Origin of the sequence: Aeromonas tecta, from assembly GCF_000820185.1 — a bacterium.
Lineage (GTDB): Bacteria > Pseudomonadota > Gammaproteobacteria > Enterobacterales > Aeromonadaceae > Aeromonas > Aeromonas tecta.
The window spans coordinates 228429-286099 of sequence record NZ_CDCA01000022.1 but is presented as its reverse complement, the minus strand read 5'-3'; the positions used below and the strand labels follow the sequence as shown (position 1 = coordinate 286099).

Sequence of the window (57671 nt, the reverse complement as noted above, 5' to 3'; positions counted from 1 at the left end):
GTCAAGCTGGCCGACAGCGCCTGCTCACCATCGCGCAAGGTGGTATCAAAAATGATGACCCGATCTGACATGTGACTTCCCTCTTCCTAAGTTCGGTACGTGCATCCTGCATGGCATAAAAAAACCCGTGCGGGGTGCACGGGTTTTTGTAAATTCCGGCTATGCCTTAGCCCGGCTACAAGGATCCCGCGCGACGAGTCGCGATTAGGGAAAGCAGTAGTAGCGGAGCGGCAATATGCATGATGACTCAATCCTTCCAGTCGATAACGCTTCTACCAATATCGAGATTCTTATGCTGTGTCAACCCGAACGGGCAGGTTCATTGCACTGTTTTATTTAATCGGATTGTAAAGGAATGCAAATTTCCTTGTCCCATATTCGGTTCATGCCTGATTATCCGGTCATTCCTGCTGTACTCGATCATCCGCACAATCAGATCGACTTATCAGCTCTTGCTGAATTATCTGAGGTATCCCATGGAAAAACGCAGACCTGGTCGTCCGGTTGGGCGCTCCGACATTCGTGACAAGCTGCTTGCCGCCGCGCGCGAGCGTTTTCTCAATACACCCTACAGCAAGGTGACGACCCGTGAGATCGCCGAGCTGGCTGGCTCCAATCTGGCGATGATCCACTACTACTTCGGCAGTAAAGAGGGCCTCTACAAGGCCGTGCTTGGCGATGTGGCCGAGCCGCTGGATCAGGCCTGGCATGATGAGAGCAGCAACCGCAGCCTTAACGATCTGCTCAATACCTACTATCAGGTGATGGCACCGAACAGCGAGTTGACCTCCGCCATCTCCAGTGCGTTATCGACTGAAAAAAGCCCGGGGCGGGATTTTGTGCTGAACCGTCTGCTGGAGCGCCAACTGCCCCAGTTCGATGCCCTGCTGGAATCTATGCGCACCAACGGTGAGCTGGGTGACAACCTGGATCCCGAGATGCTGAAAATTTCCTTCCTCAGCATGATGTGGCAGCCTTTCGTGATGAAGGATCTCTATGAGCAGGTGTTTGGCCTGACCGTGGACGAAAACTTCATGAGCCGCCTGGCGGCCCACAACTGCCGACTGATGGAGAGCGGGCTGCGCGCCTCTCTGAACTGATCGCCGGTAATTCACATTTGTAAAAAAGGGCCGCTCGGCCCTTTTTTCATCGCGCTGTTCACAAATCTGTTATCTCCCCTTCAACGAACTGTCACTCCGCCGTCCTAGTCTGCACAGAGATCTCAGGGAAGGAGAGGTTATGAACAAGATCCAGCAATGGGACCTGCAGGTCTGTCGCCTCTGCCTGCTCCATCCCTACAACCGCTCGCAGGCCAGGATCAGCAGGGCCATCTCTCACACCGGCGATGGCCCGCTCTACGTCGTACTGGCCGCCCTGCTTTGGTGGCAGGGGGAGGCGCAGCGAGAGCCGGTACTGACTGCGCTGTTGGCGTTTACCCTCGAATTGCCGCTCTATCTGCTGCTCAAGAATGCCCTGAGACGTCAACGTCCGGTGGGGCTGCCGGTCTTCATCACGCCCTCCGATCGCTACAGTCTGCCCTCCGGCCATACCGCGGCCGCTTTCCTGATGGCGACCGTGCTGGCCGCGAGCTTTCCACTATGGGCCCCCCTGCTGTTCACCTGGGCCATCCTGGTCGGGGCGTCACGCCTGTTGCTCGGGGTGCACTATCTGAGCGATCTGGTGGCCGGCGCCTTGCTCGGTGGTGGTTGCGCCCTCTGGGCATTGAGCTGGAGTCATGGATGAAGATACTGTTCGGAGTACAGGGCACAGGTAATGGTCACATCAGCCGCAGTCGCACCCTGGCTCGCGCGCTCAAGGCCAGGGGCGTCGAGGTGGACTATCTGTTCAGCGGTCGCCCGGCTGACAGTTACTTCGAGATGAGCGAGTTTGGCAACTATCGCACCTTTCCCGGTATCAGTTTCGTCAGCCACGAGGGTCGCATCTCGGGCTGGCGTACCCTCAAGGGACTCTCTCCCTTGCGCTTCTGGCAGGATATGCGAGCGCTCGATTGCCGCGATTACGATCTGGTGATCAGTGATTTCGAGCCACTCAGCGCCCATGCTGCCCGTCGCTGGCAGAAGCCGAGCCTGACCATCAGCCATCAGGCCAGTTTCGATTGGTCCATTCCGCGTTGGGGGGAGAGCGGCTTCAGTCGCCAGTTGATGCACCATTTCGCCCCGGTCCGGCAATCCTTGGGGCTGCACTGGTTTCACTTTGGCCAGCCGTTGCTGCCCCCCATCATCGATCCCATCGCACTGGCCCCGGACAATCAGCAGATGCTGGTCTATCTGCCGTTTGAGCAGCCCGAGCAGATAGCGGCTCTGTTATCGCGCTTCACCCAGCAGCAGTTCGCCTGCTTTCACCCTGCCATCCGCACGCCCAGCCAGTGGCACAACATCCACTTCGAGCCGCTGGCACGGGAAGGCTTCAAGCAGATATTGGCCGGCTGCCGGGGGGTCATCACCAATGCGGGTTTCGAGCTGGCCTCGGAGGCGCTTTCCCTGGGCAAGAAGTTGCTGGTCAAACCGCTGGGAGGGCAGTTCGAGCAGCTGACCAATGGCAAGACCCTGGAGCTGATGGGGCTGGCCCAGCTGATGGAGACGCTGGACGCCAACGGGGTCAGGCGCTGGCTGGAGGCGCCGGCGCCGGGGGCCATTCGCTATCCGGATGTGGCGACTGAGCTGGCTGCGTGGCTGGTCGCCGGCGCAGAGGAGGGGGTGGATCAGCTGTCTCGCCGGCTGTGGGCCAAGACGCTCTTTCCGGAGGAGGTGTGCGATCGGCTCAGCGAGCTGGAGGGGAGCCTGGCATTGACGCGTCCCTGGTTATCGCAACTCAGCGCCTTTGACTAAACTGAAACGATCCCATCAAGGAGAGGACGGACAGCATGCGCTTTACCAATGAGAACGGCGACACCATGACCCTGGCGGACAATCTGACACTCCATGAATTACTGGATATGGGGGTCAGCATCTCGGTCTGCGAAGAGACGGATCCGGATCAGCAGATCTGGCTGGTGGAGCCGGAACAGGACCACTGAGTGCGGTGAATTTGACCGTTGATGAGGGCCCACCCCTTGCGGGTGGGCCATTTATTTCCACCTAGGCAGCATGATCCACTGCTTTCTCTCCCATCCTCCCCGCTTTCTTTCCGGCCCGATGACCAAGTCACTGAATGTTAATAGCTGTTTGAAATTTATGACTGTTGTGGCCAGACAAAGCCGTGGACAAGCGTTCACAAGCGGGTTAAGTTGGTTTTTCACCCGATTTTCGGGTGAATGATGGAAAAAATCACTTTTTCTACTATCGACGGTGTCGAACTCGCCTGATCTGTATTCAGACAACAACAAGACACGGACTGGCGCTGCCGGGAAGCAGCGGACTGTCGATAGTTTTGCTTAACGGAGCAAAGCCTGGAGGGCTTTATCATGGAGATGTTATCAGGCGCCCAGATGGTGGTTAGAGCGCTGGAAGATCAGGGAGTTGAACACGTATTCGGCTACCCTGGCGGCTCAGTGCTCGACATCTATGACGCTCTCTTCGAAAACGGCAAGATGGAACATGTACTGGTGCGCCACGAGCAGGCCGCGGTACACATGGCAGACGGCTACGCCCGCTCTACCGGCAAGGTGGGCACTGTGCTGGTGACCTCGGGTCCCGGCGCCACCAACTGCATCACCGGTATCGCCACCGCCTACATGGACTCGATCCCTCTGGTGATCCTGTCTGGCCAGGTGCCGACCAGCATGATCGGGGAGGATGCGTTCCAGGAGACCGACATGATCGGTATCTCCCGTCCGGTGGTGAAGCACAGCTTCCTGTGCAAGAAGGCCAGCGAGATCCCCGATGCCATCAAGAAGGCCTACTACATTGCTGCCAGTGGCCGCCCGGGGCCGGTGGTGGTGGACTTGCCCAAGGATGTGCAGAACCCGAAAGAGAAGTTCCCCTATCAGTATCCCGAGTCCGTTTCACTGCGTTCCTACAATCCGACCAAAGCCGGACACAAGGGCCAGATCAAGCGGGCCGCCAAGCTGCTGACCGAGGCCCAGCGCCCGGTCATGTACGTGGGCGGCGGTGCCATCAATGCCAATGCGGATCATCTGGTGACCAAGTTGGCCGAGCTGCTGAATCTGCCGGTGACCACGACGCTCATGGGGCTCGGGGCCTTCTCCGGTACCCATCCGCAGTTTGTCGGCATGCTTGGCATGCACGGTACCTTCGAAGCAAACAAGACCATGCACAACGCGGATCTGATCTTCGCCGTGGGTGCCCGCTTCGATGACCGCGTCACCAACAACGTGGCCAAGTTCTGCCCCAATGCGACTATCGTCCATATCGATATCGATCCCACCTCCATCTCCAAGACGGTGCAGGCCCACGTGCCCATCGTCGGCTCGGTGGAAACCGTGCTGGAGCAGATGCTGGAGGTGATCCGCGAGTGTGGCTTTGACAACGACAAGCAGGCGCTGGCGGAGTGGTGGGAGCAGATCGCCCAGTGGCGTTCGCGCAACTGCCTGGCCTACGAGACCTCACCCACCCTGATCAAGCCGCAGCAGGTGATCGAGGCGCTGTACAAGGTGACCAAGGGGGAGGCCTTCGTCGCCTCGGACGTGGGTCAGCATCAGATGTTTGCCGCGCTCTACTATCCGTTTGCCAAGCCGCGCCAGTGGATCAACTCAGGCGGCCTCGGCACCATGGGCTTTGGTATTCCGGCCGCCATGGGCGCCCAGTTTGCCAACCCGGATGCGGTGGTGTGCTGCGTGACCGGTGACGGCTCGGTGCAGATGAACATCCAGGAGCTCTCCACCTGCCTGCAATATGGCGTGCCCATCAAGATCATTTCCATCAACAACCGCGCCCTCGGCATGGTCAAGCAGTGGCAGAAGATGTTCTACGGCGGCCGTCACAGCCACTCCTACATGGAATCCTTGCCTGACTTCGTCAAGCTGGCGGAAGCCTACGGCCACGTCGGCATCGCGGTGAGCGATCCGGCCGAGCTCGAAAGCGCCATGGAGAAGGCCTTCGCCATGAAGGATCGACTGGTGTTCATGGACATCTCGGTCGACCCCGATGAGCACGTCTATCCGATGCAGATCAAGTTTGGTGCCATGGATGAGATGTGGCTGAGCAAGACGGAGAGAACCTGATGAGACATATTATTTCCGTTCTGTTGGAAAACGAATCCGGCGCCCTGAGCCGTGTGGTGGGCCTTTTCTCCCAGCGCGGCTACAACATCGAGACATTGACGGTGGCACCCACCGAGGATCCGACTCTGTCGCGCATGACCATAGTCACCATGGGTGACGAGCGGGTGCTGGAGCAGATCCAGAAGCAATTGCACAAGCTGGTGGACGTGCTCAAGGTGTGTGACTTGAGTGAGGGTGAACACATCGAGCGGGAGATAGCCCTGGTCAAGGCCCGCGCCGCCGGTGGTGCTCGCGATGAGTTGAAACGACTGGCGGACATCTTCCGTGGTCAGATCGTCGACGTGACCCCGGAGCAGTACACGGTGCAGCTGGTGGGCACCAGCGAGAAGCTGGACGCCTTCATCAAGACGGCGGCCCAGACCAACGAGATCATCGAGGTGGTGCGTTCCGGTGTCTGTGGCATCTCCCGCGCTGACAAGGCACTGCGTCCCTGATCCATATTGCCCCGGTCAATCGATTATCCATAAAGGGCTCTTCGGAGCCCTTTTGTGATTTTGCCGGGTGGTGCGCCTCAAGTTGTCTGCGGGATCTCCCGCGCCGACAAGGCCCTGCGTCCCTGATTATCAAGGGGGAGCCTGATCGGTTACCCAAAGGGGCTCTTCGGAGCCCCTTTGTCATGGCTGCAGGGCCGAAAGGGGCAGGGCGAGTCTGTCATTTTCTTTCAAATGATCGGTAAACTATCCACAAAAGCTGTGGAAAAGTCTGTAGATTAGCGGTGTGCTCGGCGTTAGTTAGCTGATCTTAAAGGGATATTTAGATCTGATCCGAACTGGATCGCAAGTGTGCAATCGGTGGCGGCAGATGTGAGTGTTTGCTTATTCGGCAGGCCTTGCGGGGGCTGGTGTAGCGGCTCTGAATGAGGATCCAGAACGGATCCGGATTTGATCTCAGGGATCAACATTTGCCATCCATCATAAAAAAACCCGCCGGTAGGCGGGTTTTTTAACAGTGTCGGCATAGCGCGAGCTTATGCTTCGGCAGCCTCGGCCTGGGCGGCCTGGATACCGGTCAGGGCGATGGTGTAGACGATGTCGTCCACCAGGGCGCCACGAGACAGGTCGTTGACCGGCTTGCGCATGCCTTGCAGCATAGGGCCGATGGAGACCAGCTCGGCGGAGCGCTGTACCGCCTTGTAGGTGGTGTTGCCGGTGTTCAGGTCCGGGAACACGAACACGGTGGCTTTACCTGCAACCGGTGAGTTCGGTGCCTTGGACTTGGCCACGTTCTCCATGATGGCCGCATCGTACTGCAGCGGGCCATCGATGATGAGGTCGGGACGCTTGGCCTTGGCCAACTGGGTCGCTTCGCGCACCTTCTCTACGTCCGCGCCGGCGCCAGAGGTACCGGTGGAGTAGGAGATCATGGCGACGCGCGGCTCGATGCCGAAGGCGGCAGCGGAGTCGGCGGACTGGATGGCGATCTCGGCCAGCTGTTCGGCGCTCGGATCCGGGTTGATGGCGCAGTCACCGTACACCAGCACTTGATCAGGCAGCAGCATGAAGAAGATGGAGGAGATGAGCGACGAACCCGGCGCAGTCTTGATGATCTGCATCGGCGGACGAATGGTGTTGGCGGTGGTGTGCACGGCGCCGGAAACCAGACCGTCTACTTCACCACGTTCCAGCATCATGGTGCCCAGCACCACGTTGTCTTCCAGCTGCTCGCGAGCGACCACTTCGGTCATGCCCTTGTTCTTGCGCAGCTCGACCAGACGCGGCACATAGCGCTCGCGCACTTCCAGCGGATCGATGATCTCGACGCGATCGGTCAGTTCCACACCCTGTTGCTGTGCGACACGACGGATCTCTTCCGGGTTGCCCAGCAGCACCGGACGGGCGATGCCACGTTCGGCACAGATGGCGGCGGCCTTGATGGTACGCGGCTCTTCACCTTCCGGCAGCACGACGCGCTTGTTGGCCTGACGGGCCAGCTCGGTCAGCTGATAACGGAAGGCCGGCGGGCTCAGGCGACGAGAGCGGGTAGATTTGGCAGAGAGGGACTCTATCCAGTGCTTGTCGATGTGGCCAGCCACATAGTCCTGCACCAGTTCGATCCGCTCGCGGTCATCTTCCGGGATGTCGACGTTGAAGTTCTGCAGGCTGACGGCGGTCTGCCAGGTGTTGGTGCCGGTGATCATGATCGGCAAGCCGGTGGCCATGGCCTGTTGGCACAGGGCGATGACTTGCGGCTCCGGATGATAGTTGCCGGTCAGCAGCAGGGCACCCAACTTGACGCCATTCATGGCGGACAGGCAGGCGGAGACGATGACGTCGGAACGATCGCCGGAGGTCACCAGCAGGCTACCCGGACGGAAGTGCTCGATCATGTTGTGGATGGAGCGGGCACAGAAGGTCACGGTCTGCAGGCGACGGCTATCGAGCTCACCCTTGTGCAGGATTTTGGCAGCCAGATGCTTGGCGAGATCCTTGGCACGGGGGGCGATCAGCTGGGTATTCCAGGGGATGCAGCCCAGGATGCGCAGCGGGCTCTTGCCGAACACCTGCAGCACTTCCAGGTTATGAGCGGTGTCGGAGGTGTGGTGATGAGCCTCGAACATCTCGGTCAGATCAGGGCGGGTCACGCCATGCTCGTCAACCGGTGCGCCGACCTTGTTGATCACGCAACCGACGATACGCGGGTTGTTAACGCCACCGAAGTTGGAGCAGGCCAGCTCGATGCGCTCTTTGAGCTTCTGGCTGGAGTCGTTGCCCGGATGGGTCACGAACACCATGTCGGCGTCCAGCGCCTTGGCGACGTCGTAGTTCAGCTTGTTGGCAAACGGCTGCTTGTCAGTCGGTACCAGACCCTCGATCACCACCACTTCGGCGCCGCTGCTCTTCACGTGCTCTTCGAAGCGCGCGACGATCTCTTCCAGCAGGATATCGGTGTTGCTGGAGGTGATCATGTTCTCGGCGTAGGAGAGGGCGAACGGCTCGGGCGGGTTGATGTTGGCGGCGGCGCGGATCACGGCGGTGGAGCGCTCGGCACCGGTTTCACCCGGACGCGGCTGGGCGACGGGTTTGAAGAAGCTGACATTGACACCGTGACGTTCCATGGCGCGAACGACGCCAAGGCTCACGGAAGTTACGCCGACACCAGTGCCGACCGGGATGAGCATAATAGTGCGTGCCACTTATTACCCCTTGTTCATTTTTTGGGATCAGGAAAAGGCCGCCCTGGGGCGGCCTTGCTCTACAGCTAAATTATGCGCCAACCAGTTCCAGCGCGTCGTGGGCGATGACCCATTCTTCGTTGGTCGGGATAACCAGGGCTTTGGTGGAACCAGCCTTGGTGATCTCGCCACCCTTGCCGAAGCGTGCCTTCAGGTTCGCGTCGTGGTCGACGTCAAAGCCCAGCAGGCCCAGCTTGTTCAGGGTGATTTCACGGATCGGGGCGGAGTTCTCGCCGATGCCGCCGGTGAAGACCACGGCATCCAGACGACCGTCCATGGCGGCGGCGTAAGCGCCGATGTACTTGGCCAGACGGTAGCAGTACACGTCCATGGCGCGCTTGGCTTCTTCCTTGCTGTCGTAGTTGTCTTCAACGAAACGGCAGTCAGAAGTGACTTCGGTCAGACCCAGCAGGCCGGACTCTTTGGTCAGCATGGTGTTGATGTCAGCCACGCTCATGCCCAGCTTGTCGTGCAGGAAGAAGATGATGGCCGGGTCCAGATCACCGGAACGGGTACCCATCACCAGGCCTTCCAGCGGGGTCAGACCCATGGAGGTGTCGACGGACTGACCATTCTTGATGGCGCAGACGGAGCCGCCGTTGCCCAGGTGGCAGTTGATGATGTTCAGCTCGGACACCGGCTTGTTCAGCTGCTTGGCGGCTTCCAGGCTGATGTAGTAGTGGCTGGTGCCGTGGGCGCCGTAGCGACGGATGCCGTTCTCTTTGTAGAGTTTGTACGGCAGGGCGTACAGGAAGGCTTCTTCCGGCATGGTCTGGTGGAAGGCGGTGTCGAACACGGCAACGTTCTTCTCGGCCAGCTCTGGGAACACCTTCAGCGCGGCACGGATACCGATCAGGTGAGCCGGGTTGTGCAGCGGCGCGTAAGGAATGGCGGCTTCGATACCGGCGATCACGTCTTTGCAGATCCGCACGGAGGAGGTGAACTGCTCACCGCCGTGTACCACGCGGTGGCCGATGGCGATCAGGTTCTTGGACAGCTCGGGGTTGAGCGGCAGGATCTTGTGGACGATGAAGTCCAGCGCTTCCTGGTGAGCGGCACCGGCACCCAGATCGGCGCTGCCTTTCTCACCATTGAGCTTCCACTTGATGCGGGCGTCGTCGAGGCCAAAGCACTCGGCCAGGCCGGACAGCAGATCATCACCGGTGGTTGCGTCAATGACAGCAAACTTCAGGGACGAGCTGCCACAGTTAAGAACAAGAACCAGCTTACTCATGAATAAATCCTATCGCAGATTGGGTTGGGTTGGAGGATGTGCCGGACGCGGTGCGCCCAGAAACTTTCAACTTATCCTTATGAGGGTTGGCAATCTGTTGCTTGCCCCTTGTATAGTGATACAAGACCCGAAATCCAGACGTCCCTGACAGACCAACGGCGGGCCGTTGGCGTAAAAATTAGGCGCTCAAAGGATAACCTGATTGTTGAAAAATAACAAAGTCATCCTCAACCTTTGTTATTGAACCTCAAATATTGTCGAGGTTTTGCCGTTAATGCGTTCAAAAAGAGCTCGGAGGTAGCATGAGCATGAACATTTTTGGAACTAAATTACAGCAAGGCCGTCATTATATGACTCTTTGGCCACGCCGTCCCGAGCTTAATTCCCTGTTCCCCGAAAATCGGGTGATCAAGGCCACCGAGTTTGCCCTCAAGATCATCCCGGCCCTCGCCGTGCTCAGCGTCATGTTGCAGTTCCAGTTTGGCGAGCTGCATTACTGGCCGTCCGTGATGGCCTCGGTGCTGTTTCTGCTCAGCCTGCCGCTGCAGGGTTACTACTGGCTTGGCCAGCGTGCCGATACCCGGCTGCCTCCCTCCCTGGCCACTTGGTATCGGGAGATCAATGGCAAGATGAACGAGCAGGGCGGCCATCGACAGCTGGTGGCGCGGCCCCGTTATGAGGAGCTGGCCGATACCCTCAATGCCGCCTTCAAGCAGTTGGACAAATCCTTCCTCTACGAATAAGGCGAAGTAACCGTCGACAAATGGACAACTCCTTCCTCGACCAATGAGGCGAAGTAATCCAGCCGAATGGACAACTCTTGTCTCTACAAATACAGCTTCATCACTGCGAAAAGTACAGCTTCATCACTGCGAAAAGGCGCCCAAGGGCGCCTTTGTCATGTCTGGCCTCAGGCCGCCAGTACCTTGCTGATCTCCTGGATGGAGAGCTTGTACTGACGGGGGCACTGGCGCCAGGCCGCCAGCATGCGCTGGTATTTGTCACGCATGGCGATGTCGCTGGAGAGCTCGTCGCAGGGGCAGGGCAGCTCGGGGAAGCGCTTATCCACTTCCAGCAGGAAGCAGACATAGTCCGCCAGTTCCCGCTCCTGGCTGCGGCTGTAACCGTTAAAGTTCAGCCGGCTGGCGTTCACCTCGGCTTGCGCTGTGGCGTCGAGATTGCCCCAGGAGATGGCCAGTGCATGGTGCAGCTCCAGGGTGTCCAGCACCTCCTGGCAGGTGGCGAGATCCAGATGGCCGAAACTCTTCTCCAGCTCGAGGATCTGCAGGCAGTAGCCGCGCTCGACTATGGTGCTGGCCCGCTGGTAGAAGGGGGCCTTTTCCGGATTGAGTTTGGCCAGGATCTCGTACTGATTGCTCAGGATCAGGCGTTCGGTGTGGCTCATGTTCATGGGCTGTCTCACTGGAAAATGAATCTGGAGCCACGTTAACCCATATTCAGGATGAATTTTTTGATCTGGCAGGGGAGGTTGGCGAGAAAAGCGGGACCGGAGCCGGCCCTGATGTGCGCCATGGCGCCTGATGAGACGCGCCAACGCAGAGGGCCTGCAATGCAGGCCCTCTTTTGATAGCTAGATGAGTGATATCCAGACGAGCGCTTATTGGCCCTTGATCAGATCAAGCACCACCTGATGGTGATCACTGGTCTTGAACTTGTCGAAGCGATGGCTAACTTTGCCCTCTTCATCGATGAGGAAGCTCAGCCGATGAATACCATCATACTCCTTGCCCATGAACTTCTTCGGGCCCCAGACGCCGAACGCATCGGCGACCGCGTGGTCTTCATCGGCCAGCAGCCGGAAGTTCAGGTTGTCACGTTCCTCAAACTTCTTCAGGCGTTTGGCCGGATCCGGGCTGATGCCGAGCACCACCACGTTGAGAGCTGCCAGCTCGCTATTGACGTCACGCAGGCCGCAAGCCTGGGTGGTGCAACCCGGGGTCATCGCCTTGGGGTAGAAGTAGATGAGTACCTTCTTGCCGCGCAGGGAGGAGAGACTGACCTGATTGCCATCCTGATCGGAGAGGGAAAAGTCGGGGGCCTGGGTGCCCGCTTGTAGTGGTTGCATGGGGTCTCCGAACGCCGTCAGGCGTACTTGTGATTGACGAGAAACTCGAACGATTCAGCGCCCAGCTCACGACAGAACTCGGCGAAGGCCGCCTTGGAACCGCTCGCCTCGCCCTGCTTGGCAAGGTTCAGCTGAAAGCTGGCCTTGAGCAGGTTGAAGGGTTGCTGTTCAAGGGTCACAGTCTGCATGGCCTGGATGTCCCAGCCGTGGTCGCTGAAGAATTGGGTGCACTGGCTGACGATGCCGGGTTGATCCCGGATCAGCACATCGGCGCTGGCGCTGACGTCATATTGCAGGGAGTGGTGGCGCTCGGTGCGCTTCATCATGGTGATGAGATCCCACTCCTGGCTGCGCAGGGGCAGACTTATCTCGAGTTGCATCAGGCTGTTCCAGTCACCGGACAACAGCATGATGAAGGTGAATTCGTTACCAAAAATACCAAGACGGCTGTCGACAATGTTGCAACCGCAGCCACTGACGTGACGGGTAACTTCATTGACGATGCCAGGCCTATCCGTGCCGATGGCCGTTACGACCAGGTAGTGAGTCATAAATCGTCTCTCGTCCATTATTGCAAATGCGGTTGTCGCCAGCCCTGTGAATGGGCATGACGACCCAGCATGGGGCCATGCCCTGCTCGCGAACATGATTTTTTAGGGCGGATGGTATCACGGCTTGTCCCTCGCCTCCCTTGTTTTTCAAAGGGGGCAGCTTTACCATAACGCCCCTGAAAATCGGGAGAAAAATCCATGTTACGCGGTAGTATTGTTGCGCTCGTCACCCCTATGTTGGCCTCGGGTGAGGTCGATTGGGCCAGTCTGGCCGCTCTGGTCGATTACCATGTTACCGCTGGCACCAGTGCCATCGTTGCGGTGGGGACCACCGGGGAGTCGGTCACCCTGAGCGAGCAGGAACACATCAGCGTTGTGGAAAAAACCGTGGAATTTGCCGCCGGCCGCATCCCGGTCATTGCCGGTTGCGGTTCCAACAGCACCGCCCACGCCATTGCTCTCTCCCTGCGCTTCGCCGAAACTGGCGTGGTGGCGGGCCTCTCGGTTACCCCCTATTACAACAAACCCACCCAGGAAGGCCTCTATCGTCACTATTGTGCGATCGCCGAGGCTAGTGGTCTGCCTCAAATTCTCTATAATGTGCCCGGTCGCACCTGCTGCGATCTGAAACCGGAGACGGTGGCCAGGCTGGCCAAGGTGCCCGGGATCATCGGCCTGAAAGAGGCCACCGGCGATCTCAGCCGGACGCCGCTGCTGCGGGAGCTGTGCGGAGCGGATTTTGCGCTTTATAGTGGCGATGATGCCAGTGGATGTGATTTTATGCTGCAAGGGGGCGACGGAGTCATCTCAGTCACTACCAATATTGCGGCGGCCCAGATGGCCGACATGTGTCGTGCTGCGCTGACCGGCGATGCCGGGCGGGCTCATGACATCAACAATCGATTGATGCCGTTGCATCAGACTCTGTTCTGCGAACCGAGTCCCATCCCGGTGAAGTGGGCCTGTGCCCGGCTGGGATTGATGGCGACGGCGACCTTGCGTCTGCCGCTCACCGACCTCACCCCCGAGGGCGAACTGGCGATGACGCGAGCACTGACGACTGCGGAGTTGATGGCGAGTGTTTAAAGCAAATGGAAAGGGAAATACAGTGCGCCTGGTGCTGAGTGTAGCGACCGTTGCCGTGTTGGCAGCCTGTAGTTCACCCCAGGATCGCAAGATGGCCAACCGTGGTTTCGAGTACGAAGAGAACCGCCTCGAGGGCCGTGCCTTCGTCGTACCCGCCGGGTTGAGTACCCCCGCCTTTAACAGCAGTTTTGATATTCCGGCCCTGCCCGAGAGCAGTCGCGAGGGGGCCATCGGCGCCAAGGTTGACGTGCGTCCGCCCGCCCAGTTGCTGACCGTGGTGCCAGGCAGTCAGGTGGTGGCGAAAGCCAGCGAGCCGACTCTGGCCTTCTATGCCCTCAGCACCAGCCAGAGCGTGGAACGCGATACCTGGGCCTTCCTGATGAACTTCCTGGCACAGCATAAAGTGACCACAGAGAAGCTGGATCAGCAGAGTGGTGTGCTGCAAACAGGCTGGTTTGACAACACAAGTGCGCTGGATGGTTGGGCTGAAGAAGACGATGATTTCAAAATTCGTCAGCGCTACCAGTTCACTCTGCGCAACGACACTCAGCGCCACGCCGTCAACATGTCGGTACGGGTGCTGGATCACGAAGAGACCATCGACGGCGAGACCAGCACTGTGCTGACCCCGGCCGATGCCCAGCGTTACGCGACTCGCGCCCTGAACCAGTTCTCCCTCTATTACGACAAGCAGCTCAAGGCCCGCGAACAGCACAAGACCAACGATGGCATGGGTATGGAGCTGGGTCTGGACAACAACGATCTGAGTGCCTGGATCGTGGACGCCTCCTTCGAACAGGTATGGCGCCGCCTGAACCAGGTGCTGCCGGGCTACGGCTTCACCATCAAGGACACCCAGCAGTCTCTTGGCTGGATCGACGTCGAGTATGACGATCCGGGCAGCGAGTTCTGGAAGGCCAAGGGGGCCGAGCCGTTCAAGCTGGAGGAAGACAAGTATCGCTTCCAGCTCGGCGAGATGGCCGGAGGCAAGACCTCCATCACCCTGTTCGACAAGGACAAGAAGCCGGTCGCTTCCGGGGTCATCTCCCAGATGTACATCAGCCTGTCCGAGGCGTTTGCCAAAGGCTTGGCCGATCAGGCAGCAGCAAAAGCAGAATAGAAAACAGGGGCCTAGTGCCCCTGTTTTGTTTTATGAATTCCCATACAAACAGGGAGCCTAGCGCGCTTTTTTGTTAGATGAATTCCCCTCCCAAAGAGGGGCTGAGTGTTCTCGTTTCGTGATGTAAACCCCACCAGCAGGGGCTGAAGCCCCTGTGTTATTAGTCCCACAACAGGAAGTGTTATTAACCATGAGTCTTGCAGATCAAGTATTGGCGGTGAATGACGATTTACCGATCCGTACCGATAAACCTGTCCATTCCGGCAAAGTGCGCAGCGTCTACTGGTTGACCCCGGCTGACAGTGCCCGGCTCATAAGAGAGAAAGGCTATGATGTGCCGGCCGATGCGCCGCTCGCCATCATGGTGATCAGCGACCGTATCTCGGCTTTTGACTGCATCTGGCAGGGCGTGGACGGACTGAACGGCGTACCGGGCAAGGGCGCGGCGCTCAACGCCATCTCCAGCCACTGGTTCAAGCTGTTCAAGGAGAAGGGACTGGCGGACAGCCACATCCTGGACATCCCGCACCCCTTCGTCTGGATAGTGCAAAAAGCCCGCCCTGTGATGATCGAAGCCATCGCCCGCCAGTACATCACCGGCTCCATGTGGCGTGCTTACAAGGACGGTGAGCGCGATTTCTGCGGTATCCGCCTGCCGGAAGGGCTGAAGAAAGATCAGAAGCTGCCGGAGATCCTCATCACCCCGTCCACCAAGGGTGTGCTCAAGGGATTGGATGGCGTGCCGGAAGCCGATGACGTCAACGTCTCCCGCGCCGACATCGAACGCCACTGCCAGGGTTTCAACTTCAGCAAACCGGCCGACATCGACCGCTACGAAGTGTTGCTCAAGGAAGGTTTCAACGTGATCAGCGATGCGCTGACCGCGCTCGATCAGATCTTCGTCGATACCAAGTTCGAGTTTGGCTACGTCCATGATGCCGAAGGCCGTGAGAAGCTCATCTATATGGATGAAGTGGGCACCCCCGACAGCTCCCGTATCTGGGACGGCGCCGCACTGCGCGAGGGTCAGATCGTCGAGAAATCGAAAGAGGGCTTCCGTCAGTGGCTGCTCAATCATTTCCCTGATCCAGACATTCTGCTCAACAAGCACCGCATGCCGGAACGCTTCGCCCTGGCCCGTGACAACAAGCTGCCGACCGAAGTGATGATGGATATCTCCAACACCTACGTGGGGATCGCCGAGAAGATCATCGGCCAGCCGCTGGTGCGCTCCGCCAATCCGAAACAGGAGATCATCGAGGTGCTGCGCACTCAATACGGCCTTGTCGACTGAGGCTTGCCCTCTTTTTTTGTCGCCGGAAAACAAACGTTTGCTGGTGGCAAGAAGGGATAGCCGGGCACAGGCCCGGCTCGACAAACGGGCCCCATCATGGGGCCCATTTTTATTGGTGCGGGTTGAAGGGGTCTTAACCGTTGACCCTGAATACCTGACCGCTCTGTACCCCCAGCACTGACTTCTTGTAGGCCTGGGCCACCCGGGCGGCGGGCACCGGCACGAAGCCCGGGAAGAAATCGGCATACTTGTCCATGGATTCGACCAGCACGGTCGGACTCACCACGTTGATGCGCAAGCCTCGTGGCAGCTCGCAGGCGGCGGCCCGCACGAAGTGTTCGATGGCACCGTTGATGGTGCTGGCGCTGACGCCCCAGTTGATGGGCTCCTCGCTCAGAATGCCGCTGATCAGGGTGATGGAGCCCTTGTCATTGAGATGGGGGAGGGCGGCGCGGGTCAGTCTGATCTGACCCATCAGCTTGCTCTCGAGCCCCACTTGCCACTGCTCGTCCGTCATCTCGGGGAAGGGGGTGAAGGCGACGTTGCCACTGGCCACCACCAGGGCATCGAAGCGGCCTATTCCCTCACACAGGGCGGTGATGGAGGCGCTGTCCGTCATGTCTACCTGGGCATCTCCCTGGCTGTGGCCGACCCGGATCACCTGATGATCCTTGGCGAGCAGTTCACTGACGGCGGATCCGACGGTGCCGGAGGCACCCACAATTACAATTTTCATCTTGGTCACTCCTGTTTGGGATATTCAGGATTCTAGTCGACCTAAAAAGAAGAAAAAGCGCTTAACATAAACGCATTGTTTCCATATTGGAGTTAATCAATGGACGTTGCCCACTTGGCCAGCTTCTATGAAGTGGTAAAACGAGGCAGTTTCTCCGCCGCGGCTGACTCGCTGGAGGTCAGCAAGGGGATGCTGAGCCGTCACGTCAGCGCGCTGGAGGCCTCGCTCAATGCTCAGTTGTTGCAGCGCACCACCCGTCGTCTGAGCCTGACGGAGGCGGGCAAGACGCTCTACCTGCAGGCCGGACAGATCTTTGCGCTGGCCCAGCAGGCGGAGCAGGATATCCAGGCCCTGACCGAGGAGGACAGCGGCCGCTTGCGCTTCACCTGTCCGGTCAGCACCGGTGATCGCATGGTGAGCGAGTTGCTGGCCCGCTTCGCCGAGCTCTGCCCCGGGGTGCGGGTCGAACTCAATTTCACCAACGCCATGATTGACATGAGCGAGGGGGAGCACGACATCGCCCTGCGGGCCATGAGCCATGTGCCGGACAATCTGGTGGCCCTGCCGCTCGGCCGGTTGCGAGACGTGGTGGTGGCCAGTCCCGCCTTGCTCGTGCGGGAAGGGATCCCGGCCACACCTTATGAGCTCAGTGGCCGCACCTGCCTGCTGCAGGAGCACAATCCCGCCTGGGAGCAGTGGCATTTTCGCAAAGGGCTGGAAGAGGCCCTGATCCCGGTGCAGGGGCGGGTGCGGGCCAATCACTACAGCACCCTGCTGCAACTGGCTCGCGCAGGCATGGGCTATGCCAAGTGCCCGCTGATGCTGGTGGAAGCCAGCCTGGCCAAGGGGGAGCTGGTGGCACTGCTCGGGGAGTGGCAGACCAGTCTGCATCCGCTGAATGTACTGCACGCCCAGCAGCGGCGGGTGCCGCGCAAGATCCGGCTGTTCAAACAGGTGCTGGCCGAGTGGTTTGCCGAGCGGCCGCACTATTTGATCTGAATGGCTCAGCCCTCGGCCCCGTTATTTTTCTGTCATATCCGGCTGCTACCCTGCGCCCATCATCGCCATCAAGAGAGACAGGGAATGAAGCGTCAGCAGGGTTGGATTGGAGTCATGTTGTTGTGCAGCGGGGCGGTGCAGGCCGAGGTCGAGGTCACTGTGCCCAAGGATTTCCAGATCCTGGCGGTGAGCGCCGGCAAGGTGCAGGACGAGCAACATGCCGTGCTGGCAGATGGGCAGCAGCAGCTGCTGGTGCGCTATGAAGGGGTGATCCCGAGTCGCAACAGCAGCGACAACGACAGGGAGATCCGCTCCGAGCCCCAGGTGATCCGCTACGACGCCAGTCGCCAGTCGGTGCGCCTGCAGGCAACGGTCCCTCAAGATGAGAGCGGGATGGAACGCTACGCCAAGGCGCCGATGGTGACTCTGCAGGTGGCGGGCCAGCCGTTGGCCTTGCAACAAGACGAGCTGGTGGTCAACGGCATGCAGATTGGGATGGACTGGCATGCCCGGTTGGCGGAGTACAACCGTGGCACAGGCAGGGCAGTGCTGACGAAAAGCAGCGTGGCAACGGCGGTCGCGGTGGAGGCTGCGGCGCCGGTCGCCGCCAGCGAGCTGGAAGCTCAGTTGCAGCGGCTCTTCTTGCAGGCCGATCCGGCGCTTCGTAAGCGCTTCATCGGCTGGGCCGTGCCCCAGCTTTAAGTTTGGCGCCCGTTGCAGTAACGTGGGCACAGTCGTCAAACGACTTGCCCATCTTAGCCAACGAGGTGTTCATGTTTGAATTGCATCCCCGCCTGCAGGCGGATACCCAGTCCCTCGGGGATCTGCCGCTGTGCCGCGTGCTGCTTGCCAAAGACAGTCAATATCCCTGGCTCATCCTGGTGCCCCGCGCCCCCGGGCTGCGGGAGATCCACCATCTGGCTCCCGCGCAGCAGCAACAGCTGATGCAGGAGTCCTGCGCCGTCGCCAGCCTGATGGAGCAGGCGCTGAGCCCGGACAAGATCAACGTGGCGGCCCTTGGCAATATGGTGCCCCAGCTGCACCTTCATCATGTGGCTCGCTTCACCGCGGATCGCGCCTGGCCGGGTCCCATCTGGGGGGCTCATCCTGCCGTGACCTATGAGGTGCAAGATTTACGGATTGCGGCCGATAACTGGCGAGCCCGCTTGGCCACGCTGAGTGGATTCAGCCCGCTTCTTGACTGACAAGCTCGTCAAGTGAGAGGCGGCTCGCGGTTTTAGCGCCAGGATCACGCTATCTGTTAGCGTGACAACAAAGACAAGCCCATTTTCGATCCGCAGGAAGGTTCCATGATAGTAACAAGATCCGATGATGATGCCGTATTGACCACAGAGGATGTGCTGCTGAGCCTGTGCAATTCGGTCACGGGGGTATTGAGCGCGGCGAGTCAGAGCCAGGTGCGCTTCTCTGGCATGGTGCAGCGGATTAGCAAGACCTGCCTCAAGCCGGATATCGGCTGTTTCGTGCTGTTTGATGGCGGCTTTTCCGGCCTGGTGGTGATCAACTTCTCCGCCGCCGCGGCCATGGAGCTCTATCAGAGTTATATGCTGAGTATGGGGCTTTCAAAGGAAGATCTCGCTATCTCCCACACCTCGGACGAGGTGAGTAACGTCATGGGCGAGCTGATGAACCAGATTGTCGGTAGCTTCGTTGGCAAGGTGGGGCGCGAGTTGCAGACTCATATCACCCAGAACCAGCCCAAGATGCTGGCCCTGAACAAGCAGGTGATGTTGAGCGTGGATACCAACCTCGACAACCCCGAGACTCGCAGGGTCACCTTCTTCACCGCCAGCAACAACATCTTCTACCTGGAGCTGGCGATGGACAGGACAGAGTTCATCCGTCTGCACAACGAGGGGAGAGATCAGGAGGAGCTGGATCCCGATGCCCTGATCGCGCAGACCAAGCTGGCGGCGGCCAAGCCGGCTGCGGCAGCGGCGCCCGTTGCCAACGATCACGACGACTTGCTCAGCTCGCTCGGTCTCTGACGACGAGGCGCAAACAACAAGGCCACCCTGGGGTGGCCTTGTTGTTATTGAGCCCGGCAGAGTTAGAAGTTGTAGAGCAGGCCGGTGCTGAAGACGCTGGTCTGGGTATCGTAGAAGGCGATGTCGGAGTTGGCCTGGCTATAGGCCACAGTGGCGGTGGCGGAGAGAGCGCTGACCCCCAGCAGGTTGTGCCAGAAGAAGGTGCCGGTGAGGGCAAATTCGTCTGCGTCTGCGCGTTGGCCGAAGAGGGGATTCGCCTCGTCATACTCGCGCTTGCCGACATAGGCGTTACTGACGATGGACCACTGGGGGCCGCGCTTGGCATAGGTCAGCTGCATGCCCAGGTTGGTGAAGCTCTCGGCGCTGCCATCGAGCTTGGCCTGCTTGTAGAGGATGGCAGGCTCCAGTACCTGGCCATCGCTGAAGTGCCACTGGTAGGAGAGCTCCATGTCATGGACCTTGCCGTTGCGATCCAGCATGGGAGCGTATTGGGTGCCGTTGCGCTGATCGTACTGCTGACCACTGCGCTCCTCATCCAGCTCCACCTCCCGGCTGGTGAGGCTGCCGTTGAAGTTGCTGCCCCAGATCTTGTCCCAGGCGAAACGCACCCCCTTCGACTTGGCATCGGTAGAACTGCGATCCACCCCGGTGGCGAAGGGATCGCTCCACAGCTCGACCGGCATGGCGTTGAACACCACAGAACCCGCCACTATGCCCTTGTCGCCCATCTCCTGGCGGATCCCAAGCTGCTGGGTAAAGTCGAAGCGCAGCGCATCCTGAATGAGGTTGCCCAAAAATACCTGGGTGCGGGTATCGGCGAAGGTGTAGCGGATGTCGGCGTTGATGAGCGGCGCGAGCTCGTTCTCACGGCTGGGAGAGCCCAGGTTGTCGATGCGATTGTTGCTATCCCCGCCGGCATAGAAATTGGATTCATGGCTGACTGCGGTGGCGCCCCCCAGCAAGAAACCGGACCAGCCAGATTGCTTGGGAATGGCACCGAGATCGGCGTGGGCGGCAGTGGCGACCAGCAGGCCGAGGCCCAGCAGGATGGGATTTCGCATCGGTAAGACTCCTCACATAACGGGTAATGGCGGCGGCCACTCAGTTCGGATGAATAAGCTGAACTGGAGCTGACTGGCTCGTGGCGGGCATGCTACCCCAGCAGGAGTGTGACGTTAATCAATAATTTAAGATCTAACGGGCAAGTGTTCGGTGCGCCGTGCTGGTATTCTGTTTGCGCAATAGCGGGAGAAAATAACGAGATGAAGCAAATCAAATCCTGGGCGCAATACTATGTCGATCTGATGACCAAGCTCGGGCTGGTCCGTTTCAGCATGTTGCTGGCGGCGGGCATCATAGTGCTGGCGGTCTCCATCCAGATGGGGGTCACCCTGTTTTTGCGTGGCACCGTGGACATCGTCGACCTGGTGCGTTCGGTCTTCTTTGGCCTGCTGGTGACGCCCTGGGCCGTCTATTTCCTCTCCATCGTGGTGGATCAGCTGGAAGACTCCCGCCAGCGGCTGACTCGCATGGTGCGCAAGTTGCAGGACATGCGCGAGCGCGATCTTGAACTCAACAGCCAGTTGCAGGAGAACATCAGTCGCCTCAATGCCCAGATAGCCGAGACCAACCGCGCCGAGACGCTGCGCCAACAGGCGATCGAGGATCTCGAGAACGAGGTGTTCCAGCGCGAGAAGGCCCAGTTGCACCTGGGCGAGCGCACAGCCCTGCTGCGCTCCTTCATCGACTGCTCCCCTGATCTGGTCTACTACCGCAACGAGGAGGAGCAGTTCTCCGGTTGCAATCGCGCCATGGAAGAGCTGACCGGCCGGGTCGAGGCGGATCTTATCGGTCTGACCCCGTTCGATGTCTACAAGCAGGATATCGCCAGCAAGGTGGTGGAGACCGACAAGCAGGTCTTCGCCCAAAACGAGCCGCTCACCTATGAGCAGTGGCTGGAGTACCCCGATGGCCGCAAGGCCTACTTCGAGTTGCGCAAGGTGCCCTTCTTCGACCGCTTCGGCAAGCGGCTCGGTCTGCTCGGCTTTGGCCGCGACATCACCGAGCGCAAGCAGTACCAGGACAAGCTGGAGAAGGCGAGCCGGGACAAGACTACCTTCATCTCCACCATCAGCCACGAGTTGCGCACCCCGCTCAACGGCATCGTCGGCTTGAGCCGCATGCTGATGGACACGCCGCTGGACGCGAAACAGCATCAGCAGCTCAAGACTATTCACCTGAGCGCCGTGACGCTCGGCAACATCTTCAACGACATCATCGATCTGGACAAACTCGACCGCCGCCGGCTGGAAATCGCGCCGACCCGCATCGACTTGCCCGCCTTCCTCGATGAGCTGGAGACCCTGTCCCGCATCCAGGCGGAGCAGAAGGGGCTCTACCTGCATTTCGACAGGGATGGCGACATGCCGCAGTTCGTGATGGCCGACGGCACCCGCTTGCGCCAGGTGCTGTGGAACCTGGTGGGCAATGCGGTCAAGTTCACCGACGAGGGCGGGGTGACGGTACGCTGCCTCTCCCATGCGTCGGACGTACCGGGCAAGCTGGCGCTGCATTTCGAGGTGGAAGACACCGGGGTCGGCATTCCCCGCGCCCAGCAGGAGAAGATCTTCGCCATGTACTACCAGGTGCAGGGCAAGAAGCACGCCACCGGCACCGGCATCGGCCTCGCGGTCTCCCGCCAGCTGGTACAGGCCATGGGCGGCCAGCTCTATGTGGACAGCGATCCCGGCGAGGGTTCCTGCTTCACCGCCGAACTGGAGGTGGACTGCGTCGAATCTGTGGTTGCCGAGCCCGAGCAGGAGCTGCCGGCGCTCGACATCCTGCTGGTGGAGGACGTGGAGCTGAACGTCACCGTGGCCTGCGCCCTGCTCAACAAGCTCGGCCACCAGGTCAAGGTGGCACGGGATGGCACCCAGGCGCTGGCCATGGCCAACCCGGATGATTTTGATCTGATCCTGCTCGACATCCAGTTGCCGGACATGACCGGTTTCGATGTGGCGGCCCAGCTGCTTGAGCGTTATGGCGACAGCCTGCCGCCCATGGTGGCGCTCACCGCCAATACCACCGGCGATCGCCAGTACTACCGGGATCGTGGCCTGCAGGATGTGATCAACAAGCCGCTCGGCTCCAAGGCGGTACGAGAGGTGATTGGTCACTTGTTTGCAGACTTGGCCGATGATGAAGCCGATGAGCAGGCGGACGAGGGCAACCAGGATGAACTGCTGGACTTGCCCTTCCTCACCGATTACGCCAGCACGGTGGGTAAGCCGATACTGCTCTCCAGCGTCGATCTGTTCGAGAAGATGATGCCCGACTACATGGCGGTGCTCGATTCGAACATGATTGCCAGGGATCAGGCCGGGGTGGTGGAGGAGGCGCACAAGATCAAGGGGGCGGCCGGCTCCATCGGCCTGCGCCGTCTGCAGCAGACGGCCCAGCTCATCCAGAGCCCGGAGCATCCCGCCTGGTGGGAGAACGTGGAAGACTGGATTGAGACGCTGCGGCGGGAATACCCAGGCGACATCGCTCGCCTGCGTCGCTGGCTGCTCTCTTGAGCAGGCTCATCATCATCGCCAAGGAGATCTCATGTATCAGCGCCTGATCCCGTCCCTGCGAGTGCATTTCTGGGGGGAAGAGAGCCTGCTGGAGGCGACCGAGCAGGATCGTGCCCGCATCGTGCAAGCCGCGCCGGTGCGTCGCCTGCAGCAGAAGACCCAGGTCTTCCCGCTGGACGTGAAGGCCTCGGTGCGCAGCCGCCTCACCCATTCGCTGGAGGTACAGGAGACCGGCCGCCAGATCAGCCGCCGGATCCTGGCCCTGTTGCCCGCGGGCAGTGTCAATGAGGGGGCTTTTATCAATCTGGTGGAGATGTCCTGCCTGTTGCACGACGTCGGTAACCCGCCATTCGGTCACTTCGGCGAGCAGGTGATGAGCCAGTGGCTGGCGCAGGCGCTGGATGAGCTCTTTGCCAGCGCTCATGATCAGCTACCGAGCCCACAATGGGCCGAACTGCGCCAGGATCTGCTGGTGTTCGATGGCAATGCCCAGAGCCTACGACTGGTGCATAGCCTGCACGAGTTGAACCTGACCCTGGGGCAACTGGCCGCCCTGTGCAAATACCCGCAGCAGCCGACACCGGGTCAGCACTTTGGCCAACACCACGGCTGGGCCAGCAAGCGTGGCATCTTCTTTAGCGAGCAACCGCTCTATCAGTCCCTGAGCCTGAATCTGGGATTGGCGCCGGGCTGTCGCCATCCGCTGGTCTATATCATGGAGGCGGCGGATGACATCTCTTATTGCATCGCCGATCTCGAGGATGCGGTGGACAGGCGCATTCTCACCCTGAGCGAGCTGCAGCAGGCGCTGAAAAGTGCTGATGAGGGCGAGTACATGGCCGAGCTGCTGGCGCAGGCCACGGCTTCGGGTCGGGGTTTCTTCCCTCATTTTCGCCAGCATCTGACCCAGGACTTGATCGCACTGGCAGCCGCGACCTATGTGGGTGAACATGCTGCCATCCTGAGCGGCGCCTATCCTCAGGCACTCTTGCACGGCCAGGCACCGGCGGCGCGGGTACTCGATGTGCTCAAGCAGGTGGCCCGCGAGCAGGTATTCATGCGCTCCGAAGTGGAGGCGCTGGAGCTGGAAGGCTATGCCGCCCTGCGCGGCGTGCTCTCGACTTACGCCTGTCTGCTGGCGCTGCCGGTCTCCCAGTTCGAGCGGCTGCTGGCCGGCAAAGGTGGCAGCGAGCTGTTCTTCGCCCGCCGGCTGTTCCACCGGCTGTCGGCCCGCCATATCAAGGCGTACCGGCTGGCGGTGGCCACCGCAGATCCCCGTTTTGAGTCGAGCATGGAACAGGAGTGGTACTACCGGGTACGTTTGCTGCTCGACTACGTCAGCGGCATGACGGATACCTATGCACTGGAGGAGTTCCGGCTGCTGTCCGGGATCTGATCGGCCTCATCAGGCATCCCACCCATATGGGTGGGATGGATATTGCACAACATCTGGTGTTTTTCTAGACTGTGGCAACTTGTTCAACTTTCACTCGGTAAGGAGACGTATATGCAACATTCAATGCTCAACGTTGCGTTCGACCGCTGCATCGGCAGCGCGAAAACTCGTGCTCTTTATTTACCGCGTGGAGGGAACAGGTAACACCTGCCTTTTCATCACCCGCGGTTGTCCCGCAGGGTGATGTCCTCTCTCCGGGAGAACCGTATGTTCAACTGGAGAATATTATGTCTATCGAACTCGTCTTGCTGCGCACCGTCGAATCCATTGTTCAGAAACGGATCACCCGACTGGAGCGTCGCGTCAGCTATCTGCATCTCTCCCCTGCCATGTTGAAAGACATCGGTCTGGAAGGACAGAATGTGCAGATTTCCCATGTCCGTGAGCGGGAATATCAAACCGGCTTCCGGCTTGGGAATCGAATAACCTGATGACAGGGAGCTTGCTCCCCTGATGAGAACAAATGGCAGGCTTAGGCCTGCCATTTGTGTTTCTAAATGTCATCAAAATGATTTTTTAGTCGCACATTTAGCCAAAAACTCTATGATCACCCCCGGTCTGTACAGGAGTTATCCATGTTGTCTCGTTGCTTTCGCGTCATTCTGCTGTACTGGCTGGCTAGCTGTAGCCTAGTGGCGGCTGCCGACACTGTCCTGAGTCATGACCAGTTGGCACGGACGAAGCAGGAGTGGCTCGAGTCGCACAGCGAGCTGGTGGTGGGCATGCCTGCCGTTGATTGGCCACCCTATGTCTATACCAATGGTCGGGGTGGGTTCAGCGGGCCGCTGGATGATTTTGCCGAGCTGGTGGCGGGTCAGTTGGGGCTGACCCTGAGATACAAGAGTTATCCCGATTACGCCAAGGCGCAGCAAGCTTTGCTCAACGGCGAGGCCGATCTGCTGTTCGGCGTATCCCCGGAGCAGGCCCGGCAACCGCAGACGCTGCGGGCCCTGGACATCATGGGGGTGCCACGGGGGATCTTGCTGGCGCGTTCGCAACAGAACGTCTCTCTGGACGTGGCCAAGACCTGGCGCTGGGTGTGCATTCGAGGTTTCGGTGCCTGCGATGAGCTGATGCGGCTTGGGGTGAAACAGCGCAGCGAGGCCGACAGTGTCGATGAGGCTGCCTTCATGGTGAAGCGGGGGTTGGTGGATGCCTATCTGGCGGATCTGCCGACCCTGATCCGTCTGCAACACCTGCGCCAGCATGCTCAATTACAGGTCATCACCCCCTCCTGGGTGGTGGGTACCCAGCTGACCATGGTGACGACGGCCAACAACATGAGTTTGCAGGCACTGCTGCAACGGGTGCTGCTCGACATGCCCGATAACGAGCGGCGGCGTCTGTTGGAAACGGGCGGCGGCATCGATTTCGGTCAGGTGCATGGCCCACGCCAGAATATGTTTACCCAGGACGAATTGAACTGGCTGGCCCAGCACCCGACCCTGAAATATGGGGTCGCCCCCAATTGGCCCGCGGTGAGCGAGATAGACAAGCAGGGGCATTTACAGGGCTTTATCTCCGATCTGCTCAAGTTGATGAGCACGCGCTCCGGGTTGCAGTTCACCCTGGTGCCGACCCAGAGCTGGGCCGAGACCCAGGTGCAGTTTCAGGCGGACAAGCTGGACTTCATTCCCGCCATGACCCCGACCGACGAGCGCCGTCAGTCCATGCTGTTTACCCCGGATTATGCCTTCATCAATCGGGTGATCGCCTCAAGGCAAGGGGTAGCCGAACTCTCCAGCCTGGCGGAGCTGAAGGGGCGCCGGGTGGGCATGGTGGCGGGCTCGGTGGAAAAGGGCTTGCTGGATCAGCTCGGTGCCCTGCAGGTCAATGCCGGCAGCGACACCCTGCTGCTGCCACTGCTCGACAGCGGCCAGGCCGATTATGTGCTGATGAGCACGACCACCCTGGAGCAAGCGCTGCAAAAAGGCTTCAGCGATCGCTATCAGGTGGTCTTCTCCGGCAACGAGTTGCGGGTGCCCGTCGCCATGGCGGTGCAACAACAGGATCCCATGTTGCAGCAGATCCTGACCAAGACACTGCTCTCTATCCGGCCGGAAGAGCTGACCCGACTGGAGCACAAGTGGATGTCGCTGACTATCCAGACCGGGATCGATCCCAAGAAGGTGCTGCTCTGGTCTTCCCTCGGCGGGGGCATCTTCCTGCTCTGCGTGCTGCTGTTTGTTGGCTGGAATCGCACCCTGCGTCGTCAGATAAAGCAGCGCCAACAGGCCGAGCAGCGCCTGAACGAGCAGCTGACCTTCGTGCAGACCCTGCTCGACTCGCTACCCAACATGGTGGTGCTGCGGGACAAAAGCCTGCGCATTACCCTCTGCAATCACGCCTACCGTGACGCCTTCGTCAGCAGAGATGATGGCAATCCGCTCTACCTTGACAATATTCCCTCCCCCGAGCGGGTACGGGTGCTGCGGGAGGAACGGGAGGTGTGGCAGAGCGGCAAGGTACTGGAGGGGGCGGGTTACAGTCATCGCCAGGACGGTACGTCATTCCACGTTATTTACGCAAAACAGCCATACCGATCACCCAGCGGTGACATGTTGGGGGTATTGACTGTATTAACCGATGTTAGCCGCATAAAAGAAGCCGAGGCGCGGGCTCGCCAGGCGGAAATTCGTCTCACCCAGATCACCGACAGCATGCCCGGCATCGTCTATCAGTATCTGTGGCAGGGGCCGGGCCAGGGGCGCTTCCTCTATGTGTCGCAAGGGGCGAGTGAAATTCTGGGCAGCAGCGGTGAAGAGCTGTTGTCGGCGGAGTCGGGCGGTGAGGTGTTCGGTTTTACCGAGGCGGCGCTGCAAGACTTCGTCAGCAAGGTGGCCAATCACGCCGAAACCCTGGCGCCACTCGATCTGGAGGTCAAGGTCGAGCGCACGGAAGGGACCCGTTATCTGCAGGTTCGTGGCAGCTTCGTGCGCCAGGAAGAGGGCAACCTGATCCTCAACGGCGTCATTCATGACATCACGGCGCTCAAGCAGCAGGAGCACGAACTGCGGGAGGCGCGGGCCTCTGCGGAGCAGGCGATGCAGGCGCGCAGCCGCTTCCTCGCCACCATGAGCCACGAGTTGCGCACGCCCATCTCCGGCATGCACGGTATGCTGGAGTTGCTGCAGATGAGCGATCTCAATGACGATCAGCGTTACATGCTGCGCAACATCGGGACCTCGACCAACAACCTGCTCTATCTGGTCAACGATATCCTGGACTTTTCCAAGATAGAGGCGGGCCAGTTGCAACTGCATTATCACTCCTGCCGACTCACCTCGGTCATCTGCGATGTCATCCGTGGCCACGCCACCCTGGCCTATGGCAAGGGACTCAAGGTGAGCCTGGGATGGGCCGCCGAAGTGCCGGATCAGGCCAGCATCGACGCCATCCGGGTGGGCCAGGTGATCTCCAATCTGCTCAACAACGCGGTGAAATTTACCGAATGGGGAGAGATCGCCATTCAAGTCGGCTATCAGGCGAACCAGCTGGTGTTCGTGGTGAAAGACTCCGGCATCGGCATCGCCGAGGACAAGCTGGCGAACCTGTTTACCCCCTTCAAGCAGGTCGAGTCCGACATCACCCGCCGTTTCGGCGGGACCGGCCTTGGGCTCGCCATTTGCCATCAGTTGATCCAGAAGATGGGTGGCAGCCTGGAATTGCAGAGCCAGCCGAGCAGGGGAACCTGCGTCACCTTCAAGATCCCGTTGGCGGAGTGCCAGTGGGACGCGCCACCGCTGCTCGATCAGGATTGGTGGTGGCTGGGAGAGGATGCCGCCTTGCAGGCGACCATGACGCAGCTGGGGGCCAGGTTGCATCGGCTCGAACCACAGCAGTGGCGACAACCGCTGAGTGGCCGTTTGCTGGCGGAAGAGCGCCTGCTGGAGCAGGCCCTTGGCAGCGACTGGTCGCAGCATTTGCAGCAATCCGCACTCAAGGGCATAGTGCTCTCCCCGCAAGAGGCGCTGCGTGGCCGGATGGGCAGCGATGCTTGGTGGCGGCTGGGTCAGTCGCCGCTCTACCCTGACCTGCTACTGGAGACCTGCCGCCAGTTGGCGGGCGAGCGGGCCGCTCAGCCGGGGCACGCCCTGGTCGGCAAGTTGCAGGGGCGAGTGCTGGTCGCCGATGACCACCCCATCAACCGTGCCTTGCTGGCTCGCCAGCTCGCCATTCTCGGCATCGATGCCGAGCTGGTCGAGGATGGCGAGAAGGCGCTGCGCGCCTGGCAGGGGCAGCGATTCGCGCTGTTGCTGACCGATTGCCACATGCCGGTGATGGATGGCTATACCCTGACGAAGACCCTGCGGGCGGCGGGCGATTCGTCCCCCATCATCGGGGTCACGGCGGATACCTCGGAGGAGGCCAGCCGGCAGATGCAGCTTGCTGGCATGAACGACATGTTGTTCAAGCCCTACAACCTGGAGACCCTGCGCCAGACGCTGATGGGTTGGTTACCGGCCGCAACTGAACCCAGTGCGCCGGTGGCCGGCATCCCGGCGGCGAGCCGGGATCAGGCATCGAGCTGGCTATCTCTGTTTGGTGATGAGACGCTGTCTCGCAGCATGGCGCAGGAGTATCTGGACTCCAATCGGCAGGACAGCGAGGAGATGATGCGGGCGCTGGCACGCCAGGATACCCAGGCGCTGGTGGAGACCGCGCATCGCATCAAGGGCGCGGCCCGCATGGTCGGCCAATTGGCGCTGGCGACGGAGGCCGCGCAGCTGGAAGCGGCCGCCCGATTGAAACAGCTGGACCGGCTTGACGAATTGAGCCAGGCGGTACAGGGATTGATGGATGCTATTACAGGCGAAATTGGATTATGGCTCGATGAATAACAAGCAACATGAGTTGGTGATCATGGTGGTGGAGGATCACAACTTCCAGCGCAAGGCCCTGATGCACCAGATCAGCAGGCTCGGCTACGGCAACCTGCTGGAGGCGCAGGATGGCGAGGCGGCGTTGGAGCTGTGCCAGCATCATCAGGTCGATATCCTGTTTTGCGATCTGCGCATGCCCGGCATGGATGGCATGGCGCTGCTGCGGCGGCTCTCCCTTGGCGGATTCCGGGGCGGCGTCATTCTGTGCAGCGCGCTGGAAGACGATGTGGTCGATGCCGTGCTACGCATGAGCACGGCCTATGGCCTGCAGGTGCTGGGGCGCGTCGACAAGCCCGCCAGCCCGCAACACATCAAGCAGTTGATCGGTGCCTGGCGGCCCCAGCAGGAGCGGACGCAGGAAGAGGACAGCCACAGTTTGACGCCGGATGATCTCTGCCAGGCGCTGGAGCAGGATCATCTGCTGCCCTGGTATCAGCCCAAGGTGAGCTTTGGCACCGGTCAATGGACCGGCATGGAGGCGCTCGCCCGCTGGCAGCACCCCGAATATGGCCTGGTCTCCCCGGTGCATTTCATTCCCCTGGCGGAGCGTCACGGGCTCATCGATCAACTGACCGAGGTCATCATCAACAAGTCCCTGCGCGATGGCCATCTGTGGGAGCGCACCGGGCTCTCCCTCAACCTGTCGATGAACCTCTCCACCACCTCGCTCATCGAGGGGGATCTGTGCAACACCCTGCTCAGCCACTGCCAGCGCTGGAGCATCAATCCGGAGCTGATCACGCTGGAGGTGACCGAGAGCGCCTTCGTCAAGGATCTCGGCAAGTCGCTTGAGGTGCTGACGCGCCTGCGCATGCATGGTTTTGGGCTCTCCATCGATGATTTCGGCACCGGTTACTCCTCCATGCAGCAGCTGGCGCTGTTGCCCTTCACCGAGTTGAAACTGGACCGATCCTTCGTCGATCGCTGCTATGAGGATCCCTCCCGGCTCGCCATAATAGAGTCCAGCATCGAGCTGGCCCGCAAGCTGGGGCTCAAGTCGGTGGCCGAGGGGGTCGAGGATGAACCCACCTGGCAGTTGCTGGCCAGATTGGGCTGCGATCAGTGCCAGGGCTTCTTCTCCGCCCGGCCCATGCCGCGGGATGAATTGCGGGAGTGGCATCGCACCTGGCTCGAGCGATTGCCCACCCTGATCAAGGGCTGAATCCGGGGCAGGATGCCCGTTACAGAACAAGGATGTTCATGAAAATTTCAAGCAAGCTGTTGTTCAGCTTTTGTTTTATCAATCTGCTCATCATTCTCTCCTCCGCCCTGGTTTACCATCAGCTCGGCCGGATCCAGCAATCGCAAGCGGCCTTGCTGGAGCAGGCGCTGCCTGCCCTGCAACGGGATGAGGCGAGCCAGAAGGCGCTGATCGCCACCGTCTCCTCCCTGCGTGCCTATCTGATCCTCGGCAAGGATATGGCCCAGGCCGAGCGCCTCAAGCAGGAGTGGGAGGGGGCCTGGCGGCTCATCGAACAGCAGACGTTTACCCCCGCCCTGGCCGATGCGCTCAAGGGGTTCAAGGGCCAGCAGCAGAAGGTCTGGGCACTGGCGCACACCGAGGAAAACCTGCCGGCTCACAGCCTGATGTTGCTGGAGGCCGGCCCCCTGGCCGAGGCGGCGCTCGATCAACTGCAATCCTTCGCCAATGAAGAGGTGGCGACTCCCCAGGCCGAGCTGCCAGGGGATCGCCGCCTGCTGCTCAAGCAGGTGGGGGACGCCTACAACAGCCTCGCCAACGCGCTCTCCGCCCTGCGGGACTTTCTCATCTCCGGCGAGCCGGAGTATCAGGCCAAGTATCAGGATTACTACCAGTTCCATCTGCAGCGGGTGGCCGAACTGAAACAGCAGCAGGCCCAGTTTACCGAGGCGCAGCAGGGGCTGTGGGCCCTGTTCGAGCAGATGTCGGCCCCCTTTGCCGAGCTGGTGGGGCAGGTGATTGCCAAGCGCCAGGCCCCCGATTGGGATCAGGCCAACCATCTGATGGCCACCGCCATCGAACCCGCCCTGACCCGGCTCGCCGATCAGCTGGCGTCCCAGGTGACCCACACCCGCGCCGAGGTCGACAAGATGGCCGGCAAGATGGCTGCTGCCAGTCAAACCATCCATCGTACCCTGCTGCTGACTACCACCAGCGCCGTCTTGCTGGGCACTCTGGTGGCCTTGCTGTTTAGCCGCCGCCTGACGCGGGACATCGCCAGTCTGGTGGCCCGTGCCGGGCTGGTGGCGGATGGCCGCCTGCCGGCAGCGCCCTTGCCGGTGCTGCGTCAGGACGAGCTGGGCGGCCTGACCGGCTCCATCAACCGGATGTCGAGCCAGCTGCGTCAGCTGGTGGGCGACATTCAGGGGGCGGTGGGTCAGGTAGAAGGCGCCTGCCGCGAGGTGGGTCGCACCAGCAACCAGATAGTGGACGAGCTGGCGAGCCAGGATCGGCGGGTCGATACGGTGGCCGCGGCCATCGAACAGATGTCGGCCAGCACCCGGGATGTGGCGGGCAACATCGCCGAGGCGGCCGACGCGGCTCGCCAGAGCGAACGCCAGGCGCATCAGGGGAGCGATGCCCTCGCTCGCATGACCACTACCATGCAGCAGATTGCGGCCATGATGGCCGAGGCCAATCAGGCGATGGGGCTGCTGAGCACTCAGAGCGAACAGGTGGGGCGCGTCACCGAGGTCATCGCCACCATCGCCGAGCAGACCAATCTGCTGGCGCTCAATGCAGCTATCGAGGCGGCGCGCGCCGGCGAGCAGGGACGGGGGTTTGCGGTGGTGGCGGATGAGGTGCGCCAGCTTGCCAGCCGCACCAGCCGGTCGACGGCGGAGATCAATCTGACCATCGCCAGCATCCAGCAGCAGACCCGGCAGACCGCCGAGACGGTTGGCAGCGGTACCCGGCTGGTGGAGCAGGGACATGGCGCCGTGGCCTCGGTCACCGAGACACTCGAGGCCATGACGCGGCTGGTGCAGGATCTCTCCGGTCAGCTTGACGCCATTGCCACCGCCACCGAGCAACAGACCAGGGTGGCACAGGAGGTCGCTGGCACGGTCGAGGAGATAGCAGGGCTCAGCCGTCAGTCCAGTGAGCGCAGTCGACAGGGAGAAGAGATCGTCGCCAGGTTGGCTCAGGAGACAGGTCGGTTGACCTCGGTCATCAGCCGGTTCGAGCTGGATTGAGACGAAGGGGCGGGCGACAGCCCGCCGTTTGCAGAGGGATTAACCTAAAGAGCTATATTCTGTTGTGTTTATAGCGTTTTATTTCATCAGTTTATAAAAAACCGATCTCTTTCACTGCCTCTGGCTGGGCAAAGGCCCTCAGTCCAGCCGACGAAAAGCCTGGTTGTCGAAGCTGGTGCTGGTCTCCTGATTGAGCAAGTTGATCAGCAGGATCGCCCGTTTCTCGCCATCCGGCTCCAGATAGATGGCCTCGAAGCCCGCGAAGGGGCCAGATTCGATCAGTACCTTGTCCCCTGGCGTCGGCAGATGCGCGTAGCTGGCCCTGGCTTCATCGCTGTCATCACGGCTCATCAGCCGATAGATCACCTGGCTGTTGATGGCCGTCCACTCCTTGCCGAAATGGATGATGCGGCTGATGCCACGGGTCGACTTCAGGGTGATAGGCGGGATCTCGTCGAGGTCCACGTGGATGAACAGGTAGTTGGGAAACATGGGTTCACGTACCGGAACCCGCTTGCCGCGACGCAGCTTCTCAACCTCCACCATGGGGTAGTAAGACTCGACGCCCTGGGCTGCCAGATGAGCGCGGGCGCGAGCTTCTTCTTTTGGCTTGCAGTAGGCCAGATACCATTTCTTCATTGTGTTATTTTTTTTCGTGTTGCCGTGCTAACGCCCATGATAGCGAGGGTAAAAAAAAAGGCCACGCTTGGCGCAGCCTTTTTTGCAGAGTGAGTGATTACCAACCTTTTACCAGGCCACCCTTGAACAGTTCGGTGCCTTTCTGGTAGACCTCGTCGGTCTGGAAGGACTGGACGAACTGCTTGACCTTCTCGTCATCCTTGTTGTTTTCACGGGCGACGATCAGGTTGACGTAGGGGGAGTTCTTGTCTTCGACGAAGATGCCGTTCTCGGTCGGGGTCAGGCCAATCTGACCGGCGAAGGTGTTGTTGATGATGGAGAGATCAACATCTTCCAGGGAGCGCGGCAGCTGAGCGGCTTCCAGTTCGACGATCTTGAAGTTGCGCGGGTTGCTGGCGATGTCCAGCACGGTCGCTTCCAGACCGGCGCCTTCCTTCAGTTTCAGCAGACCTTGCTTCTCCAGCAGGATCAGGGAGCGACCCAAGTTGGTCGGATCGTTCGGCACCGCGATCTGGGCACCGTCTTTCAGTTCGCTCAGAGCCTTGATCTTCTTGGAGTAACCGGCGATCGGGTAGACGAAGGTGTTGCCAACCGGCACCAGCTTGAAGCCGCGATCACGGATCTGGGCATCCAGGTAGGGTTTGTGCTGGAAGGCGTTGACGTCGACGCTGCCATCGTTCAATGCCACGTTGGGGGTGACATAGTCGGAGAAGGTCACGATCTCGACGTTTAGGCCATATTTCTCTTTCGCCACCTTGGCGGCGGTCTCGACCAGCTCGGTCTCGGGGCCGGCAATGGCGCCGACTTTCAGGGTTTTGTTCTCTTCTTTCTGGCCACAGCCGACCAGTACCAGAGTAGCCAGCAGCGCGGCTGCAGCGGATTTAATGCCCAATTTCATAAAAACCTCCTGTCAGAAATCGACGATCAACGATGATCATATTGTTTGACCAGGCGCTCACCTGCGCTCTGGATAAGTTGAACCAGTACTACCAGAATGGCTACGGTAACCCACATGACGACGGGCTCGTAACGTTGATAACCATAGCGAATTGCAACATCTCCTAACCCGCCTCCCCCGATGGCACCGGCCATGGCGGAGTAGTTCACGAGCGTGACGAGCGTAATGATGACACTGTTAAAGATCCCAGGCAGAGCCTCGGGCAGCAGCACCTTGACGATGATTTGCAAGGGTTTGGCGCCCATGGCCTTGGCGGCCTCGAGCAGCCCGTCCGGCACCTCCATCAGGGCCCCTTCCACCAGACGGGCGATGAAGGGCACGGCGCCTATGGTCAACGGCACTATGGCGGCGATGGTGCCGATACTGGTGCCAGTGATCACCCTGGTCATAGGAGTGATTGCTACCAGTAAGATGATGAAGGGCACCGAGCGACCGACGTTGACGACGATGCCGAGGGTCCGGTTAAGCCGCGGGTTGGCCAGGCTCTGGCCCGCCTTGGTCACATATAGTGCCATTCCGAGCGGCAGACCGAGAACATAACCAAACAGGGCGGAGGCAAACACCATGATCAGGGTGTCACCGAGGGCGGTGAACAGCAGATTAATCATTGCTTCGGACATGGATCATCACCTTCAGCTGAGTAGGGTTGTTGAGTCGACTAGGGTCGGGAGTGGCAGATCAGTCATTGCTGCGTACATAGCCCATCACCTCCAGCTGAATATGGTTGTCTATCAGGAACTGTTGGGTCGCCTCGCACTGGGCCTCATCACCGAACAGTTCGGCCAGCAGGAAGCCGAATTTGACCCCGCCGGCGTACTCGATGTCGGCACTCAGGATGCTGATGTCGATGTTGAAACGACGGCTCGCCTCGGAGATGAGCGGCGTGTCGACCGTGCTGCCGGTGAAACCGAGCTTGACCAGCGGATAGCTGTTGGCGACTCGTTCGCTGCTCATCCGATCCTTATACTCCTGCGGTACTTCCAGGTGGATGGTGGAGTGGATGAAGTCGCGGGCCAGCTGGGTCTTGGCATTGCTGAAGAACCAGGCCACCTCGCCTTGCTCGATCAGGCGGCCATCGCTGATGATGGCGACCTCGTCACAGATCCCTTTCACCACATCCATCTCGTGGGTGATGAGCAAGATGGTGAGCCCGAGCTTGACGTTGATTTCTTTGAGCAGACTCAGGATGGAGCGGGTGGTCTGGGGATCGAGCGCCGAGGTGGCCTCGTCACACAGCAGCACCTTGGGGGCCGGCGCCAGGGCACGAGCGATGGCGACGCGCTGCTTCTGACCACCGGACAGCTCGGATGGATAGGCGTGGGCGCGGGCTTCCAGCCCGACCAGGGCGAGCAGCTCTTCGACCCTGGCCTGGATCTGCGCCTTGCTCCAGCCCGCCAGTTCCAGCGGGAAGGCGATGTTGGCGAACACGGTACGGGAGGCGAGCAGGTTGAAGTGCTGGAAAATCATGCCGATCTGGCGGCGGGCCTGGGTCAGATCCCGCTCGGGCAGGGCCACCAGATCCAGGCCATCGACGATGACCTGGCCATCGGTGGGGCGCTCCAGCAGGTTGACGCAACGAATAAGGGTACTCTTGCCGGCACCGGAGGCGCCGATCACACCGAAAATCTTGCCTTGTGGCACATGCAGGCTCACGTCACGCAGGGCGTGCACAGCATCAGTGCCCTTACCGTAGACTTTGTTGAGACCGTTCAACTTAATCATGAATTCTTCCGTGCTAACAGCCTTAAAGCACAGGGCGCTACAGGCGGGTGAATTGGGCAGAGGTTTCACTGGGTTAGTCTGCCATCATGGAGGATGATGCTAAGATGTCCAGATGGCTGTGTCAACGCATGTTTCTACGTCTAGACGTCTAAAAAAGTGATAAGGATTCCCGCCCTGTGACTATGAGAAATGGTGATTTCTCATATGACGACATTGGATTTTGTTAATCCACCAAATGGCCGAACATATGGTGGCTAATGTGGCTGTCACGCGGGGTTTATTAGCCGGCCGCCGGGCGCGATTCTTTCCGTTGTCATCGCTCGCCATCAAGGTCGCATGGATCGCTACCCTTTGTCTCCTGCTCTTTTCTTGGTCATCTTATTGATATGGAACAATAAATAACCACATCAATGCGTGGGAGCTGAGGGTGATGGTGGTTGGAGGGTGGCAATGGCTGATCGATTAGGCTCCCTGGACTGAGGGGAGCGGCTCGGGGCTTGAGGGGAGCTGAGTGCGGGACCTTCCGATGGCGGCAAGATGGCAGGCTCGCTGACGCTTGAGCCCTTGCTGAAATGACAGAGGCCCGGCATATGCCGGGCCTCTGTGATCTGGAAGAGAGGGGTTATTTCTGCTGCTCTACGGCATAGAGGGCCGCCCCTATGATGCCGGCCTGATTGAGGCTGGCCGCCGCCACCAGCGGGGCCCGGGTCTCTATCTTGTCGATGAACTTGTCGAGTTTGGAGGCGCTGCCGCCCCCCAAAATGAAGAGATCGGGGGAGAACAGAAATTCCAGTCTGGCCAGGTACTTGTTGAAACGCTTGCCCCAGCGACCCCAGGAGAGATCTTCGCGTTTGCGGGCCGCATCCGAGCAGTAGTGCTCGGCTACCATGCCTTCCAGCATCAGATGCCCCAGCTCGGTGTTGGGCAGCAGCTGGCCGTTGACGAACACCGCGGTGCCGATGCCGGTGCCGACCGTGATGAGGATGATGACCCCCTTGCGATCCCGGCCGGTGCCAAAGCGCATCTCGGCCAGACCGGCTGCATCGGCGTCGTTGATGACGTGGCAGGGCAGACCGGTCACATCCGCAAACAGGTGGGCGGCATCGGTCTCGACCCAGCTCTTGTCGATGTTGGCGGCGCTCTTGGCGATGCCGTTATGAATGATGGCGGGGAAGCCGCAACCCACAGGGCCCTTCCATTCGAAGTGCTCGACCAGTGCCTTGAGGGTATGGGCAATGGCGGCCGGAGTGGCCGGCTGCGGGGTGGCCAGACGGTGGCGTTCACCGATGAGCTCACCGGTCGCGGTGTCGACCAGGCAACCCTTGATCCCGGAGCCGCCGATATCTACTCCCAACATCTGCATCAGAATGTTCCTTTTAGTGTGCCGATGGTCAAACATCGGCAGAGCATGAAAAAATGACTGGCATCCGGCAAGGGGCAGATCGCTCAGGCGTGATCTGACAGTCCTTTTTCGATGCAGCGGATCAGCAATTTCGTCTTTTTGTTCTCACCTTGCTGGCGGCTGGTCAGGGTCGCCAGGGCCCATTCGATGTGTTCGGCCACCATGGGCTCGGCCTCGGCCAAGGCCTGTTGCAGGGCGTCGATCGCCTCGGGGCTGGCCGGGCCGTTGCCAAGGGCCACCACCAGGTTGCGGCGCCAGCGTTGATAGCCGATGCGGCGAATGGGGCTGCCTTCGGTGTACTTGAGAAAGTCGGGCTCTGACCACTGCCACAGCGCGAGCAGGGGCGGGCGATGCAGATTGGGCCTTGGATTGAAGTCGGGTTCCGGGCTCACATCAGCATAGCGATTCCAGGGACAGATAAGCTGGCAGTCATCGCAGCCATAGATGCGGTTGCCCATGAGCGGCCGAAACTCTTCGGGGATGGGGCCATCGTTCTCTATGGTGAGGTAGGAGATGCAGCGCCGCCCGTCTACAACGTAGGGCGCGATGATGGCGCCGGTCGGGCAGATGTTGATGCAGGCCACGCACTTGCCGCACTGCTCCTTTTCCACCGGGGCATCCATGGGCAGCGGCAGGTTGATGAGCAGCTCCCCCAGAAAGAAGAAGGAGCCCGCCGATTCGTTGAGTAGCAGGGAGTGCTTGCCCACCCAGCCGAGACCCGCCTTGGCGGCAAGGGGCCGCTCGAGGACCGGGGCCGAGTCGACGAAGGGGCGCCAGTCCGTCGCCTGAAACAGTGCCTGGCAGCGTTGCTCGATACGCTCTCCCAGCTGTTTTAGCCGGTTGCGCAAGACCTTATGGTAGTCGCGGCCTAGGGCGTAACGGCTGATGTAACCCAGAGTGGGGTCGCGCAGGGTGCTGGCAAAGCCCGCCTCGAAGGGGAGATAGTTCATCCGCACCGACAGCACCCGCTGGGTGCCCGGCAACAGCTCATGGGGTCGCGCCCGCATCATGCCGTGGCGGGCCATGTAATCCATGCTGCCGTGATAGCCTGCGTCCAGCCAGGCCTGCAATCTGGGCTCTTCGATGCGCAGGTCGGTGTCGGTGATCCCGACCTGGTCAAAGCCTAGCTCGCGTGCCCAGAGCTTGATATCTTGGGCCAGTTGATGGAGTTCGGCCGTCGTCATGCTGCGTCATCTGCCTGCCGGCACTGGGCCCGCATTGGTGGCGCGAAACGCACCCTTGGTCGGGCGTCGTCATGCCACGTCATATGCCCAGTGTCTGAGCGCTGGGTCACTGGATGATGAAGGTCGGGAGCCGTCATGGTACAGGTTATCGAGGATGCTATCTGCGGGGAACAAGGCACCAGTCTAGCACAGCCGTTATGGCGGACCGAACAGATCCGCATGCTGGAGCGGCGCTGGGCCGAGCGCGAAGGGGGTGATACTTATCCGCTGATGACGCGGGCCGGCGGGGCCTTGCTCTCTTATGCCCGCCGCCACTGGCCCCAGAGCAGCCACTGGTGGATCTTCGTCGGCCCAGGCAACAACGGCGGCGATGGCTATGTGCTGGCGCGTCTCGCCAGGCGAGCCGGCCTCGACCCTGTGGTGATCGCCGCGCGCGCGCCCGATCGGCTCAGCGGCGATGCCAGACGGGCGGCCGATGAGTGGCTGGCGGCGGGGGGCACTGTGCTGATGTTCGAGGCGTTCACTCCCGCGCTGCTGACGCCACCGGATCTGGTGGTCGATGCACTGCTTGGCACCGGTGTCCATATCTCCCTCTCCTCTTCAATGACAAAGATCGTCGCAACAATCAATGGCTTGAATGCGCCAGTGCTGGCCGTGGATCTCCCCTCCGGGCTCAACGCCGACACCGGCCGCGCCATGGGCGCCATGGTGCGCGCCAGCCGCACCCTCACCTTCATCGGCATCAAGCAGGGCATGCTGACCGCCGATGGCGTGGACGGCGTCGGTCTGCTCGACTTTGACCCCCTCGGGGTAACGCCGGATGCCGAGCCGATCCCCGCCGCCCTGCGCATCGATTATCCCAGCCTCAAGGGCTTGCTCAGCCCGCGTCGCCGCTCGGCCCACAAGGGGAGCAACGGCAGGGTGCTGCTGGTGGGGGGCAACCTCGGCATGCAGGGGGCCATTTTGCTCGCGGGACAGGCTTGCCTGCGGGCGGGGGCCGGATTGGTGCGGCTCTGCCAACATCCAGACCTCCCCCCCGCCAGTCTGGTGCAACCCGAGCTGATGGGCTGGCAGGTGGGAATGGATGAGAGCTGGCCCACGGTGCGGGTGTTGGGGCCGGGGCTCGGTCAGGACGAGTGGGCAAAGGCCCAGTGTGAGCGGCTGACGGCGACCGGGGAGCCGCTGGTATTGGATGCCGATGGATTGAATTGGCTGGCGCTTCATCCCCGTCATCAGGATAATTGGGTGCTCACCCCTCACCCGGGGGAGGCGGCTCGTCTGCTGGCTTGCTCCATCGACGAGATCGAAGCGGATCGCTTCGCCGCCGTCGCACGGCTGCAACAGCAATATGGCGGTGTCGTGCTGCTCAAGGGCGCAGGTTCGCTGATCTGCGATAGCCGGTGCATCACCCTCTGTAGCGAGGGCAACCCCGGCATGGCCAGTGGCGGCATGGGCGATCTGTTATCTGGTATAATAGCCGCCCTCCTGGCACAGGGCTGGTCTGCCAGCGTGGCGACCCGGCTAGGCGCCGTTATCCACGGGGAGGCCGCCGATTGCGCGGCTGCCGAGGGGGAGAGGGGCATGCTGGCATCGGACCTGCTGCCCTGGATCCGCCGTCTGGTCAATCCGACACCGTAACAAGTTATAAAAGAAGAACATGGCAAAAAAGTTGATGATGACACTGCCGGATGAGGCAGCAACAGTGGCACTGGGTGGGCGTCTGGCACAGGCGTGCCAGCAGGCGACCACGGTTTTTCTACACGGCACCCTCGGGGCCGGCAAGACCACCCTGACTCGTGGATGGGTGCAAGGGCTTGGCCATCAAGGCAAGGTTAAGAGTCCGACCTATACCCTAGTGGAGCCCTATGAACTGGCCAACTGGCAGGTCTATCACTTCGATCTCTATCGCCTAGCCGATCCGGAAGAGCTGGAATTCATGGGTATTCGGGACTATTTCGGCGCCGATACGCTCTGCCTGGTGGAGTGGCCGGAAAAAGGGGAAGGTTGGCTGCCTGCCCCCGATCTCGAGATTACCCTGACGTATGTAAACGAGCAGCGTGAGGCCCTGATAGAGGCCCGCACTGCTATTGGCGAAGCCATTCTGGAACGGTTGTCATCTCAGTGCGCGTGATCCTTGTCCTTGTTCTTTCCCTGTTGGCTCTGCCCTCTTATGCGAATCAGCTCAAGAGTGTGCGGGTATGGCCATCACCGGATAATACCCGGGTGGTGCTCGACATGAGCAGCGCCCCCAATTTCAACTACTTCACCCTGACCGGCCCGAGCCGGCTGGTAATCGACCTGAAAGGGGCGAATAACGTCGCCAATCTGGCGCGCATCGAGAACAAGAGCGAGCTGGTGCGCAAGATCCGCGAGAGCACGCCGCTCGAGAAGGGCAGCCTGCGACTGGTGCTGGATCTCAGCTCCACCATCAAACCGGTGGTGTTCCCGCTGGCGCCGGCGGGTCCCTACGGCCACCGGCTGGTGATCGACCTGCCCTATGAGGAGCGGGGCGCTGCAGCTGCAGCCCAGTCCGCCCCCGTCGGCGGCCACGGCAAGGCCATCGTCATCGCCATCGATCCCGGTCATGGCGGGGAAGATCCGGGCTCCATCGGCCCGCGCCGCACCTACGAGAAACGGGTGACCCTGGCGGTATCCCAGAAGCTGGCGGCTCTGATCGATCGCGAGCCCGGCATGCGCGCCGTGATGACCCGCCGTGGCGACTACTTCGTCGACCTGAACAAGCGCTCCGAGATTGCCCGCAAGGCCAAGGCCGATCTGCTGGTGTCGGTACACGCGGACAGCTTCCACAACTCCACGCCGCGTGGCGCCTCGGTCTGGGTGTTGTCGACCAACCGTGCCAACCGCGAGATGGGCAGCTGGCTGGAGAAGCAGGAGAAGCAGGGGGAACTGCTGGGCGGGGTTGGCAAGGTATTGGCCGAATCCGATCCCAATCCCTACTTGGCGCAGACCTTTCTCGACCTCTCTATGGACAAGTCCAGAGCCGAAGGTTATGACGTCAGCCGCCAGATCCTGCGCTCCATGGGCAAGGTCGCTCGGCTGCACAAGAAGGCGCCGGAACACGCCAGTCTGGCGGTGTTGAAGGCGCCGGACATTCCCTCCGTACTGGTGGAAACCGGCTTTATCTCCAACCACGCGGAAGAGAAGCTGCTGGCCACCGCCAGTTACCAGGATCAGCTGGCACGCGCCATCTTCGAGGGGATCCGCAACTACTATCGCAGCCACCCGACCAAGGGCCCCATGATGACCGGCAAGGGTCAGACCGCGGTGGCAGCCAGCCAGCCGGCGGCGAGAAAGACAGTCACCGCCCAGGCCCCCGCACCCCAGCAGCAGATCGTCAACCGTATGCCGGCGACGGTGCCGACCCGCAGCAGTGACGGCGGTGCCCCGGTCAGCAGTGTCGGTGGTTCGGGCGCCGGGGTTATCAAGCCCTACAAGGTGGCGGCCAAGGAGCCGAGCACGCCGGTCAGCACGGTGCAGGCCAACGACAAGTCGAAGATGCTCCGCCACGTGGTCACCCGCGGCCAGAGCCTCTCCCGCCTCGCCGAGAAGCACGGGGTGAGCCAGGCGCGGCTGGTGGAGATCAACAAGTTGAAATCACGGGACATCCAGGTGGGGCAGGTGCTCTACATCCCGCAATAATAAAAATCAGGAGTAGCCGATGCCGATCCGTATATTGCCTCCTATTCTGGCGAACCAGATTGCCGCAGGGGAGGTGGTTGAACGGCCCTCCTCCGTGGTGAAGGAGCTGGTAGAAAACAGCCTGGATGCGGGCGCAGACCGGATCGAAGTCGACATCGACAAGGGCGGCGCCAAGCTCATCCGCATCCGCGACAACGGCAGCGGCGTGCCCAAGGATGAGCTGGTGCTGGCGCTGTCACGCCACGCCACCTCCAAGGTGGCGACCCTGGACGATCTGGAGGGGATCTGCAGCCTGGGGTTTCGGGGGGAGGCGCTCGCCTCCATCAGCTCCGTCTCTCGTCTCACCCTGACCTCCCGCACCACCGAACAGAGCGAAGCCTGGCAAGCCCAGGCGGAAGGGCGCGAGATGGGGGTCACCGTCAAGCCGGCGGCCCACCCGGTGGGCACCACGGTGGAGGTGGTGGATCTCTTCTTCAACACCCCGGCCAGGCGCAAGTTTATGCGCAGCGAGAAGACCGAGTTCGCTCACATCGACGAGCTGATCCGCCGCATTGCGCTCTCCCGTTTCGACGTCACCCTGATCCTGCGCCACAACGGCAAGGTGGTGCGCCAGTACAAGTCTGCCAACACGGTGCCAGAGCAGGAGCGCCGCCTCGCCGCCGTCTGCGGCACCCCCTTCATGCACCACGCCCTGGCGGTGGAAAGCGAGCACAGCGACGTGCGGCTATGGGGCTGGCTGGCCACGCCTGCAGGGGCAAGGCCGCAGAACGATCTGCAATACACCTATGTGAATGGCCGCATGATGCGCGACAAGCTCATCAATCATGCCATCCGCCAGGCCTATGACGAGCTGCTGCCCGCCAACAGCTTCGCCGCCTATGTGCTCTACATCGAGCTGGATCCCCGCCAGGTGGATGTGAACGTGCATCCGGCCAAGCACGAGGTGCGTTTCCACCAGGCCCGCCTCATCCATGACTTCATCTTCCAGGCCCTGTTCAGCGCCCTGCACGAGGCGGCCAAGGCAGATGAATCTATGGCTGAACCACTGGCTAGCAGTCAGATTGAACTGCCAGCCACGCCACCAGCGGCCTATCCGGGGCAGGCTCCACGCCCGGAATGGTACGGGGCCGAGCACAGTTATCGTGCCTCGGCCCAGTCTGCGGAGGTGCGAGAAGGTGGCGGAGCCCGCGCCGGCGGTTATCAACCTCCTGAGCCCCCCAGCCGGGAAGCCATGCGCGGCATGGGCTCCTTGCTCACCACTTTGCCCATCGCCGGGAGCGCCCCTGCCACGGCGCCGGGCCCTGCTGCAGCCAGCCAATCCCCGCAAGGGATCCGTGCCCTGAGCCTGGTGGAGCAGGCGTATCTGCTGCTGGAGCGAAACGGTCAGCTGGCGCTGCTCTCCCTGGTGCGGGCCGAGCGCCTGCTGCTGCGCCACTGGCTGCTGGAGGCCTGGGGCCAAGGCCTGGCGGCCCAGCCCCTGTTGCTGCCGGTCTCCTTCAAGTTGCCCAAAACCCTGGTCGCGCTGGTTGAAGAGCAGGAACGTTTGCTCAAACGCATCGGGCTGGAGTTGAAAAGCGGTGGGCGCGACACCATGATCCTGACTCGGGTGCCTGCCTTGTTGCGCCAGACCGATCTGGTGCGCCTCTTACCCGAATTGCTGCAGTTAATCGAGAGCGGATCTGACAGTGATGCAAACCAGCTGGCTGAAGTAGTATGCCAATGGCTGGTGGAGCAGGGCATAAGCACCGAAAAAATATATGATTTTTCAACAGCCAGTCGCTTGCTGACGGAACTTGTGACCGATTTCAGTGACCAACTGGCAGACATTCGCATGGTACGCCCGCTGTCGTTGGCTGCCGTGCTGGAAGAATTTGCGCATGGCGGCTGAGTTGCCAGGCACCATTCCAATGAACCCTGGGTTGGTATCTGTCAGGCCTTTGACTCGCTGTGCTAGAGGAAAGTGAACGTGGCTGAGTTGCCGAATGCAATTTTTCTGATGGGGCCGACGGCCTCCGGTAAGACGGATCTCGCCATCGCTCTGTGTCAGACCCTGCCCTGCGACATCATCAGCGTGGACTCCGCGCTCATCTATCGCGGCATGGATATCGGCACCGCCAAGCCCAGTGCCGCCGAGCTGGCGCAGGCTCCCCATCGGCTGATCGATATTCTCGATCCCGCCATGAGCTATTCGGCGGCGGATTTCTGCCGCGATGCCCTGCGCGAGATGGACGAGATAGCGTCCCGTGGCCGCATCCCGCTGCTGGTGGGGGGCACCATGCTCTATTTCAAGGCGCTGCTGGAAGGGCTCTCCCCGCTGCCGCCTGCCGATCCTGCCATTCGCGCCGTGCTGGAAGAAGAGGCGGCCCGCCTCGGTTGGCAGGCGCTGCACGACGAGCTGGTACGCATCGACCCGGTGGCTGGCGCGCGCATTCACCCCAACGACCCGCAGCGTCTGAGCCGGGCGCTGGAGGTCTATCGCATCAGCGGCAAGACGCTCACCGAGCTGACCCAGGTACAGGGGGAAGGATTACCCTATCGCGTGCATCAATTTGCCATCGCCCCGAGCGATCGCGCCCTGTTGCATCAACGTATCGAACAACGCTTCGATCTGATGCTGCAAAATGGTTTCGAGCAAGAGGTGCGCGGCCTGTTTGAACGGGGGGATCTCACCCCTGACCTGCCTGCTATTCGCTGCGTTGGCTACCGCCAAATGTGGGACTACCTGGCAGGGGAAGTGGGATATGATGAGATGCGTTATCGTGGCATTGTTGCCACCCGCCAGTTGGCCAAGCGTCAGATGACCTGGTTGCGCGGTTGGCCCGATCTGACCTGGTTGGAATCTGGTGAGTCTGACAATCTGGCGAGGGTCGTTGCCCGCGCTGGTGCGGCTTGACACTCCCTGTATAATCAGGTTGTTATATTGATATCCGGTGTTTAAAAACAACAAACTATAAGGAAAAGAAAGATGGCTAAGGGGCAATCTCTCCAAGACCCGTTTTTGAATGCGCTGCGCCGTGAGCGGATTCCTGTTTCTATCTATTTGGTCAACGGCATCAAACTGCAGGGTCAGATCGAATCGTTTGACCAGTTTGTCATTTTGCTGAAGAACACCGTGAGCCAGATGGTTTACAAGCACGCCATTTCTACCGTGGTGCCGGCCCGTGCCGTCAACCATCACCAGCACGTCCCGGGCGCTGCCGGTGAAGAGCAAGGTGAAGCCGAGGCGTGATATCCCGCGGCGAGCCGGCTCGTCAACCCGGATTCATCATGAGACCTGTTAAGGAGCAAGCGCTTGTTTGACCGTTATGAAGCTGGTGAACAGGCCGTTCTGGTACATGTCAACTTCAGCGATGAGGGTGAGCGGGAGGATCTGGAAGAGCTCAAAATGCTGGTGAGCTCGGCCGGGGTCAATGCGCTGGGGGTGGTGACTACCAGCCGCAGCGCACCCAGTGCCAAATTTTTTGTCGGTAGCGGCAAGGCTGAAGAGATCGCGTCCCAGGTGCAGATGCTGGGTGCTGACGTGGTCATCTTCAACCATGCCCTGACTCCTGCCCAGGAGCGTAACCTGGAGCGTCTGTTCCAGTGCCGGGTGGTAGACAGAACCGGCCTTATCCTCGATATCTTCGCCCAGCGCGCTCGTACCCACGAAGGCAAGTTGCAGGTCGAACTGGCCCAATTGCGCCATCTTTCTACTCGCCTGGTGCGAGGCTGGACCCACCTTGAGCGTCAGAAGGGCGGGATCGGTCTGCGTGGTCCGGGTGAAACTCAACTTGAGACCGACCGACGCCTGCTGCGGGAACGCATCAAGGCGATTTTGCGTCGACTCGACAAAGTGGCAAAACAGCGGGAACAGGGTCGTCGCGCCCGTAACCGCAACGAAGTGCCGACCGTCTCTTTGGTGGGTTACACCAACGCCGGAAAGTCCACTTTGTTCAACCAACTTACAGATGCCAGCGTGTATGCTGCCGACCAATTGTTCGCAACTCTGGATCCCACCCTGCGTAAAGTGGTGATTCAGGATGTGGGTGATGTGATCCTGGCGGATACAGTTGGATTTATTCGGCACTTGCCTCATGATCTGGTCGCGGCCTTCAAGGCGACGCTGCAGGAGACCCGCGAAGCGGACTTGCTGCTGCACGTCGTGGATTGTGCCGATGAGCAGATGCAGGAGAATGTCGATTCGGTGCAGACAGTGCTGGCCGAGATCGAGGCGGACGACCGCCCTCAGCTGATGATCTGTAACAAGATAGACAAGCTGACCGATCGTCCGGCCGGCCTGGAGCGGGATGACGAGGGTCGCCCGGTGCGGATCTGGCTGTCGGCCCAGACCGGTGAGGGGAGCGAATACCTGTTCGCGGCCCTGACCGAATTGCTGGCTGGATCCATGGTCCATCACACCCTGCAGTTGCCACCCTCGGCCGCCAGATTGCGCAGTGCGCTCTATCGGCTGAAAGGTATCGAGCAGGAAGCTTTCAGTGAGGAGGGGGATTTTGTCCTGGAGGTGCGCTTGCAAGTGGCCGACTGGAACCGCCTCATGAAGCAAGAAGGTGAGAGTTTACAACGCTTTATCAGGCATTGATTGGTCGATGAAGATGAAGGCTTAGCGGCTTCATCGACGAACGATGACCCGGTAGAGATGATATCCATCCGCATGTATTAATGGAGACGCTGATGGCTTGGAATGAGCCTGGAAACAACGGCAAAGACCGTGACCCTTGGGGGAATAACGGCAAGAATCAGGGACCCCCTGATTTGGATGAAATGCTGCGTAAGGTGAGCCGCCGTTTCGGTGGTCTGTTCGGCGGCGGCAAATCAGGTGGTGGTGATGTAGGCAAGTTTGGCCTCTCCATCGCGCTGGTAGTGGCCGTGGTGGTGTGGGTCGTCAGCGGCTTCTATACCATCCGTGAAGCCGAACGGGGTGTGGTGCTGCGCTTTGGGGAGTATTCCCATAACGTGGATCCAGGCCTGCGCTGGAAACCGACCTTCATCGACAAGGTGATCCCGGTGGATGTGGAATCGGTGCGCTCCCTGCCTGCCTCTGGCTTCATGCTGACCCAGGACGAGAACGTGGTCCGGATCGAGATGGACGTGCAGTATCGCGTGGTCGATCCCGAGCAGTATCTGTTCAGCGTCACCAATGCGGATGAGAGTCTGAGTCAGGCCACCGACAGCGCCCTGCGCTACGTGGTGGGTCACACCAAGATGGATGACGTACTGACCACGGGTCGGGAAAAAGTTCGTCAGGAGACCTGGCAGGTGATCGATGGCATCATCGAGCCCTACCAGATGGGTTTGCAGATCGTCGACGTCAACTTCCTGCCGGCCCGTCCGCCAGAAGAAGTCAAAGACGCCTTCGATGATGCCATTTCCGCTCAGGAAGATGAGCAGCGTTTCATTCGTGAAGCGGAAGCCTATGCCCGTGAAGTGGAGCCAAAGGCCCGCGGCTCGGTCAAGCGTCTGGAACAGGAAGCCGAAGGCTACAAGTCCCAGATCGTGCTGAAGGCCAAGGGTGAAGTCGCTCGCTTCAACGAGCTGCTGCCCCAGTATCAGGCCGCGCCAGAGCTGACCCGTGACCGTATCTACCTGGAAACCATGGAAGAGCTCTACCAGCAAACCAACAAGGTGGTAGTCGACATGCCTGCTGGCAACAACAGCATGATCTACCTGCCGCTCGACAAGTTGTCTGGCAAGGCGAATGCGGTGCAACCGGCACGTCCGGCAGGCACACCTGCGGTGGAACCGGCCCAGCCGTCCAACGAAGGGGCTAATTCCACTCCGACGCCGCTGCGTGGCGGTGACCGTTTCAGCACAGGGAGAAACTAATAGATGAAGAAAATAGCTATTGGTGTCATCGCTGTGGCCGCCATGGTCTGCTTCTCTTCCGTCTTCATCGTCGATGAAGGGCAGAAAGGGATAGTCGTGCAGTTTGGTAAAGTGAAGCGGGTTGACTCCGGTGAACCGCGCCTCTACGAGCCGGGCCTGCACTTCAAGGTGCCGGTGATTGACCAGGTTCGCAAGATGGATGCCCGCATCCAGACCCTGGAAGGTCAGGCGGATCGCTTCGTCACCTCGGAGAAGAAAGACCTCATCATCGACTCCTACGTGAAGTGGAAGATCGAGGACTTCTCCAAGTACTACCTGGCAACCGGTGGTGGCAACAAGATCCAGGCCGAAGACCTGCTCAAGCGCAAGATCAACAACGGTCTGCGTTCCGAGATAGGTAACCGCACCATCAAGGACATCGTCTCCGGTGAGCGCAGTACCGTGATGGAAGATGCGTTGATGAAGATGGCGCGCTCCTCCGAGCTCGGCATCAAGGTGGTAGATGTGCGGATCAAGCAGATCAACCTGCCGGTGGAAGTCTCCAACTCCATCTATCAGCGGATGCGTGCCGAGCGGACCGCCGTGGCCCGTGAGCATCGCTCCCAGGGTCGTGAGCAGGCCGAGATCCTGCGTGCCGACATCGACCGCAAGGTCACCGTCATGATCGCCGACGCCGAGAGTAATGCGCGTCAGTTGCGTGGTGAAGGGGATGCCGAAGCCGCCAAGATCTATGCCGACAGCTACAAGAAAGACCCCGAGTTTTTCAGCTTCGTGCGTAGCATGGAGGCCTATCGCAAGAGCTTCGCCGGTGGCAATGACCTGATGGTCCTGAAGCCGGACAGCGAGTTCTTCCGCTACCTCAAGTCACCTCACGGCGACAAGCAATAAGACCAAAGGGCCTGAACATTCAGGCCCTTTCGCATGATGGACCAAGCCACCTGCCGCGGCGGGTGGCTTTTTTCATGCAGAACACGCAAGGAGAAGGGGATGCTGACATCCATCTTGGTGGGGTTGGGGTTGTTATTGCTGTTTGAAGGGCTGGGCCCCTTGCTGATGCCGAGGGCCTGGCAGCAGATGCTGCGGCTGATGAGCGAGCAGCCACCTGAGCAGCTGCGCCGCATCGGTGGCTGTCTGGTGGTGGTGGGCGCCGTGATCCTCTGGGCACTGGCTCACTGAGCCATCAGTCTGACGCTGGCGCCTGAAAGCAGGGCACAGACCATAAAAAAGAGGCCAATGGCCTCTTTTTTATTCGATGCTGCAACCCTGATTCAGGCGCTGCGTTGTACCGCCATCTGGGCCAGGGTGGCCAATGCCTGCTTGTGCTCGGACTCCGGCAGGATGGCGAGCGCGGCAACGGCCTTGTCAGCCTCTTCCCGGGCGCGCTGACGGGAGTACTCGAGGGCGCCGGTACGGTCCAGGATGGCGAGGATCTGATCCAGGTGGTCCATGCCGTTGCGATGCTCGATGGCATCACGGATGAGCTGGCGTTCTTCGGGCGAGCCCACCGCCATGGCGCGCAGCAGCGGCAGGGTTGGCTTGCCTTCGGCCAGGTCGTCACCGACGTTCTTGCCCATCTCGTCGCTCTGGGAACAGTAGTCCATCACATCGTCGATGATCTGGAAGGCGGTGCCCAGGTACTTGCCGTAATCGGTCATGGCCTGTTCGACGGAGGCGGGCTGATGGGTCAGCACGGCGGCTAGGCGGGTGGCGGCCTCGAACAGCTTGGCGGTCTTGCAATAGATGACCGTCATGTAGCTCGCTTCCGTGGTGTCCGGATCGTTGCAGTTCATCAGCTGCAACACTTCCCCCTCGGCGATGGTGTTGGTGGCATCCGACAGGATCTCCATCACCTTCAGGTTGGAGAGCTCGCTCATCATCTGGAAGGAACGGCTGTAGAGATAGTCGCCGACCAAGACGCTGGCTGCATTGCCAAACAGCGCATTGGCGGTCTCCCGGCCACGGCGCAGGTCGGATTCGTCGACCACGTCGTCGTGCAGCAGGGTAGAGGTGTGGATGAATTCGATGATGGCGGCCAGTTTCAGGTGATCTTCACCTTCATATCCCAGTGCGCGGGCGGCCATGACTGTCAGCATGGGGCGCATCCGTTTTCCGCCTGCACTGACAATGTAGAAACCCAGCTGGTTGATCAGGCTGACATCGGACTGGAGTCTCGCCAGGATCAGTTCATTGACCGCCGTCATGTCGGCGGCACAGAGCGCACGGATAGTCTGTTGGTCCATAAGTCTCGTAACGTGACGGCAGCAATTACTGCGTTTTTAGCAATGGCGGGGATTCTACACGATTTCACAATGGGTTACAGTTAAGCGTTTATTCACGGCGGCGGATATGCGCACAAAGTAAACTTTTTGCTAATTTGGCCTTGCCTGAGCAGATCGATTTGCGTAGAATGCCGGCCCATTGTTATAGGTTTTTGCGCGTGTCTGGCCTTGAGCAAAAGACACGCCTTTACGGAGTTAATCAAATGTACGCGGTATTCCAAAGCGGCGGAAAACAACACCGTGTGGCCGAAGGTCAAATCGTTCGTCTGGAAAAGCTGAACGTTGAGACTGGCGCTACTATCGACTTCAACGAAGTTCTGATGGTTGCTGCAGGCGACACTTTTAAAGTAGGTGCTCCTTTCGTTGAAGGTGGCAAGGTTATTGCTGAAGTTGTGGCTCACGGCCGTGGCGAGAAAGTGACTATCGTCAAGTTCCGTCGTCGTAAGCACCATCGTAAGCAAGCGGGCCACCGTCAGTGGTTCACTGAAGTCAAAATCACTGGCATCAGCGCTTAATTCGAGAGGAATCTGAAAAATGGCACATAAAAAAGCTGGCGGTTCATCCCGTAACGGTCGCGACTCAGAAGCCAAACGCCTCGGCGTGAAGCGCTTCGGCGGCGAAACTGTACTGGCAGGCAGCATCATCGTTCGTCAGCGTGGCACCAAGTTCCACCCTGGCACCAACGTTGGTCTGGGCACCGACCATACCCTGTACGCGAAAGCGACTGGTAAGATCCTGTTCGAAGTTAAAGGTCCTCTGAATCGTAAGTACGTCAGCATCGTTGCTGAGTAATTACGGACCGCAAGGATCCGAAGCCCCGCCAACAGGCGGGGCTTTTGTTTTTCTGACGAGTTTGACGAAAAAACGGCACGCTGATGAGCAGGTGTTGATGGGCCTCACCGCCTAGATGCGTCTCGCCCGCAGGGGTCTGTACCACTATAATTGCGTATCGGTTTTTCGAATTAAGGGTGACGGTTACCTATGAAGTTTGTTGATGAAGTCCAGATTCGAGTCGATGCCGGTGACGGTGGTAACGGTTGTGTCAGCTTTCGTCGGGAATTGTACATTCCCAACGGTGGGCCGGATGGTGGTGATGGTGGCGACGGCGGCGATGTCTATCTGCTGGCCGACGAGAACCTCAATACCCTGATCGACTACCGTTTCGAGCGTTTCCACGCCGCCGAGCGCGGTGAGAATGGCCGAGGTTCCAACTGTACTGGTCGCCGCGGCAAGGACAGGGTCCTGAAGGTTCCTGTTGGTACCCGTGCCAGTGATGAAGATACCGGTGAACTGCTGGGGGATCTGACCACTCATGGCCAGAAGCTGCTGGTCGCCAAGGGCGGTTTCCACGGTCTGGGCAACACCCGCTTCAAGAGCTCGGTCAACCGTACGCCCTATCAGAAGAGCAGCGGCACCCCGGGTGAAGTGCGCACCCTGAAGCTGGAGCTGCTGTTGCTGGCCGACGTCGGCATGCTGGGTCTGCCCAATGCGGGCAAGTCTACCTTCATCCGCGCGGTGTCTGCTGCCCGTCCAAAAGTGGCCGACTATCCCTTCACCACCCTGGTACCTAACCTCGGCGTGGTGCGTGGTGAAAACTCCCGCTCCTTCGTGATCGCCGATATTCCGGGTCTGATCGAGGGTGCCGCCGAGGGCGCTGGTCTGGGTATTCGCTTCCTGAAGCACCTGGAACGCTGCCGCGTGCTGCTCCACCTGGTGGATATCTGCCCGGTTGATGGCTCCGATCCCGCCGAGAATGCCGTGACCATAGTCCGGGAGCTGGAAAAATACAGCCCGGAACTCGCGGCCAAACCGCGCTGGTTGGTGTTCAACAAGATGGATCTGATCCTGGAAGAAGAAGCCCAGGAAGTGATGGACAGGGTCAAGGCTGCGCTGGCCTACGAAGGCCCGGTCTACCAGATCACGGCCATCAGCAAGGAAGGCACCAAGAAGGTGTGCTACGACATCCTGGATCTGCTGGATACCATGCCCCGTCAGCTGGAAGCCGATGCCAAGGCTGCCATCGAGAAGGTGGAGTTCAAGTGGGACGATTACCACAAGAACCAGCTGGCTCAGGCCGAGGCGGATGCCCTGGCTGCCTCGATGGCCTTCGATGACGCGCTGGAAGATGACGATGATCTGGACGATGACGATGATGACGGCGTCGAAGTCATCTATGTTCGTGACTGATCTTCTGTTGAGATGAAAAACCGGAGCCTGGCAACAGGCTCCGGTTTTTTTATGGGAAGCTCGACGAGATCACTCTATAGATATATTTCTCATGCCACTTATTGCCTGCCTATCGAGACTCATTATACTGCGCACCTGAAATTAACCTCTGCGAAACAATATGCTAACCATTCAATTTGAATTGATATGCATGACTGCTTGGGTTTGTTCTTGTGGACGGTTTGCCTGATAAAATACTTATGCTTGGAATAATCAATTAAAGGCTTGTTTGTGCATTTTTTTGAGTTATTCTTGCGCCCGTTTTCTGGGTTGCGGCATGAGTATGCAGGTGGCCTTGCTGAAGGAAAAGTAACATTAAGGCTGTGATCATGTTGGAAAAGACCCTGCAGGCACCGGCGATCCATACCCGCCGCAACGTGCTGATGTTTTTGATCCCCTCACTCATCGGGATCCTGCTGTTTATGACGCCGGTCATCTATGACGGCAATGTCACCATCCCGGTCGCCGTACTGGCGAAGCTGGTCCAGACGGTGTTCGCCGATCACCTGGTGGCCATGGTCAGTGCCATCATCACCACCACCATGCTGATGACGCTGGTCGCCTGGCTGTTCAAACCGGCTGTCCTGGTGCGTCGGCCCTTCCTCAACAGCCTGTTTAACGTCTCTCCGTTCTGGGCCTGTGTGCGGGTGCTGGGTGGAGTTTTTGTGCTGCTGACCTTCTTCGAGGCGGGCCCGGAAGTGCTGCGCTCCGGGGCGACCGGTGGCCTGGTGCTGCACGATCTGCTGCCGGTGCTGTTCTCGGTGTTCATCTTCGCCGGCCTGCTGTTACCGCTGCTGCTGGACTTCGGTCTGCTGGAGTTTGTCGGCACCATGATGACCCGCATCATGCGCCCGGTGTTTCGCCTGCCGGGGCGCTCGGCGGTGGATTGTTTCGCCTCCTGGCTCGGGGATGGCAGCGTCGGCATCCTGCTGACCAGCAAGCAATACGAAGGCAAGTTCTACACCCAGCGGGAAGCCGCCGTCATCGGCACCACCTTCTCCGCGGTCTCCATCACCTTCTGTCTGGTGGTGATCTCCCAGGTGAGGCTGGAGCACATGTTCGTGCCCTTCTACCTGACGGTCTGCCTGGCCGGGGTGGTCGCCGCCATAGTAGTGCCGCGCCTGCCGCCGCTCTCCTGGAAGAAGGATGTCTACAGCGATGGCACCCCCTTGTGCCGCAAGCAGGAGGCGATCCCTCATCAGCACAGCGTGTTGAGCTATGGCTATCAGCGCGCACTGACCAAGGCCGACAGCATGACCAGCCTCGGCGCCGTGGCGCGGGAAGGGGTGAAGAACGCGCTGGACATGGTGTTCGGTGTGTTGCCGGTGGTGATGGCCATCGGTACCTGCGCCCTGATGCTGGCCGAGCACACCCCGGTGTTCAACTGGCTGGGAGCACCCTTCGTACCCTTGCTGGAGCTGCTGCAACTGCCGGATGCCGAGGCGGCCTCCAAGACCATCATGGTGGGCTTTGCCGACATGTTCATCCCGGCGGTGCTGGCCTCGACCATAGAGAGCGACATCACTCGCTTCGTGATCGCCGCCATGTCAGTCACCCAGCTTATTTACATGTCGGAAGTGGGCGCCCTGCTGCTTGGCAGCAAGATCCCGGTCAAGTTGTGGGAGCTGTTCATCATCTTCCTGCTGCGCACCCTGGTCACTCTGCCGGTGATCGCGGGTGTGGCCCATTTGTTGTTCTAAACACCCGGTTCGAATGTCAAAGCGGTCAACTCAGGTTGACCGTTTTTTTATGGGCGTTATGTGGTTCAAATCGTTGAACGGCTAGGCCAGCAAGCACTGGCTGTTTACCTCATCCAGCTGTTCCGGTGCCAGGTAATGCTCGGCATAGTCTCGCCAGACTCCGCTGTCGACGAACAGGGCAAACAGCGCTGGATCTATGTGCTGATCCTGCGCCATCTGGCGCATGATGATCAGCGACTGGGAGACCGTCTTGCCCGATTTATAGGGACGATCGCTGGCAGTCAGTGCCTCGAAGATGTCGGCGATGGCCATGATGCGGGCGGGGATGCTCATTTGGGCTCCCTGTAGCTGACGTGGATAGCCTTTGCCGTCCATCCGCTCATGATGACCGCCGGCGATCTCCGGCACCTTGCGCAGGTGATGGGGAAAGGGGAGCCGCTCCAGCATGCGGATGGTCTGGATGATGTGATCGTTGATCTTGTAGCGCTCCTCTTCGGTGAGGGTACCGCGGCCGATGGCGAGGTTGTAGCGCTCGCCCCGGTTGTAGAGATGGGTTGGGACCTTGACCTTGAATCCCCAGGGATTGTGTACGGCGAGATTGTCATGGTCGGGGCGGGGGATCAGGTGCGCCGGCTTGTCGGCCAGAAGTGGCTCGAGGCAGGGCAATGTCTGGGCCGGTTCGTTCTCACAGCGTTTGAGCTCTTCCCGACTGATACCGAGCCTGTCATCCAGGGTGCGCAGCCAGGTGCGGTTGGCGATGGCGTCGAGCCGATCTAGTTTCTCCGGTGCCATCCACTCGCCCCCCAGATTGCACTCGGCGACGAAGGCAAACTCCTGATCCAGGGTTGACCAGAGCGGGGCGACCGCTTCCCGGCTCGCGACCCGCTCTTGCTCCGGCAGGCGAGCCGCCAGCACCTCGATATAGGCGTCGCGTTTGAGCACCTCGAAGCGGGTACGGATCTCGTGGATCCGGTCGTAGATAGTCTCGAGCTTGGTGGCCTTGTCGACCACGAACTCCGGTGTGGTGACCTTGCCGCAGTCGTGCAGCCAGCTCGCAATGTGGATGGCTTCCCACTCCTCTTCGTTCAGCTGGAAGTCGCTGAAGGGCCCCTGTTGCTGGGCGCAGGCCGCCTCCGTCAGCATGCGAGTCAGCTCGGGGACGCGCTGACAGTGGCCGCCGGTATAGGGGCTCTTGGCATCGATGGCGCCGGCGATGAGCTCGATGAAAGCCTCCAACAACTGCTTTTGCTCCTCCAGCAGGCGCTGGTTCTCGATGGCGGAGGCGGACATGCCAGCCAGTGCCTCGATCAGGCTGGTACGCGAGACCATCTCCCGTGAAGAGCAGTTCGGCAAAATAAGCAGCAGGCAGCCGATCAGCTCCTGGCGATGATTGTACAGCGGCTCTGCCAAGAGCTGGCGAGGACCAGGGAAGGGGCCCCAATCGGCCAGATATTGCTGCCAGTTGTCGACATTGAGCGGCAGGCTGAGCCGCTCGGTGTGGTAGAGACCGCCCAGCAGTTCGTCCTGCCAGTGTACCCTTTCGTTGGCCAGTGGCAGTTGCTGCCAGATGGCTTGTACCGCCGTCATGTGCTTGTCTTGCGCCAGATAGAGGCAACCCCCTTCGGCCTGCGCCGCCGCGACCGTCTCGTGCAAGATGCGGCTGAGCAGGGAATCGAAACGACGCTCGGCCGCCAATGCCCGCCCCATGCTCATGAAATTGCCCAGCGTCAGCCGCATGCCTGACATGGCGCGGGCCAAGTCGTCTATCTCCTGAATGGCAGAGCTGGGCCCCTGATTGTCACTGAAGTCGAAGTGCTGGATCCGTGCCGCTTCTTGCGTCAGTGCCAGCAAGGGGGAGGCGGTGCGCCTTGCCGCCAGCCAGATAATGGGCAGCAGCAGCAGTAAACCGGCGAGGGCCCAGGCCAGGTTGCGCAGGGCTTCTTGACGCGCCTGCGCGGTGAGCACCTCGGTCGGGACCAGCAAGGCGATATAGAAGGGCGAGCCTTCTCCAAGGGAAGAGAGGTTGATCAGCCAGCCGCTGCGATCACCTGCGCTGAGCGTCTGCTCACTCGGGCCGTGCAGCAGGGTGGGTTGAGTGACAATCTGCTGCTGCAGTCTGGTCAGTATGGGGTGGTTGAGGGCCGACAGCATGGGCAGGCGGCTCAGCTGATCGAAACTCGGCAACCGTTGAGGGTCTGTGGCCAGCAGGGTGCCAAATTCATCGAATAACACCAGTTGGCTGTGGCTGGGCAGGGATAAGCCGCCTATCAGGGCAGAGAGTCCCTCGACGCCGCTATCGAGCCCGATCACCGCCCGCCGATCGTCGCTCTCCACCGCCAGCGTCATGCCCGGCTCCTTGGTGGTAAAGAAGAGATAGGGGTGGGTCACGATAATGCCGGTGCGCCAGCGTGCTTCCTTATACCAGTCACGGCTGCGGGGATCGAAGCGGTAATCGGGCATCAGCCGGCGTTCAAGCAGATGCAGCCGTTTGTCGAAATAGAGGAACTCTCCCTGGCCTTGACTCCGGCTCTGTACCAGCAAATAGCTGGCAGGAGGGGCGGTATCCAGCCGCTCCCTGGCGCGTGGTGTCAGCTTGCGTACCAGAAAGAAGTCACCGTCCTCATAACCTGCGTAGATGGCACCATAACTGGCGCTGTTGGCCAGCACTTCGGCCAATTGAGGCAGATAGCTGAGGCGAGTCTCCAGATTTGTCATGGCCGCCAGCTGACCGCTGCGCAGCAGGCTCAAGGACATGCGGGCGGGGCGCTCGTTCAGCTTGAGTGCCAGCGCTAATTGATCCCGGTATTGCTGGAAGCTCTGACGCTCGTGCTCCAGGCCTTGCTGCATGCTTTGTTGGTACTGCAACAGGATGAGGGCACCCCCCAGCAGGGTGAACAGCAGAATGAACAGGGTAGCAATGTGTACATAAAAAGGTCTGCGATTGAAGCTGGTTCTTGTCATGGACGGATCCTTGTCCCACGCACATTTATCATAGTGAGCAACTATTTAGTGTGTCCGAAGGATGACAAAAAACACAATGACCGGCAGAGGAATATTCGAGAGGGGAAAACGGCCCCCGACGGGGCCGTGAGATCAGGCCAGAACGGTGGCGGGCACCAGGGTGACCGGGGCATCTTTCACCTCGTGCCAGACTTGACGGCTGTCCTGGTACTTGTAGTTGGCGGTGCCAGATTTCCAGTCTTCGCTGAGCACCATGCGCAGCTCGAAATTGGGCTGGATCACCGGGCCTATCCCGGCGCCCTGTGGCCATTTGATGATGGGGTAACCCTGAGCCGTCACCAGGATGTGACACAGTTTGGGCATGACGCACATGTAGGTGTACTGACCTTTCAGATCAGATGCCAGATCCAGCTCTGGATTGGTGGCCTGGGTCAGGTGGGCGACGCCGCTCACTGTCTCACCCGGGGTGAAGACGGTGAGGTTGAGACGCAGCAACGGAGCGCCTGGCATGGATTTTCCGATATCAAAGGAGGCGAGGA

The 57671-nt window shown here is 60.2% G+C and carries 51 protein-coding genes (2 of these 51 cut by a window edge); 34 read left to right on the top strand and 17 right to left on the bottom strand.

The window, feature by feature from the left end; genetic code table 11:
- Positions 1-71 carry the start of a 2-isopropylmalate synthase gene (gene leuA, locus BN1137_RS08370; protein ID WP_050718161.1) on the bottom strand. Its footprint begins 1492 nt before the window's first position, so only the first 71 of its 1563 coding nucleotides appear in the window; its start codon is at positions 69-71; its stop codon lies beyond the left edge, outside the window.
- 405 nt (positions 72-476) lie between these two features.
- On the opposite strand from leuA, the gene BN1137_RS08365 reads away from it, so the two are divergent.
- The 6 genes from BN1137_RS08365 (at position 477) to ilvN (ending at position 5637) form a co-directional block, all read left to right on the top strand.
- A complete protein-coding gene (locus BN1137_RS08365) occupies positions 477-1100 on the top strand; it encodes a TetR/AcrR family transcriptional regulator (protein ID WP_050718160.1) in 624 nt (207 codons plus the stop codon).
- A 139-nt stretch (positions 1101-1239) separates the two neighbouring features.
- The gene (locus tag BN1137_RS08360; protein WP_050718159.1) at positions 1240-1743 is read left to right on the top strand and encodes a phosphatase PAP2 family protein; all 504 of its coding nucleotides are present in this window, start codon (positions 1240-1242) and stop codon (positions 1741-1743) included.
- Positions 1740-2849: an MJ1255/VC2487 family glycosyltransferase gene (locus tag BN1137_RS08355; RefSeq protein WP_050718158.1), complete on the top strand. Its 1110-nt coding sequence runs from the start codon at positions 1740-1742 to the stop codon at positions 2847-2849. The genes BN1137_RS08360 and BN1137_RS08355 overlap by 4 nt, the downstream gene beginning before the upstream one ends.
- Before the next feature lie 35 nt (positions 2850-2884).
- Positions 2885-3037, top strand: coding sequence for a hypothetical protein (locus tag BN1137_RS22380; protein ID WP_126623399.1), 153 nt, complete (start codon positions 2885-2887; stop codon positions 3035-3037).
- A gap of 387 nt (positions 3038-3424) precedes the next feature.
- Complete coding sequence (locus tag BN1137_RS08350) at positions 3425-5143, top strand: acetolactate synthase 3 large subunit (protein WP_050718157.1); 1719 nt, start codon at positions 3425-3427, stop codon at positions 5141-5143.
- A complete protein-coding gene (gene ilvN / locus BN1137_RS08345; protein WP_005311605.1) occupies positions 5143-5637 on the top strand; it encodes an acetolactate synthase small subunit in 495 nt (164 codons plus the stop codon). The genes BN1137_RS08350 and ilvN overlap by 1 nt, the downstream gene beginning before the upstream one ends.
- Before the next feature lie 533 nt (positions 5638-6170).
- On the opposite strand, the gene pta is transcribed toward ilvN, so the two are convergent.
- Both pta and BN1137_RS08335 read right to left on the bottom strand, forming a co-directional pair.
- Positions 6171-8336 (bottom strand): phosphate acetyltransferase, encoded by a 2166-nt coding sequence (pta, locus tag BN1137_RS08340; protein ID WP_050718156.1) that lies wholly within the window; start codon positions 8334-8336, stop codon positions 6171-6173.
- Positions 8337-8406: 70 nt separating this feature from the next.
- Positions 8407-9609, bottom strand: a complete 1203-nt coding sequence (locus tag BN1137_RS08335; RefSeq protein WP_050718155.1) for an acetate kinase — start codon at positions 9607-9609, stop codon at positions 8407-8409.
- A gap of 302 nt (positions 9610-9911) precedes the next feature.
- Here BN1137_RS08335 and yfbV point away from each other — a divergent pair, with 302 nt between their 5' ends.
- Positions 9912-10352: a terminus macrodomain insulation protein YfbV gene (yfbV, locus tag BN1137_RS08330; protein WP_050718154.1), complete on the top strand. Its 441-nt coding sequence runs from the start codon at positions 9912-9914 to the stop codon at positions 10350-10352.
- A gap of 167 nt (positions 10353-10519) precedes the next feature.
- On the opposite strand, the gene BN1137_RS08325 is transcribed toward yfbV, so the two are convergent.
- The 3 genes from BN1137_RS08325 to BN1137_RS08315 form a co-directional block, all read right to left on the bottom strand.
- Positions 10520-11020, bottom strand: a complete 501-nt coding sequence (locus BN1137_RS08325) for a YfbU family protein (protein WP_050718153.1) — start codon at positions 11018-11020, stop codon at positions 10520-10522.
- Positions 11021-11227: 207 nt separating this feature from the next.
- A complete protein-coding gene (gene bcp, locus BN1137_RS08320; protein ID WP_050718152.1) occupies positions 11228-11695 on the bottom strand; it encodes a thioredoxin-dependent thiol peroxidase in 468 nt (155 codons plus the stop codon).
- Between the two features lie 17 nt (positions 11696-11712).
- On the bottom strand, positions 11713-12246 hold the full coding sequence (locus BN1137_RS08315) for a glycine cleavage system transcriptional repressor (RefSeq protein WP_050718151.1): 534 nt from the start codon (positions 12244-12246) through the stop codon (positions 11713-11715).
- 198 nt (positions 12247-12444) lie between these two features.
- Here BN1137_RS08315 and dapA point away from each other — a divergent pair, with 198 nt between their 5' ends.
- The 3 genes from dapA to BN1137_RS08300 all read left to right on the top strand — a co-directional run bounded on the left by dapA (position 12445) and on the right by BN1137_RS08300 (position 15746).
- Entirely contained in the window at positions 12445-13332 is an 888-nt protein-coding gene (dapA, locus tag BN1137_RS08310) for a 4-hydroxy-tetrahydrodipicolinate synthase (protein ID WP_050718150.1), read from the top strand.
- Positions 13325-14452, top strand: a complete 1128-nt coding sequence (gene bamC, locus BN1137_RS08305) for an outer membrane protein assembly factor BamC (protein WP_157433676.1) — start codon at positions 13325-13327, stop codon at positions 14450-14452. The genes dapA and bamC overlap by 8 nt, the downstream gene beginning before the upstream one ends.
- Positions 14453-14642: 190 nt before the next feature.
- Positions 14643-15746 (top strand): phosphoribosylaminoimidazolesuccinocarboxamide synthase, encoded by a 1104-nt coding sequence (locus tag BN1137_RS08300; protein WP_050718148.1) that lies wholly within the window; start codon positions 14643-14645, stop codon positions 15744-15746.
- A gap of 133 nt (positions 15747-15879) precedes the next feature.
- Here BN1137_RS08300 and BN1137_RS08295 read toward each other — a convergent pair whose 3' ends face one another.
- Entirely contained in the window at positions 15880-16482 is a 603-nt protein-coding gene (locus BN1137_RS08295; protein WP_050718147.1) for a short chain dehydrogenase, read from the bottom strand.
- A gap of 99 nt (positions 16483-16581) precedes the next feature.
- On the opposite strand from BN1137_RS08295, the gene BN1137_RS08290 reads away from it, so the two are divergent.
- The 4 genes from BN1137_RS08290 to BN1137_RS08275 all read left to right on the top strand — a co-directional run bounded on the left by BN1137_RS08290 (position 16582) and on the right by BN1137_RS08275 (position 19490).
- Positions 16582-17481 (top strand): LysR family transcriptional regulator, encoded by a 900-nt coding sequence (locus BN1137_RS08290; RefSeq protein ID WP_050718146.1) that lies wholly within the window; start codon positions 16582-16584, stop codon positions 17479-17481.
- 84 nt (positions 17482-17565) lie between these two features.
- A complete protein-coding gene (locus BN1137_RS08285; RefSeq protein WP_050718145.1) occupies positions 17566-18183 on the top strand; it encodes a DUF2057 domain-containing protein in 618 nt (205 codons plus the stop codon).
- 71 nt (positions 18184-18254) lie between these two features.
- Entirely contained in the window at positions 18255-18686 is a 432-nt protein-coding gene (locus tag BN1137_RS08280; protein ID WP_050718144.1) for an HIT domain-containing protein, read from the top strand.
- A 105-nt stretch (positions 18687-18791) separates the two neighbouring features.
- On the top strand, positions 18792-19490 hold the full coding sequence (locus BN1137_RS08275; RefSeq protein ID WP_050718143.1) for a DUF3334 family protein: 699 nt from the start codon (positions 18792-18794) through the stop codon (positions 19488-19490).
- A 62-nt stretch (positions 19491-19552) separates the two neighbouring features.
- On the opposite strand, the gene BN1137_RS08270 is transcribed toward BN1137_RS08275, so the two are convergent.
- Positions 19553-20551, bottom strand: a complete 999-nt coding sequence (locus BN1137_RS08270) for a DUF2860 family protein (RefSeq protein ID WP_050718142.1) — start codon at positions 20549-20551, stop codon at positions 19553-19555.
- Between the two features lie 201 nt (positions 20552-20752).
- Here BN1137_RS08270 and arcB point away from each other — a divergent pair, with 201 nt between their 5' ends.
- The 6 genes from arcB to BN1137_RS08240 all read left to right on the top strand — a co-directional run bounded on the left by arcB (position 20753) and on the right by BN1137_RS08240 (position 32578).
- On the top strand, positions 20753-23065 hold the full coding sequence (gene arcB, locus BN1137_RS08265) for an aerobic respiration two-component sensor histidine kinase ArcB (RefSeq protein WP_050718141.1): 2313 nt from the start codon (positions 20753-20755) through the stop codon (positions 23063-23065).
- A 31-nt stretch (positions 23066-23096) separates the two neighbouring features.
- A complete protein-coding gene (gene dgt / locus BN1137_RS08260) occupies positions 23097-24461 on the top strand; it encodes a dGTPase (protein ID WP_050718140.1) in 1365 nt (454 codons plus the stop codon).
- Positions 24462-24748: 287 nt separating this feature from the next.
- Positions 24749-24952 (top strand): hypothetical protein, encoded by a 204-nt coding sequence (locus BN1137_RS21880; RefSeq protein ID WP_083443403.1) that lies wholly within the window; start codon positions 24749-24751, stop codon positions 24950-24952.
- A gap of 144 nt (positions 24953-25096) precedes the next feature.
- On the top strand, positions 25097-29362 hold the full coding sequence (locus BN1137_RS08250; RefSeq protein WP_050718138.1) for an ATP-binding protein: 4266 nt from the start codon (positions 25097-25099) through the stop codon (positions 29360-29362).
- Entirely contained in the window at positions 29355-30566 is a 1212-nt protein-coding gene (locus BN1137_RS08245; protein WP_050718137.1) for an EAL domain-containing response regulator, read from the top strand. Before BN1137_RS08250 ends, BN1137_RS08245 begins: the two co-directional genes overlap by 8 nt.
- Positions 30567-30604: 38 nt before the next feature.
- Positions 30605-32578: a HAMP domain-containing methyl-accepting chemotaxis protein gene (locus BN1137_RS08240; protein WP_050718136.1), complete on the top strand. Its 1974-nt coding sequence runs from the start codon at positions 30605-30607 to the stop codon at positions 32576-32578.
- A gap of 138 nt (positions 32579-32716) precedes the next feature.
- Here the strand turns inward: BN1137_RS08240 and rfaH are convergent, their stop codons facing one another.
- From rfaH to queG, 6 genes are all read right to left on the bottom strand, one after another.
- Positions 32717-33217 carry a transcription/translation regulatory transformer protein RfaH gene (rfaH, locus tag BN1137_RS08235; protein WP_050718135.1) on the bottom strand — a complete coding sequence of 167 codons (501 nt, stop codon included), beginning with the start codon at positions 33215-33217 and terminating at the stop codon, positions 32717-32719.
- 97 nt (positions 33218-33314) lie between these two features.
- On the bottom strand, positions 33315-34115 hold the full coding sequence (metQ, locus tag BN1137_RS08230) for a methionine ABC transporter substrate-binding lipoprotein MetQ (protein ID WP_050718134.1): 801 nt from the start codon (positions 34113-34115) through the stop codon (positions 33315-33317).
- A gap of 26 nt (positions 34116-34141) precedes the next feature.
- On the bottom strand, positions 34142-34795 hold the full coding sequence (locus BN1137_RS08225) for a methionine ABC transporter permease (RefSeq protein WP_050718133.1): 654 nt from the start codon (positions 34793-34795) through the stop codon (positions 34142-34144).
- Between the two features lie 58 nt (positions 34796-34853).
- Complete coding sequence (gene metN / locus BN1137_RS08220) at positions 34854-35897, bottom strand: methionine ABC transporter ATP-binding protein MetN (protein WP_050718132.1); 1044 nt, start codon at positions 35895-35897, stop codon at positions 34854-34856.
- 622 nt (positions 35898-36519) lie between these two features.
- Positions 36520-37260, bottom strand: coding sequence for a polyphosphate--glucose phosphotransferase (gene ppgK / locus BN1137_RS08215; protein WP_050718131.1), 741 nt, complete (start codon positions 37258-37260; stop codon positions 36520-36522).
- An 83-nt stretch (positions 37261-37343) separates the two neighbouring features.
- Entirely contained in the window at positions 37344-38483 is a 1140-nt protein-coding gene (queG, locus tag BN1137_RS08210) for a tRNA epoxyqueuosine(34) reductase QueG (RefSeq protein ID WP_050718130.1), read from the bottom strand.
- 135 nt (positions 38484-38618) lie between these two features.
- Between queG and BN1137_RS08205 the strand changes: the two genes are divergently transcribed.
- The 10 genes from BN1137_RS08205 to BN1137_RS08160 all read left to right on the top strand — a co-directional run bounded on the left by BN1137_RS08205 (position 38619) and on the right by BN1137_RS08160 (position 49142).
- On the top strand, positions 38619-40121 hold the full coding sequence (locus tag BN1137_RS08205; protein ID WP_050718129.1) for a bifunctional ADP-dependent NAD(P)H-hydrate dehydratase/NAD(P)H-hydrate epimerase: 1503 nt from the start codon (positions 38619-38621) through the stop codon (positions 40119-40121).
- A gap of 19 nt (positions 40122-40140) precedes the next feature.
- Positions 40141-40614 carry a tRNA (adenosine(37)-N6)-threonylcarbamoyltransferase complex ATPase subunit type 1 TsaE gene (gene tsaE, locus BN1137_RS08200; RefSeq protein WP_050718128.1) on the top strand — a complete coding sequence of 158 codons (474 nt, stop codon included), beginning with the start codon at positions 40141-40143 and terminating at the stop codon, positions 40612-40614.
- A complete protein-coding gene (locus BN1137_RS08195) occupies positions 40605-42143 on the top strand; it encodes an N-acetylmuramoyl-L-alanine amidase (protein ID WP_050718127.1) in 1539 nt (512 codons plus the stop codon). The genes tsaE and BN1137_RS08195 overlap by 10 nt, the downstream gene beginning before the upstream one ends.
- A gap of 19 nt (positions 42144-42162) precedes the next feature.
- On the top strand, positions 42163-44031 hold the full coding sequence (gene mutL / locus BN1137_RS08190) for a DNA mismatch repair endonuclease MutL (protein WP_050718126.1): 1869 nt from the start codon (positions 42163-42165) through the stop codon (positions 44029-44031).
- 108 nt (positions 44032-44139) lie between these two features.
- Positions 44140-45036, top strand: coding sequence for a tRNA (adenosine(37)-N6)-dimethylallyltransferase MiaA (miaA, locus tag BN1137_RS08185; RefSeq protein ID WP_050718125.1), 897 nt, complete (start codon positions 44140-44142; stop codon positions 45034-45036).
- A 72-nt stretch (positions 45037-45108) separates the two neighbouring features.
- Positions 45109-45372 (top strand): RNA chaperone Hfq, encoded by a 264-nt coding sequence (gene hfq, locus BN1137_RS08180; protein ID WP_005311664.1) that lies wholly within the window; start codon positions 45109-45111, stop codon positions 45370-45372.
- Positions 45373-45435: 63 nt separating this feature from the next.
- On the top strand, positions 45436-46722 hold the full coding sequence (gene hflX / locus BN1137_RS08175; RefSeq protein ID WP_050718124.1) for a ribosome rescue GTPase HflX: 1287 nt from the start codon (positions 45436-45438) through the stop codon (positions 46720-46722).
- 92 nt (positions 46723-46814) lie between these two features.
- Positions 46815-47966 (top strand): FtsH protease activity modulator HflK, encoded by a 1152-nt coding sequence (gene hflK, locus BN1137_RS08170; RefSeq protein WP_050718123.1) that lies wholly within the window; start codon positions 46815-46817, stop codon positions 47964-47966.
- Positions 47967-47969: 3 nt separating this feature from the next.
- Positions 47970-48854: a protease modulator HflC gene (gene hflC / locus BN1137_RS08165; RefSeq protein ID WP_050718122.1), complete on the top strand. Its 885-nt coding sequence runs from the start codon at positions 47970-47972 to the stop codon at positions 48852-48854.
- Between the two features lie 99 nt (positions 48855-48953).
- Positions 48954-49142: a DUF2065 domain-containing protein gene (locus BN1137_RS08160; RefSeq protein WP_050718121.1), complete on the top strand. Its 189-nt coding sequence runs from the start codon at positions 48954-48956 to the stop codon at positions 49140-49142.
- 92 nt (positions 49143-49234) lie between these two features.
- On the opposite strand, the gene ispB is transcribed toward BN1137_RS08160, so the two are convergent.
- Positions 49235-50206 carry an octaprenyl diphosphate synthase gene (ispB, locus tag BN1137_RS08155; protein WP_050718120.1) on the bottom strand — a complete coding sequence of 324 codons (972 nt, stop codon included), beginning with the start codon at positions 50204-50206 and terminating at the stop codon, positions 49235-49237.
- Between the two features lie 242 nt (positions 50207-50448).
- Between ispB and rplU the strand changes: the two genes are divergently transcribed.
- The 4 genes from rplU to BN1137_RS08135 all read left to right on the top strand — a co-directional run bounded on the left by rplU (position 50449) and on the right by BN1137_RS08135 (position 54171).
- Positions 50449-50760 carry a 50S ribosomal protein L21 gene (gene rplU, locus BN1137_RS08150; protein WP_033130528.1) on the top strand — a complete coding sequence of 104 codons (312 nt, stop codon included), beginning with the start codon at positions 50449-50451 and terminating at the stop codon, positions 50758-50760.
- 19 nt (positions 50761-50779) lie between these two features.
- Positions 50780-51037 carry a 50S ribosomal protein L27 gene (gene rpmA / locus BN1137_RS08145; RefSeq protein ID WP_050718119.1) on the top strand — a complete coding sequence of 86 codons (258 nt, stop codon included), beginning with the start codon at positions 50780-50782 and terminating at the stop codon, positions 51035-51037.
- Positions 51038-51226: 189 nt separating this feature from the next.
- Positions 51227-52432 (top strand): Obg family GTPase CgtA, encoded by a 1206-nt coding sequence (cgtA, locus tag BN1137_RS08140; protein WP_050718118.1) that lies wholly within the window; start codon positions 51227-51229, stop codon positions 52430-52432.
- A gap of 368 nt (positions 52433-52800) precedes the next feature.
- Complete coding sequence (locus tag BN1137_RS08135) at positions 52801-54171, top strand: YjiH family protein (RefSeq protein WP_050718117.1); 1371 nt, start codon at positions 52801-52803, stop codon at positions 54169-54171.
- A gap of 81 nt (positions 54172-54252) precedes the next feature.
- Here the strand turns inward: BN1137_RS08135 and BN1137_RS08130 are convergent, their stop codons facing one another.
- The gene (locus BN1137_RS08130) at positions 54253-57132 is read right to left on the bottom strand and encodes an HD domain-containing phosphohydrolase (RefSeq protein WP_050718116.1); all 2880 of its coding nucleotides are present in this window, start codon (positions 57130-57132) and stop codon (positions 54253-54255) included.
- 132 nt (positions 57133-57264) lie between these two features.
- Positions 57265-57671 carry the 3' portion of a DUF1842 domain-containing protein gene (locus BN1137_RS08125; protein ID WP_050718115.1) on the bottom strand. 34 nt of this gene lie beyond the right edge of the window, so only the last 407 of its 441 coding nucleotides appear in the window; the start codon falls outside the window, past its right edge; the stop codon is at positions 57265-57267.

Bases quoted from the DNA above. Each gene is read 5' to 3' on its own strand.
- BN1137_RS08365 (WP_050718160.1), top strand. From the start codon at position 477: ATGGAAAAACGCAGACCTGGTCGTCCGGTTGGGCGCTCCGACATTCGT.
- BN1137_RS08360 (WP_050718159.1), top strand. From the start codon at position 1,240: ATGAACAAGATCCAGCAATGGGACCTGCAGGTCTGTCGCCTCTGCCTG.
- BN1137_RS08355 (WP_050718158.1), top strand. From the start codon at position 1,740: ATGAAGATACTGTTCGGAGTACAGGGCACAGGTAATGGTCACATCAGC.
- BN1137_RS22380 (WP_126623399.1), top strand. From the start codon at position 2,885: ATGCGCTTTACCAATGAGAACGGCGACACCATGACCCTGGCGGACAAT.
- BN1137_RS08350 (WP_050718157.1), top strand. From the start codon at position 3,425: ATGGAGATGTTATCAGGCGCCCAGATGGTGGTTAGAGCGCTGGAAGAT.
- ilvN (WP_005311605.1), top strand. From the start codon at position 5,143: ATGAGACATATTATTTCCGTTCTGTTGGAAAACGAATCCGGCGCCCTG.
- BN1137_RS08335 (WP_050718155.1), bottom strand. From the start codon at position 9,609: ATGAGTAAGCTGGTTCTTGTTCTTAACTGTGGCAGCTCGTCCCTGAAG.
- yfbV (WP_050718154.1), top strand. From the start codon at position 9,912: ATGAGCATGAACATTTTTGGAACTAAATTACAGCAAGGCCGTCATTAT.
- BN1137_RS08325 (WP_050718153.1), bottom strand. From the start codon at position 11,020: ATGAACATGAGCCACACCGAACGCCTGATCCTGAGCAATCAGTACGAG.
- bcp (WP_050718152.1), bottom strand. From the start codon at position 11,695: ATGCAACCACTACAAGCGGGCACCCAGGCCCCCGACTTTTCCCTCTCC.
- BN1137_RS08315 (WP_050718151.1), bottom strand. From the start codon at position 12,246: ATGACTCACTACCTGGTCGTAACGGCCATCGGCACGGATAGGCCTGGC.
- dapA (WP_050718150.1), top strand. From the start codon at position 12,445: ATGTTACGCGGTAGTATTGTTGCGCTCGTCACCCCTATGTTGGCCTCG.
- BN1137_RS08300 (WP_050718148.1), top strand. From the start codon at position 14,643: ATGAGTCTTGCAGATCAAGTATTGGCGGTGAATGACGATTTACCGATC.
- BN1137_RS08295 (WP_050718147.1), bottom strand. From the start codon at position 16,482: ATGAAAATTGTAATTGTGGGTGCCTCCGGCACCGTCGGATCCGCCGTC.
- BN1137_RS08290 (WP_050718146.1), top strand. From the start codon at position 16,582: ATGGACGTTGCCCACTTGGCCAGCTTCTATGAAGTGGTAAAACGAGGC.
- BN1137_RS08285 (WP_050718145.1), top strand. From the start codon at position 17,566: ATGAAGCGTCAGCAGGGTTGGATTGGAGTCATGTTGTTGTGCAGCGGG.
- BN1137_RS08280 (WP_050718144.1), top strand. From the start codon at position 18,255: ATGTTTGAATTGCATCCCCGCCTGCAGGCGGATACCCAGTCCCTCGGG.
- BN1137_RS08275 (WP_050718143.1), top strand. From the start codon at position 18,792: ATGATAGTAACAAGATCCGATGATGATGCCGTATTGACCACAGAGGAT.
- BN1137_RS08270 (WP_050718142.1), bottom strand. From the start codon at position 20,551: ATGCGAAATCCCATCCTGCTGGGCCTCGGCCTGCTGGTCGCCACTGCC.
- arcB (WP_050718141.1), top strand. From the start codon at position 20,753: ATGAAGCAAATCAAATCCTGGGCGCAATACTATGTCGATCTGATGACC.
- dgt (WP_050718140.1), top strand. From the start codon at position 23,097: ATGTATCAGCGCCTGATCCCGTCCCTGCGAGTGCATTTCTGGGGGGAA.
- BN1137_RS21880 (WP_083443403.1), top strand. From the start codon at position 24,749: ATGTCTATCGAACTCGTCTTGCTGCGCACCGTCGAATCCATTGTTCAG.
- BN1137_RS08250 (WP_050718138.1), top strand. From the start codon at position 25,097: ATGTTGTCTCGTTGCTTTCGCGTCATTCTGCTGTACTGGCTGGCTAGC.
- BN1137_RS08245 (WP_050718137.1), top strand. From the start codon at position 29,355: ATGAATAACAAGCAACATGAGTTGGTGATCATGGTGGTGGAGGATCAC.
- BN1137_RS08240 (WP_050718136.1), top strand. From the start codon at position 30,605: ATGAAAATTTCAAGCAAGCTGTTGTTCAGCTTTTGTTTTATCAATCTG.
- rfaH (WP_050718135.1), bottom strand. From the start codon at position 33,217: ATGAAGAAATGGTATCTGGCCTACTGCAAGCCAAAAGAAGAAGCTCGC.
- metQ (WP_050718134.1), bottom strand. From the start codon at position 34,115: ATGAAATTGGGCATTAAATCCGCTGCAGCCGCGCTGCTGGCTACTCTG.
- BN1137_RS08225 (WP_050718133.1), bottom strand. From the start codon at position 34,795: ATGTCCGAAGCAATGATTAATCTGCTGTTCACCGCCCTCGGTGACACC.
- metN (WP_050718132.1), bottom strand. From the start codon at position 35,897: ATGATTAAGTTGAACGGTCTCAACAAAGTCTACGGTAAGGGCACTGAT.
- ppgK (WP_050718131.1), bottom strand. From the start codon at position 37,260: ATGCAGATGTTGGGAGTAGATATCGGCGGCTCCGGGATCAAGGGTTGC.
- queG (WP_050718130.1), bottom strand. From the start codon at position 38,483: ATGACGACGGCCGAACTCCATCAACTGGCCCAAGATATCAAGCTCTGG.
- BN1137_RS08205 (WP_050718129.1), top strand. From the start codon at position 38,619: ATGGTACAGGTTATCGAGGATGCTATCTGCGGGGAACAAGGCACCAGT.
- tsaE (WP_050718128.1), top strand. From the start codon at position 40,141: ATGGCAAAAAAGTTGATGATGACACTGCCGGATGAGGCAGCAACAGTG.
- mutL (WP_050718126.1), top strand. From the start codon at position 42,163: ATGCCGATCCGTATATTGCCTCCTATTCTGGCGAACCAGATTGCCGCA.
- miaA (WP_050718125.1), top strand. From the start codon at position 44,140: ATGGGGCCGACGGCCTCCGGTAAGACGGATCTCGCCATCGCTCTGTGT.
- hfq (WP_005311664.1), top strand. From the start codon at position 45,109: ATGGCTAAGGGGCAATCTCTCCAAGACCCGTTTTTGAATGCGCTGCGC.
- hflK (WP_050718123.1), top strand. From the start codon at position 46,815: ATGGCTTGGAATGAGCCTGGAAACAACGGCAAAGACCGTGACCCTTGG.
- hflC (WP_050718122.1), top strand. From the start codon at position 47,970: ATGAAGAAAATAGCTATTGGTGTCATCGCTGTGGCCGCCATGGTCTGC.
- BN1137_RS08160 (WP_050718121.1), top strand. From the start codon at position 48,954: ATGCTGACATCCATCTTGGTGGGGTTGGGGTTGTTATTGCTGTTTGAA.
- ispB (WP_050718120.1), bottom strand. From the start codon at position 50,206: ATGGACCAACAGACTATCCGTGCGCTCTGTGCCGCCGACATGACGGCG.
- rplU (WP_033130528.1), top strand. From the start codon at position 50,449: ATGTACGCGGTATTCCAAAGCGGCGGAAAACAACACCGTGTGGCCGAA.
- rpmA (WP_050718119.1), top strand. From the start codon at position 50,780: ATGGCACATAAAAAAGCTGGCGGTTCATCCCGTAACGGTCGCGACTCA.
- cgtA (WP_050718118.1), top strand. From the start codon at position 51,227: ATGAAGTTTGTTGATGAAGTCCAGATTCGAGTCGATGCCGGTGACGGT.
- BN1137_RS08135 (WP_050718117.1), top strand. From the start codon at position 52,801: ATGTTGGAAAAGACCCTGCAGGCACCGGCGATCCATACCCGCCGCAAC.
- BN1137_RS08130 (WP_050718116.1), bottom strand. From the start codon at position 57,132: ATGACAAGAACCAGCTTCAATCGCAGACCTTTTTATGTACACATTGCT.